This is a genomic window from Variovorax pasteuri (assembly GCF_051216435.1).
GTDB lineage: Bacteria > Pseudomonadota > Gammaproteobacteria > Burkholderiales > Burkholderiaceae_C > Variovorax.
In genome coordinates, this window is the sequence record NZ_JBPJZS010000004.1 from 504,734 (window position 1) to 560,175 (window position 55,442).

General features: G+C 68.6%; 51 protein-coding genes (2 of these 51 running past the window's edge). 30 read left to right on the forward strand and 21 right to left on the reverse strand.

All coding sequences use genetic code 11. The annotated features are described in order from the left end of the window. The 6 genes in view from ACSFBM_RS18725 to ACSFBM_RS18750 are tightly spaced (at most 58 nt apart) and all read right to left on the reverse strand, a layout consistent with a single transcriptional unit that may run on beyond the window. Positions 1 to 210, reverse strand: the 5' portion of a protein-coding gene (locus ACSFBM_RS18725) for a thiolase C-terminal domain-containing protein (RefSeq protein WP_435485680.1). The gene continues 972 nt to the left of window position 1, outside the view; the window shows 210 of its 1,182 coding nt (coding positions 1-210); its start codon is at positions 208 to 210; the stop codon falls past the left edge of the window. Next, a complete protein-coding gene (locus ACSFBM_RS18730) occupies positions 207 to 1,499 on the reverse strand; it encodes a CaiB/BaiF CoA transferase family protein (protein ID WP_435485681.1) in 1,293 nt (430 codons plus the stop codon). Before ACSFBM_RS18730 ends, ACSFBM_RS18725 begins: the two co-directional genes overlap by 4 nt. 11 nt (positions 1,500 to 1,510) lie before the next feature. Next, on the reverse strand, positions 1,511 to 2,491 hold the full coding sequence (locus tag ACSFBM_RS18735; protein ID WP_435485682.1) for a Bug family tripartite tricarboxylate transporter substrate binding protein: 981 nt from the start codon (positions 2,489 to 2,491) through the stop codon (positions 1,511 to 1,513). Positions 2,492 to 2,549: 58 nt separating this feature from the next. Next, entirely contained in the window at positions 2,550 to 3,284 is a 735-nt protein-coding gene (locus ACSFBM_RS18740) for a FadR/GntR family transcriptional regulator (RefSeq protein ID WP_435485683.1), read from the reverse strand. Positions 3,285 to 3,298: 14 nt separating this feature from the next. Continuing rightward, entirely contained in the window at positions 3,299 to 4,258 is a 960-nt protein-coding gene (locus tag ACSFBM_RS18745) for a PDR/VanB family oxidoreductase (protein WP_435485684.1), read from the reverse strand. After that, the gene (locus tag ACSFBM_RS18750) at positions 4,255 to 5,574 is read right to left on the reverse strand and encodes a Rieske 2Fe-2S domain-containing protein (RefSeq protein WP_435440894.1); all 1,320 of its coding nucleotides are present in this window, start codon (positions 5,572 to 5,574) and stop codon (positions 4,255 to 4,257) included. Before ACSFBM_RS18750 ends, ACSFBM_RS18745 begins: the two co-directional genes overlap by 4 nt. 169 nt (positions 5,575 to 5,743) lie before the next feature. Between ACSFBM_RS18750 and ACSFBM_RS18755 the strand changes: the two genes are divergently transcribed. Next, on the forward strand, positions 5,744 to 6,454 hold the full coding sequence (locus ACSFBM_RS18755) for a nitroreductase (protein ID WP_435485685.1): 711 nt from the start codon (positions 5,744 to 5,746) through the stop codon (positions 6,452 to 6,454). 13 nt (positions 6,455 to 6,467) lie between these two features. Here the strand turns inward: ACSFBM_RS18755 and ACSFBM_RS18760 are convergent, their stop codons facing one another. Next, the gene (locus ACSFBM_RS18760) at positions 6,468 to 7,439 is read right to left on the reverse strand and encodes a Bug family tripartite tricarboxylate transporter substrate binding protein (protein WP_435440892.1); all 972 of its coding nucleotides are present in this window, start codon (positions 7,437 to 7,439) and stop codon (positions 6,468 to 6,470) included. Positions 7,440 to 7,587: 148 nt separating this feature from the next. Between ACSFBM_RS18760 and ACSFBM_RS18765 the strand changes: the two genes are divergently transcribed. Further along, on the forward strand, positions 7,588 to 8,316 hold the full coding sequence (locus ACSFBM_RS18765) for a FadR/GntR family transcriptional regulator (protein WP_435440891.1): 729 nt from the start codon (positions 7,588 to 7,590) through the stop codon (positions 8,314 to 8,316). Between the two features lie 6 nt (positions 8,317 to 8,322). Here ACSFBM_RS18765 and ACSFBM_RS18770 read toward each other — a convergent pair whose 3' ends face one another. Then, entirely contained in the window at positions 8,323 to 10,566 is a 2,244-nt protein-coding gene (locus ACSFBM_RS18770; RefSeq protein WP_435485686.1) for an acyl-CoA dehydrogenase family protein, read from the reverse strand. Between the two features lie 139 nt (positions 10,567 to 10,705). Here ACSFBM_RS18770 and ACSFBM_RS18775 point away from each other — a divergent pair, with 139 nt between their 5' ends. The 5 genes from ACSFBM_RS18775 (at position 10,706) to ACSFBM_RS18795 (ending at position 15,762) form a co-directional block, all read left to right on the forward strand. Further along, positions 10,706 to 11,626: a FadR/GntR family transcriptional regulator gene (locus tag ACSFBM_RS18775; RefSeq protein WP_435485687.1), complete on the forward strand. Its 921-nt coding sequence runs from the start codon at positions 10,706 to 10,708 to the stop codon at positions 11,624 to 11,626. A gap of 149 nt (positions 11,627 to 11,775) precedes the next feature. Then, the gene (locus ACSFBM_RS18780) at positions 11,776 to 12,573 is read left to right on the forward strand and encodes a CoA-transferase subunit beta (RefSeq protein ID WP_435485688.1); all 798 of its coding nucleotides are present in this window, start codon (positions 11,776 to 11,778) and stop codon (positions 12,571 to 12,573) included. Between the two features lie 11 nt (positions 12,574 to 12,584). Next, positions 12,585 to 13,475, forward strand: coding sequence for a CoA transferase subunit A (locus ACSFBM_RS18785; RefSeq protein WP_435485689.1), 891 nt, complete (start codon positions 12,585 to 12,587; stop codon positions 13,473 to 13,475). A 10-nt stretch (positions 13,476 to 13,485) separates the two neighbouring features. After that, on the forward strand, positions 13,486 to 14,685 hold the full coding sequence (locus ACSFBM_RS18790; protein WP_435485690.1) for a CaiB/BaiF CoA transferase family protein: 1,200 nt from the start codon (positions 13,486 to 13,488) through the stop codon (positions 14,683 to 14,685). 36 nt (positions 14,686 to 14,721) lie between these two features. Beyond that, a complete protein-coding gene (locus ACSFBM_RS18795) occupies positions 14,722 to 15,762 on the forward strand; it encodes a Bug family tripartite tricarboxylate transporter substrate binding protein (RefSeq protein ID WP_435485691.1) in 1,041 nt (346 codons plus the stop codon). 73 nt (positions 15,763 to 15,835) lie between these two features. Here the strand turns inward: ACSFBM_RS18795 and ACSFBM_RS18800 are convergent, their stop codons facing one another. Next, complete coding sequence (locus ACSFBM_RS18800; protein WP_435440884.1) at positions 15,836 to 16,234, reverse strand: Zn-ribbon domain-containing OB-fold protein; 399 nt, start codon at positions 16,232 to 16,234, stop codon at positions 15,836 to 15,838. A gap of 1 nt (position 16,235) precedes the next feature. Beyond that, the gene (locus ACSFBM_RS18805; RefSeq protein ID WP_435485692.1) at positions 16,236 to 17,405 is read right to left on the reverse strand and encodes a thiolase domain-containing protein; all 1,170 of its coding nucleotides are present in this window, start codon (positions 17,403 to 17,405) and stop codon (positions 16,236 to 16,238) included. A gap of 135 nt (positions 17,406 to 17,540) precedes the next feature. Between ACSFBM_RS18805 and ACSFBM_RS18810 the strand changes: the two genes are divergently transcribed. From ACSFBM_RS18810 to ACSFBM_RS18855, 10 genes are all read left to right on the forward strand, one after another. Next, complete coding sequence (locus ACSFBM_RS18810) at positions 17,541 to 19,139, forward strand: AMP-binding protein (RefSeq protein ID WP_435485693.1); 1,599 nt, start codon at positions 17,541 to 17,543, stop codon at positions 19,137 to 19,139. Beyond that, entirely contained in the window at positions 19,126 to 20,769 is a 1,644-nt protein-coding gene (locus ACSFBM_RS18815) for a long-chain-fatty-acid--CoA ligase (protein WP_435485694.1), read from the forward strand. The genes ACSFBM_RS18810 and ACSFBM_RS18815 overlap by 14 nt, the downstream gene beginning before the upstream one ends. A gap of 93 nt (positions 20,770 to 20,862) precedes the next feature. Further along, positions 20,863 to 21,636: an SDR family NAD(P)-dependent oxidoreductase gene (locus ACSFBM_RS18820; RefSeq protein WP_435485695.1), complete on the forward strand. Its 774-nt coding sequence runs from the start codon at positions 20,863 to 20,865 to the stop codon at positions 21,634 to 21,636. Between the two features lie 10 nt (positions 21,637 to 21,646). Then, positions 21,647 to 22,615, forward strand: coding sequence for an NAD(P)H-dependent flavin oxidoreductase (locus tag ACSFBM_RS18825; RefSeq protein WP_435485696.1), 969 nt, complete (start codon positions 21,647 to 21,649; stop codon positions 22,613 to 22,615). 12 nt (positions 22,616 to 22,627) lie between these two features. Continuing rightward, positions 22,628 to 23,653 carry a phosphotransferase gene (locus ACSFBM_RS18830; RefSeq protein ID WP_435485697.1) on the forward strand — a complete coding sequence of 342 codons (1,026 nt, stop codon included), beginning with the start codon at positions 22,628 to 22,630 and terminating at the stop codon, positions 23,651 to 23,653. Positions 23,654 to 23,824: 171 nt separating this feature from the next. After that, entirely contained in the window at positions 23,825 to 24,865 is a 1,041-nt protein-coding gene (locus tag ACSFBM_RS18835) for a DUF7064 domain-containing protein (protein WP_435485698.1), read from the forward strand. Beyond that, positions 24,862 to 25,656: an enoyl-CoA hydratase/isomerase family protein gene (locus ACSFBM_RS18840; protein ID WP_435485699.1), complete on the forward strand. Its 795-nt coding sequence runs from the start codon at positions 24,862 to 24,864 to the stop codon at positions 25,654 to 25,656. Before ACSFBM_RS18835 ends, ACSFBM_RS18840 begins: the two co-directional genes overlap by 4 nt. Before the next feature lie 41 nt (positions 25,657 to 25,697). Further along, on the forward strand, positions 25,698 to 26,564 hold the full coding sequence (locus ACSFBM_RS18845; RefSeq protein ID WP_435485700.1) for a MaoC family dehydratase: 867 nt from the start codon (positions 25,698 to 25,700) through the stop codon (positions 26,562 to 26,564). 38 nt (positions 26,565 to 26,602) lie between these two features. After that, the gene (locus ACSFBM_RS18850) at positions 26,603 to 27,529 is read left to right on the forward strand and encodes an NADPH:quinone oxidoreductase family protein (protein ID WP_435485701.1); all 927 of its coding nucleotides are present in this window, start codon (positions 26,603 to 26,605) and stop codon (positions 27,527 to 27,529) included. An 89-nt stretch (positions 27,530 to 27,618) separates the two neighbouring features. After that, entirely contained in the window at positions 27,619 to 28,755 is a 1,137-nt protein-coding gene (locus tag ACSFBM_RS18855; protein WP_435485702.1) for an acyl-CoA dehydrogenase family protein, read from the forward strand. A gap of 45 nt (positions 28,756 to 28,800) precedes the next feature. On the opposite strand, the gene ACSFBM_RS18860 is transcribed toward ACSFBM_RS18855, so the two are convergent. The 4 genes from ACSFBM_RS18860 to ACSFBM_RS18875 are packed head-to-tail and all read right to left on the reverse strand — an operon-like array spanning position 28,801 to position 32,806. Next, positions 28,801 to 29,940, reverse strand: a complete 1,140-nt coding sequence (locus tag ACSFBM_RS18860; RefSeq protein WP_435485703.1) for an acyl-CoA dehydrogenase family protein — start codon at positions 29,938 to 29,940, stop codon at positions 28,801 to 28,803. Then, entirely contained in the window at positions 29,937 to 30,260 is a 324-nt protein-coding gene (locus tag ACSFBM_RS18865) for a DUF6285 domain-containing protein (RefSeq protein ID WP_435485704.1), read from the reverse strand. Before ACSFBM_RS18865 ends, ACSFBM_RS18860 begins: the two co-directional genes overlap by 4 nt. Before the next feature lie 4 nt (positions 30,261 to 30,264). Next, positions 30,265 to 31,281, reverse strand: a complete 1,017-nt coding sequence (locus ACSFBM_RS18870) for a phosphotransferase family protein (RefSeq protein WP_435485705.1) — start codon at positions 31,279 to 31,281, stop codon at positions 30,265 to 30,267. 1 nt (position 31,282) lies between these two features. Next, positions 31,283 to 32,806, reverse strand: a complete 1,524-nt coding sequence (locus tag ACSFBM_RS18875; protein WP_435485706.1) for an acyl-CoA synthetase — start codon at positions 32,804 to 32,806, stop codon at positions 31,283 to 31,285. A gap of 298 nt (positions 32,807 to 33,104) precedes the next feature. On the opposite strand from ACSFBM_RS18875, the gene ACSFBM_RS18880 reads away from it, so the two are divergent. The 10 genes from ACSFBM_RS18880 to ACSFBM_RS18925 all read left to right on the forward strand — a co-directional run bounded on the left by ACSFBM_RS18880 (position 33,105) and on the right by ACSFBM_RS18925 (position 44,006). Then, positions 33,105 to 34,262, forward strand: coding sequence for an acyl-CoA dehydrogenase family protein (locus ACSFBM_RS18880; RefSeq protein WP_435485707.1), 1,158 nt, complete (start codon positions 33,105 to 33,107; stop codon positions 34,260 to 34,262). A 13-nt stretch (positions 34,263 to 34,275) separates the two neighbouring features. Continuing rightward, entirely contained in the window at positions 34,276 to 35,109 is an 834-nt protein-coding gene (locus tag ACSFBM_RS18885) for an SDR family oxidoreductase (RefSeq protein WP_435485708.1), read from the forward strand. Positions 35,110 to 35,192: 83 nt separating this feature from the next. Further along, positions 35,193 to 36,308, forward strand: a complete 1,116-nt coding sequence (locus tag ACSFBM_RS18890) for an AraC family transcriptional regulator (protein WP_435485709.1) — start codon at positions 35,193 to 35,195, stop codon at positions 36,306 to 36,308. A 35-nt stretch (positions 36,309 to 36,343) separates the two neighbouring features. After that, positions 36,344 to 37,888: an acyl-CoA synthetase gene (locus tag ACSFBM_RS18895; RefSeq protein ID WP_435485710.1), complete on the forward strand. Its 1,545-nt coding sequence runs from the start codon at positions 36,344 to 36,346 to the stop codon at positions 37,886 to 37,888. Between the two features lie 24 nt (positions 37,889 to 37,912). Further along, complete coding sequence (locus ACSFBM_RS18900) at positions 37,913 to 38,656, forward strand: SDR family NAD(P)-dependent oxidoreductase (RefSeq protein ID WP_435485711.1); 744 nt, start codon at positions 37,913 to 37,915, stop codon at positions 38,654 to 38,656. A 29-nt stretch (positions 38,657 to 38,685) separates the two neighbouring features. Beyond that, a complete protein-coding gene (locus tag ACSFBM_RS18905) occupies positions 38,686 to 39,981 on the forward strand; it encodes an acyl-CoA dehydrogenase family protein (RefSeq protein WP_435485712.1) in 1,296 nt (431 codons plus the stop codon). A 5-nt stretch (positions 39,982 to 39,986) separates the two neighbouring features. Then, a complete protein-coding gene (locus ACSFBM_RS18910) occupies positions 39,987 to 41,066 on the forward strand; it encodes a phosphotransferase family protein (protein WP_435485713.1) in 1,080 nt (359 codons plus the stop codon). Next, the gene (locus tag ACSFBM_RS18915; RefSeq protein ID WP_435485714.1) at positions 41,063 to 42,058 is read left to right on the forward strand and encodes an NADP-dependent oxidoreductase; all 996 of its coding nucleotides are present in this window, start codon (positions 41,063 to 41,065) and stop codon (positions 42,056 to 42,058) included. Before ACSFBM_RS18910 ends, ACSFBM_RS18915 begins: the two co-directional genes overlap by 4 nt. A gap of 41 nt (positions 42,059 to 42,099) precedes the next feature. After that, the gene (locus ACSFBM_RS18920; protein ID WP_435485715.1) at positions 42,100 to 43,254 is read left to right on the forward strand and encodes a CaiB/BaiF CoA transferase family protein; all 1,155 of its coding nucleotides are present in this window, start codon (positions 42,100 to 42,102) and stop codon (positions 43,252 to 43,254) included. Then, on the forward strand, positions 43,251 to 44,006 hold the full coding sequence (locus tag ACSFBM_RS18925) for an SDR family NAD(P)-dependent oxidoreductase (protein WP_435485716.1): 756 nt from the start codon (positions 43,251 to 43,253) through the stop codon (positions 44,004 to 44,006). Before ACSFBM_RS18920 ends, ACSFBM_RS18925 begins: the two co-directional genes overlap by 4 nt. Here the strand turns inward: ACSFBM_RS18925 and ACSFBM_RS18930 are convergent, their stop codons facing one another. Next, positions 44,007 to 45,710: a long-chain-fatty-acid--CoA ligase gene (locus ACSFBM_RS18930; protein ID WP_435485717.1), complete on the reverse strand. Its 1,704-nt coding sequence runs from the start codon at positions 45,708 to 45,710 to the stop codon at positions 44,007 to 44,009. A gap of 10 nt (positions 45,711 to 45,720) precedes the next feature. After that, a complete protein-coding gene (locus ACSFBM_RS18935; protein ID WP_435485718.1) occupies positions 45,721 to 46,506 on the reverse strand; it encodes an enoyl-CoA hydratase-related protein in 786 nt (261 codons plus the stop codon). Positions 46,507 to 46,661: 155 nt separating this feature from the next. Here ACSFBM_RS18935 and ACSFBM_RS18940 point away from each other — a divergent pair, with 155 nt between their 5' ends. Beyond that, positions 46,662 to 47,642, forward strand: a complete 981-nt coding sequence (locus ACSFBM_RS18940; RefSeq protein ID WP_435485719.1) for a Bug family tripartite tricarboxylate transporter substrate binding protein — start codon at positions 46,662 to 46,664, stop codon at positions 47,640 to 47,642. A gap of 41 nt (positions 47,643 to 47,683) precedes the next feature. Here the strand turns inward: ACSFBM_RS18940 and ACSFBM_RS18945 are convergent, their stop codons facing one another. From ACSFBM_RS18945 to ACSFBM_RS18965, 5 genes are all read right to left on the reverse strand, one after another. After that, entirely contained in the window at positions 47,684 to 48,535 is an 852-nt protein-coding gene (locus ACSFBM_RS18945) for an enoyl-CoA hydratase-related protein (protein WP_435485720.1), read from the reverse strand. Positions 48,536 to 48,539: 4 nt separating this feature from the next. Beyond that, positions 48,540 to 50,684 carry a 3-hydroxyacyl-CoA dehydrogenase NAD-binding domain-containing protein gene (locus tag ACSFBM_RS18950; RefSeq protein ID WP_435485721.1) on the reverse strand — a complete coding sequence of 715 codons (2,145 nt, stop codon included), beginning with the start codon at positions 50,682 to 50,684 and terminating at the stop codon, positions 48,540 to 48,542. A gap of 9 nt (positions 50,685 to 50,693) precedes the next feature. Next, positions 50,694 to 51,899, reverse strand: a complete 1,206-nt coding sequence (locus ACSFBM_RS18955; protein WP_435485722.1) for an acetyl-CoA C-acetyltransferase — start codon at positions 51,897 to 51,899, stop codon at positions 50,694 to 50,696. A gap of 163 nt (positions 51,900 to 52,062) precedes the next feature. Further along, the gene (locus tag ACSFBM_RS18960; RefSeq protein WP_435485723.1) at positions 52,063 to 53,058 is read right to left on the reverse strand and encodes an NADPH:quinone oxidoreductase family protein; all 996 of its coding nucleotides are present in this window, start codon (positions 53,056 to 53,058) and stop codon (positions 52,063 to 52,065) included. A 25-nt stretch (positions 53,059 to 53,083) separates the two neighbouring features. Further along, positions 53,084 to 54,058 (reverse strand): tripartite tricarboxylate transporter substrate binding protein, encoded by a 975-nt coding sequence (locus ACSFBM_RS18965; RefSeq protein WP_435485724.1) that lies wholly within the window; start codon positions 54,056 to 54,058, stop codon positions 53,084 to 53,086. Between the two features lie 266 nt (positions 54,059 to 54,324). Between ACSFBM_RS18965 and ACSFBM_RS18970 the strand changes: the two genes are divergently transcribed. Both ACSFBM_RS18970 and ACSFBM_RS18975 read left to right on the forward strand, forming a co-directional pair. Beyond that, the gene (locus ACSFBM_RS18970; protein ID WP_435485725.1) at positions 54,325 to 55,350 is read left to right on the forward strand and encodes a PDR/VanB family oxidoreductase; all 1,026 of its coding nucleotides are present in this window, start codon (positions 54,325 to 54,327) and stop codon (positions 55,348 to 55,350) included. A 38-nt stretch (positions 55,351 to 55,388) separates the two neighbouring features. Then, positions 55,389 to 55,442, forward strand: partial view of a cytochrome P450 gene (locus tag ACSFBM_RS18975; protein ID WP_435485726.1) — the 5' end (the start) only. 1,242 nt of this gene lie beyond the right edge of the window; 54 of the gene's 1,296 nt are visible here — the first part of the coding sequence; it begins with the start codon at positions 55,389 to 55,391; its stop codon lies off the right edge, out of view.

Sequence of the window (55,442 nt, forward strand, 5' to 3'; positions counted from 1 at the left end):
GGCTGCCAGCCGCGATGCGTCGCTGCGGTCGTCGCTGTACGAGGCAAAGCCGTCGATGTCCCTCGGGTCGATGCCCGCGTCCGCGCAGGCCGCGAGGATGGCCTTCAGCGCGAGCTTGAATTCGGCGTCGGGCGACTGGCCGTGCTTGTAGTACGGGGTCTCGCCGATGCCGACGATGGCGACGCGCCCGCGCAGCGAGCGCTGCGTCATGCCGGTGCGCCGGCGGTCTCGTGCCGCACGGCCGGTGCGCCGAATGCGCCGGCCTGCGCCAGCACTTCCAGCCGGGCGTCGTCGTAGCCGAGCGCCTCGCGCAGCACCTCGTGCGTGTGCTGCCCGACGGTGGGGGCGGCCACCGGGTCGGCGATGGGCGTGCGGCCGTAGCGAATGGGCAGCGCCATGTTGGGCACCCAGCCGACGCCCGGATGCGGAATGCGCGTGACCAGCCGCCGCTCGCGCGCCTCCGGCGAGCGAATCGCCTCGCCCACCGAGCGCACCTCGCCGCACGGCACGCCGGCCGCGCGCATGCGCGCCTGCCAGTGCGACCATGGCTGCAGCGCAAAGGCCTCGCCCAGCAGCGCGAAGAGTTTTTCGCGTCGCGCGGAACGCTCGCGTCCGTTGGCAAAGCGCGGGTCGTCGGCCACGTCGGGCCGCTCGATCACCTGCGCCATCAGCCGCTGGAAGATCTTGTTGTTGCCGCAGTTGATATAGAACGAGCGGTCCTGCGCCTCGAACACGCCCGAGGGGCAGGTGTCGGGGCTGGTGTTGCCGTGGCGCTGGGGTTCGGCGCCGCTGAACACGTGCTGCAGCGTGGCGTAGCCCGTCATCAGCACGGCGTTGTCGAACAGCGCCACTTCCATCGACTGGCCGTGCCCGGTGCGTTCGCGTGCCACCAGCGCTCCGAGGATGGCGTTGGACGCCATCATCGCGGTGCTGATGTCCATCACCGGCGACAGCGCGCGCACGCCCTGGCGGTCGGCGTAGCCGTTCATCGACACGAAGCCGCTTTCGGCCTGGGCGATGGGGTCGAAGCCCAGCCGGTCGGCAAAGGCGCCCTCGCGACCGTAGGCCGAGACCGAGCAATACACCACCTCGGGGTTGGCCTTGCGGATGCTCTCGTAGTCCAGGCCGAAGCGCTCCATCACGCCGGTGGAGAAGTTCTCGACCACCACATCGGCCGTGGCCACCAGTGCGCGCGCCACCTCCAGCCCCTCGGGCGTCTTCAGGTCGAGCGCCACGCTGCGCTTGTTGCGGTTCGACCAGAGAAAGGGCGCGCCCTGGGCGAGCTCGGGGTGCACCGGCGGGTATTGGCGAAAGTCGTCGCCACGCCCGGGGGCCTCGATCTTCAGCACGTCGGCGCCCATGTCGGCCAGCATCATGGTGGCGAACGGGCCCGCGATGAAGTGCGTGAAGTCGACCACCTTGATGCCTTCGAGGGCCTGTGGCGCGCCCGCGGGGCGGGGCGTGTGTTCGGGAAAGTCGGTTTCGAGGTTTTCAAGCATGAAGGTGGTTCTCACATCTGGATGTTGGCTTTGCGCACGACCGGGCCCCACTGCGCCATTTCGTCGCGAATGAGCTTTTCGAGTTCTTGCGGCGTGCTGCTGCGCGCCTCCACGTTGCGCTCGGAGAACATCCTTCGCACCTCGGGGCGCGCGACCGCGGTGCTTATCGCCGCCTGCAGCCTGGCGACCACGTCCTGCGGCGTGTCCTTGGGCGCGAGCACGCCGAACCAGGCCGAGCTCCTGAAGCCCGGCACGTCGTCCGCAATGGCCGGCAGGCCCGGCACCGTTTCGGTGGGCTTGAGCGTGCCCACCGCCAGGTAGCGCACCTTGCCCGAGTTGACGAGCGTGGCACCGTCCAGCCCGGTGACGAAGGCGGCCTGCAGCTGGCCGCCGGCAAAGGCCGTCATCATCGGCGCGCCGCCGTTGTACGGAATGTGCTGCAGCTTGAGGCCCGCGGCCTCGTTGAAGTATTCGGCCGTGAGGTGCGACAGCGAACCGTTGCCGACCGAGCCGATGTTCAGCGACGTGCCGTTCTTCTTTGCATACGCGAGGAACTCCTTCATCGTCCTGGCCGGGCTGTCGGCGGGCACGGCCAGGATCATCGGCGTGATGGCCACGGTGGAAATGGGCCGCAGGTCTTTCAGCTCGTCGTACGGCACCTTGCGCATCAGCCCGACCACGGCGTTGGGGCCGGTGTTGCCGAACACCAGCGTGTAGCCGTCGGCCGGGGCCTTGGCAACGTAGTCCACCCCGATGGTGCCGCCCGCGCCGGGCTTGTTCTCGACGATGACGGTCTGGCCCAGCGTCTCGGTCATCGATTGCTGGATGGCACGCGCGAGCTGGTCGGTGCTGCCGCCGGCCGCGTACGGCACGATCATGCGAATCGGCTTGCTCGGGTAGCTGCCCTGGGCGAACGCGGGCAACACGCCGGCAGCGAGCCACAGGCATGCGGTGCACAGCAGCGTGCGTCGGGGGAGGAATGCGGGTTTCATGGTGAGGTCTCCTTGTTTTCGTGAATACGTGGGCCGGTTCAGGTCAGGTCAGTTCAATTCAGTTGCCGAGCACGCTCGACCAGTAGCTGCGGGCGCGGTCCATGTGCCGCAGGATGAGAAGCTGCGCCTTGGCCGAATCGCGCGCACGGATGTGTTCGAACAGCCGGCGGTGGTCGCGCAGCGAGGCCTTGCCTTGTGCCGTGTCCTCGAACATGGCCTGGCGGCGCTCGCCCGTGAACCGGTAGAAGGCATGCAGCACGCGCACCAGCACCGAGTTGTGCGTGGCGTCGACCAGCGCGATGTGGAATTCGGTGTCGGCGGCGGCGATGTTCCCGTCTTGCGACAGCACTTCTTCGGTACGTCGCAACACGGCTTCCATGCGCTCCAGGTCGGCCTCGGTGCGGCGCTGGCAGGCGAGGCCGGCGGCCAGCACCTCCAGGTGGCCGCGCACCTCCATCGTCTCGGCCACCTCGACCGGCGTGGGCGTGCCGCCCATGTCGGTGAGCATCACCAGCGCCTCGAAGCTGGCTTCGCGCTCCACGTGCCGCAGGTAGATGCCCGAGTTGGGCCGCGACTCGACGATGCGCAGCGTGACCAGCGTGGCGAGCGCCTCGCGCACGGCGTTGCGGCCCACGCCGAGGCGTTCGGCCAGGTCGCGCTCCGAAGGCAGCCGGTCGCCGGGCTGCAGGCGGCGGTCGCGCAGGTACGCCAGGATGCCGGCAATGGCACCGTGGCCACCTTGGCCGCCGGTGGGTTCCTGTGCCTCGGTGGTGGGGTCGAGCTTGGTGGCCATGGTGTGCATGCCGCTCAAAGGTCGAGCACCAGCGTCTTCGAGCGCGCGCCGGAGCAGCAGATCATGATGCTGTCGTTGGCCTGCTTTTCCTCGGCGCTCAGGAAGTCGTCGCGGTGGTCGGGCTCGCCCGCGATCACCTTGGTGCGGCAGGTGCCGCACACGCCCGCGGTGCAGGCATAGGGAACGTCGACGGCGTGGTCGAGCAGCGTGTCGAGAATGGTCTTGCCCGGTGCCACGGCAAGGCGCTGGCCGCTGCGCTCCAGCACCACGTCGTAGCCGCCTTCGGTGGCCGCCTCGCTGGCGGCGGCGAAGCGCTCGAAGTGCACCGTGCCCGCGGGCCGCGAGGCGCCGGCTGCGATGAAGGCGTCGATCATGCGTGCCGGGCCACAGCAGTACAGGTGCGTGCCGGGCGGCGCATCGCGCACGATGGCGGAGATGTCGAGCCGGTCCAGGCGCGAAGAGCCGAAGCAGAAGTCGACCTCGCGCCCGTCGCCCGCCATGGCACGCAGTGCGTCGGCGTAGGCGGTCTCGCGCGGCGAGCGGCTCGCGTAGTGCAGGCGCCACGGCCGGTCCAGCTCGCGCAGCCGGCGCAGCATCGACATGACCGGTGTGATGCCGATGCCGCCCGCGATGAACACGGAATGCGCCGTGTCTTCCACCAGGGCGAAGTCGTTGCTCGGCGGCGTGGCGCGCAGGCGGTCGCCCACGCGCGGGGTGGCGTGCATCCACGCGGAGCCGCCCTGGCCTTCGGCGTCGCGCTGCACCGCCACCACGTAGCGGCCCCCGTCGGAGGGCGCGTTGACCAGCGAGTAGCTGCGCACCATGCCGTGCGGCAGGTGCAGGTCGATGTGCGCGCCGGCGGTGAAGGCGGGCAGCGCGGCGTCGTTGGCCGATACGAACTCGTAAGACGCGATGCCCTCGGCCTCCAGCCGGATCTGGCGCAGGCGCAGGTCGATGGGAGCGGGCATGTTCATGGCGTGTAGCCGAAGTCGGCGCCCAGCCGCGCGGTCATCGCCTCGCGCCCCGAATCGTTCCATGACTCGCTGGCCGGCAGCGTGAGCGACACCGCGCGCACCATCGGCAGGTCGGGATCTTCAATGCGCGGAGGGCGCTGCTGGCGCACCGAGAGGTTGCGCACGGTTTCCAGCAGCAGCCGGCGCGTCATCGCGATGCCGGTGTCGCTCATGCCCAGGTGCTCCTTGGAGCGGTCGTAGATCGGGGCCACGCCCGACTGGCAGGCCGCGTCCTGCACCCACAGGCCCGGCAGGCCCGAGAACCAGGTTTTGGTCTGCGCGTCGTAGTTGAAGAGGAACGCGCTCTGCAGGTTGAACTTGGTCCAGTACTTCGCGTAGGGCTCGGTCGGCGGGCGCGGCGCGTAGGCGTTCACGCTCGGGTGGCCGGTCTCGCGGCCGGCGTGGCCGTTGTCGAAGATCTTGCGGGTCTTCTCGTAGAACGGCTGCGTCGGGTGGTACGAGAACATGATGCACAGCGTGTGGTGGTCGTCCAGCGGCACCCAGGCGTGGCCGCTGAGCTCGGGGTACTGCGACTGCGGCGGCACCAGCGTGTAGAAGGGCAGCATGAACTGGTTCACGCGCCAGTAGTGCGTGCGCTCGTCGAGCACGCGCTTTGAAGCCACGCTCATGCCGAAGTCCTGGCGCTTGCACTCGAAGGTGGGGCGCAGGTCTTTCTTGGCGGTCCAGTCGCTGATGGCGCCTTGCTGGTCGATGCGACCGTGCAGGATGGGGGCGTGCGCGGAGTCGATCTCGCCTTCCACCGCCTGCAGCCAGTTGCACTCCTGCACGCGAAAGCTCACGTACACGTTCTCCTCGGGCACCAGGTTCCACTCGAGGTTGGGCAGCGGCGGCAGGTTGTCGCGGTCGGGGCCCATGTAGGTCCAGGCGATGCCGTTGCGCTCGCGGCAGGGGTAGTTCTTGATCTGCACGGTGTCCTTGAGCCGGCTTTGCGCGGGCTCGGCCGGGGTGTCGAGCACGTGGCCGTCCACGCCGAACTTCCAGCCGTGGTAGATGCAGCGCACGCCGCAGTCCTCGTTGCGCCCGAACACCAGCGGCGCGCCGCGGTGCGGACAGGCATGGTCGATGAGGCCGATGCGGCCTTCGCTGTCGCGGAACGCCAGCAGCTCTTCGCCCAGCAGGCGCACGCGCTGCGGCTGTCCGTCGGCCTGCAGGTCGCGGCTGGGCAGGAAGGGAATCCAGTAGAGGCGCATCAGCTGCCCCATGGGGGTGCCGGCGCCGACGCGGACCAGGGTTTCGTTGTCTTCGTGGGAAAGCATGGGGGCAGATTCCTTGTGGGGACAGGTGCATGGCGGACACGGGTGTCGATCTGGTGTGTCCACTTTGGAGAACCAAATTGGTAGAACCAATGCTAGCTTCCGGCACGCGGGCCTGTAAAGCTGAAAGCCCAATAACCTTTAAAATGGATCAACCATAGAAGGATTGCCGATGGACCATGAGACAAGGAACACCCAGAACACCGCCGATACCTCGCAAGCCGCCGCCTTCGACGCCGTGCTCGACGCGCGCTACAGCTGCCGCGGCTACCTCGCCACGCCCGTGCCGCGCGAGGTGGTCGACGCCATCCTGCGCGCCGCGCAGCGCACCGCCTCGTGGTGCAACTCGCAGCCCTGGCAGGTCGCAGTGACCAGCGCCGCGGCCACCGAGCGCTTGCGCCAGGCCATGGCCACGCTGGAGGCGTCGGCCGACCCGTCCTTCGACATCGCTCCGCCTGCCGAATACCGGGGCGTGTACCGCGAGCGGCGGCGGGAATGCGGCTTCCAGCTGTACGACAGCGTGGGCATTGCGCACGGCGACCGCGAGGCCTCGGCGCGGCAGGCGGAGCTGAACTTCAGTTTCTTCGGCGCGCCGCACATGGCGCTGGTCACCACCGAGGCGGTGCTCGGCACCTACGGCGTGCTCGACTGCGGCGCGTACGTGAGCAACTTCATGCTGGCCGCCCGGGCGCGGGGCGTCGCGAGCGTTGCGCAGGCGGCCGTCGCCTCGCGCGCGAAGTTCCTGCACCGCTGGTTCGATGTTCCTGAAGACCGCCAGGTGGTGTGCGGAATTTCTTTCGGGTACGAAGACCCGGCGCACCCCGCGAACCGGTTCCGCACCACGCGCGCCACCATTGGCGAAGCGAGCCGCTGGGTCGATTGAGCGAGCCGGTCGCTCAGAGCTTGATGCGACCGGTGGCCACCAGCTTCTTCGTCAACTCCAGTTGCTCGGCAAGAAAGGCCGAGAGCTTGGGCGGGCCCCATCCCGCGGGTTCGAAGCCCAGCTCCAGCAGCTTGGGCGCGACGTCAGGCAGCTTGACGATGCGGGCCATTTCCGTCGAGAGCTTGTCGATGATCGCCTTGGGGGTTCCGGCCGGCGCAAACAGTGCACCGAAACCCGGCATCACGACGTCGGGGAACCCCGCCTCGGCGAAGGTGGGCACGTCGGGATACAAGGAAAACCGGGTCGGGCTTGCAACCGCCAGCGCACGAATTTTTCCCGGGTAGCGGGAAACGCCGCCCAGTGACACCACCGCCGTGTCGATCTGGCCGCCGATGAGGTCCTGCAGCGCGGGTGCTTCGCCCTTGTAGGGGACATGCACCGTGTCGATGCCCGCCGCGATGTTGAGCAATTCGCCGACGAAGTTGCCGCCTGATCCGGGGCCGTACGAGCCGTAGGAAATCTGGCCGGGCTTGCTCTTGGCGAGGTCCACCAGTTGCTTCAGCGTCTTGATGTTCAACGATTCGCGCACGCCGATGGCAATGGGCGTGAGCGCCAGCATGCTGATGGGCGCGAGCTCCGACATCTTGTAGGTCTGGGTCGGCTGCAGCACCAGGTTGCTGATCAGTGCGCTGTAGTTGACCAGCAGCGTGTAGCCGTCGGGAGTCGCCCTGGCCACGGTCGCCGCAGCGATGGCCCCGCTGGCGCCAGCCTTCGATTCGACGATGCTCGGCTGGCCCCAGGACTCGGTGAGCTTTTGTCCGATGACGCGCATCATGGTGTCGTGCCCGCCGCCTGCAGGCGTCGGGATGATGAACTTGATGACGTTGTTCGGATAGGCCGGGTCGGCCCAGGCGAACGAGGGCATGGAGGCGGCTCCCGCAATGGCGAGGCCGGTGGCGAGGGTGTGGCGGCGCGATGGGTTCATCGGATGTCTCCTGGTTTTTCTGAAATATCCATTGGTTGAACCATAGTTAAATCTGAGAGAATGGTCAATCCGCACCTGCCCGGGAGGGCACACTACCGGCTCCGAGCCCAGCGCTTTCATCGTTCGTGACCCAGAGGAGGAAAAAGCCATGTCGGAAACCACACCCGTTTTTGCACCCGTGCGCATGCGCCGCGCATTCGAAGCCATTTGCGACCAGATCCGCCAGCAGTTGGCCGACGGGCAACTTGCCGCCGGCGACAGGCTGCCCAGTGAAAAGGAACTGTCGGAGCAGTTCGGCGTCAGCCGCAGCGGCGTGCGCGAAGCACTGCGAAGCCTGGAGATGGCAGGCATGGTGGAGGCCCTGACCGGCATCAATGGCGGCTTCTACATCAAGCAGTCGCACCCCGACGGGATCACGCAGGCGGTGCGCGACATGGTGGCGCTCAACCAGGTGCCGGTGTCGGACGTGACCGAGGCGCGCATCCTGCTGTGCGACCTGGCGATCAAGCTGGCCTGTGAGCGCGCCACCGAGGCCGACTTTGCCGCCATCGAAGACGACATCGATCGCTTTGCCGAACTGGTGAAGCAGGGCAAGCCGGTGCGCGACAGCGCGCTCATCACCGAGTTCTACCGGCTCATCGGCCGCGCTACGCACAACGAAGTGATCGTGATGCTGATCGACGCGCTGTCGGAGATATTGCGCGGCCTCATCGCGCAGCTGCAGGCGCCGCACAGCAACGTGGTTCAGGTGCGCCGCAAGGTGCTGCGCCTCATGCGCGATCGCGATGCGCCCAAGGCCAGCGCGGCGCTGGCCAAGCACCTGACCGCGCTGCATCTCCTGCTGGAGGACATGGAGCGCAAGAAGGCGCCGCGCTGAGCCGCTTCAGCGCGGCAGGCCGAGCCCGCGCTGGGCGATCAGGGTGCGCTGGATCTCGTTGGTGCCGATGCTGATCACCCACATCAGCGAATGGCGCAGGTTCTGCTCGATCCGGCCCTGCAGCAGGGCACCCGGGCTGCCTTCGGACAAGGTGCCTTCCATGCCGAGAATGTCGAGCGCCACCTCGCCGAAGCGCTCCATCAGTTCACCCGAGTACACCTTGCTGGCAGCTGCGTCGTGCAACGGCGTTTCGCCTGCGTCCACTCGTTCGGCGCAGTGCATCATCATCTGGCGGCCCACCTCGATCTGGGATGCCAGTTCGCCGATCTGCCCGCGCACCAAGGGGTCCAGCCGCATCGCGCGCCCGTCCAGCTGCGCGCCCCGGATGTAGTCGCACAGCAGCTCGAAGGCGTGCGCCACCTTCATCACGATGCCGCCGCCGATGAAGCCGCGCTCCGTGGCCAGCGCGCCCACCAGCACCTTCCAGCCGCCGTTCAGCTCACCGACCATCGCGTCGGCGGGAACGCGCACGTTGTCGTAGAACACGTTGGCGAAGCTGCCGCCATACAGGGTGGTCGAGGTCTTGACGGTGATGCCGGGCGTGTCCATCGGCACGATGAACAGGCTCAGGCCGGCGTGCGGCGGGCTGGCCTCGGGGTCGGTGCGGGTGGCCAGCAGCATGTACTCGCCCCAGTAGGTGGTGGTCCAGATCTTCTGGCCGTTGATGACGTAGTGGTCGCCGTCGCGCACGGCACGCGTGCGCATCGAGGCCAGGTCGGAGCCTGAATCGGGCTCGCTGTAGCCCATGCCGTAGATGGCCTCGCCACGCAGGATCTGCGGCAGGTAGCGGTCCTGCTGCGCCGGCGTGCCGTGCACCTGCAGCATGGCCGCCTGCACGGGCGCGCCGGCACGCGGCGCCTCGGCGCGCTCCATTTCCTCGACGAACGCGAGCTGCTCGAAGGCGCCGCGCGCCTGGCCGCCGAAGCGCTCGGGCCAGCCCAGCCCGATCCAGCCTGTCTTGCCCAGGTCGCGCGCGAAGTCGCGGTCGTACTCGCGCTGCTTGAAGCCCAGGCGGTCGTGCGCTGCCTTGCGCTCGCCCGACCAGTGCACCTTCAGCCAGGCGCGCACCTCTTCGCGAAAGGCGTTGCCTTGTGGCCCCAGGTCGTATTCGGGCAACGCGTGGGGCACGTCGCCCAGGAAGTACTCCGCCAGTTCCTCCTTGCTGCGGCGCACGCCGCCGTGGCGCAGCACATCGAGGTGGACCTGCTTGAAGTGCCGCGGCGCCTCGTGCTCCTCGCTGTAGCCGATGGCGCCGAAGGTGTGCTGGGTCTCGAGGGCCACCTGGCGCAGCGTGGCTCCGGCGGCCGCGCAGGCCGCGGAGGCGAAGACGCGCCAGTTGTCGGTGCCCAGGTCGTGCTGCCGCGCGGCGTTGGCCAGCGTGAGCTGCGTGCCCATCAGCGCGATCTGGTTGTTCGCCAGCTTGTGCTGGATGGCCTGGAAGCTCCCGATCAGCCGGCCGAACTGCTTGCGCTCGCCGGCGTACGCGACCGCCATCTCGAAGGCGCGCGCCGCCGCGCCCCCGGCGCGTGCGCTCAGCGCCAGGCGGGTCATGAGCTGGAGGTCGTACAGCGTCGGGGCCGACACATCGAGCAGCGTGGCCGGCACGTCGTGCAGCGTGACGCGGCTCATGCCGTGGGCGCCCATGGCCGGCGTGGCTTCGATACGCACGCCAGGGGCGCTGGCGTCGACCAGCGCCAGGCCCGGACCGGCCACGGCGACCGCGAAATGCGTGGCGCTGTCCGCCGTCTCCATGAAGGACAGCTCACCGGACACGGTGTTGTCGGTCATGGTGGCGCTCCCCGCGCTGCGGTCGCCGTCGAAGGCGCCGAGCGCCAGCAGCACGCGTGCCTCGCCGGTGCGCGCCTCGTCGAACAGCGCGTGCTCGTCGCCGGCCGCGGTGCGCAGGCCGGCCAGGTGGAGCAGGGCCAGGTGATGCAGCGGCACCGGGCAGGCGGCGCGACCCATTTCCTCCATCGTGATGGTGATTTCGCGCAGTACGCCCTCGTTGCGGTCGCTGCCGAGCGCCGTCAGGCCCTGGTCGGCAAGCTGGCGCCACACCTCTTTCACGCGGGTCGGGTCCGTCGCCCATTCCATGGCGGTGGAGGAAGGCCAGTGCCTGGCCAGGAAGCCACGCACCGAATCGCGCAGCATCGCGCGTTCTTCGTCACTGGGCAGGTCCTGCTGCGTCATCGTTTTCTCCTGAAAAACATCAATGGTACAACCATTGTGAATTGTTGGAGCGGAGTACGGAAACAACGGCAGCCCGAATCCGCGCACTTATCATTGGCTCAAAGGTCCAACTTTTTACGGGTTCTCCGGGAGAAACAACATGAACGCCAAAGAATCGCAACCCACGCCGACGCCGGCCGCCGCGCCGGTGTCGGCCGCAAAGTTCCAGGTCATCCGCTCGGCGCGCGCCTTCGAGGAAATCGCGCAGCAGATACGCACCGAGCTGTCGCAGGGGCGGCTCAAGGTCGGCACGCGGCTGCCGTCGGAGCGCGCGCTATCCGAGCAGTTCGGCGTGTCGCGCAACACCCTGCGCGAAGCGCTTCGCTCGCTGGAACACGCCGGGCTCATCCGGTTGCAGAAGGGCGCCACGGGCGGCGCCTTCATCAGCGGGCGCAGCGGCGACGCCATTGCCACGGGGCTCATGGACATGTACCACATGGGCGCCATCCAGCCCGAGCAACTGACCGAGGCGCGCATCTGGCTCGAGTCGATCCTGGTGCGCGAGGCGTGCGCACGCGCCACGCCGGCCGACATCGAGGCGCTGAGCAGCAACATCGACGCGGCCGAGGAGGCCACGCGCAAGGACGACTTTCCCGCGCGCGCCGCCACCAACCTGGAGTTCCACCGCATCCTGGCGCGCATGACGGGCAATCCGATCATGGTGATCGTGATGAACGGCGTGCTCAACGTGCTGGCGGAGTTCATCGGCCAGGTCGGGCACTACGAGAACGCCTACGTGCTGCCGTCGCGCCGCCGCTTCGTGAAGCACCTTGCCGCACGGGATTCGGACGCCGCGGTGGCGGAGATGGAGTCCATCCTCAAGCGGCTGCAGCGCAGCTACCTGTCGAAGATCGAGGGCGGCGATGCGCAGGAGGCCGAGGCAGATCCGGCCGCCGCCAAGGCCCGTCCGAAGCCGGCCGCCAAAGCCGCGGCAAAGCCCGCCGCCAAGTCGCCGGCCAAGCCGGTCGCGAAGGCGGCTTCCAGGCCTGCGGCCAAGCCGCCAGTGAAAACGCCGCGCTAGCGCCTGCGCGCGCTGCCCGCCGACCCGACCGCTCGCCGAAACGCGAGCGGTTTTTTTTTGGCGCACCCGGGGCGAATCCCGCTTGACAGGGCGAGGGTGAATTCCTAGCATTTAGCAATGGTTCAACCAAAACTAGATTCCAGGATCCTATGACCCAAGACAACGACAAGCCTTCGACGGGAGAGTTGCTCGCCGTGCTGCTGGCCCGCGATTTCGAGGATGGCGAAAAAGTCATCATCGGAACCAACTCCGACATCCAGCTGGCCGCCTGCAACCTCGCGCGAAAGATGCAGGCACCCCGCCTGTGGTGGATCTCCGGCCCCGGCGGCATGGTGAACCCGGTGCGCAACCACCTGCTGTCCACGGCCGACTCGGAGAACATCGAATCCTCCGAGGCCTGGATGGACCTTCCGAACATGATCGACTTCATCGACTGGAAGATCCACTTCTTCGACTTCGCGATCCTGTCGGCACTGCAGGTCGACCGCTTCGGCAACATCAACACCGTGGTGGTCGGCGACCACGCAAAGCCGAAAGTGCGCGGCCCCGGCACCGTGGGCATCAGCGCGCTGTGCGGGCTGGCCAAGCGCTTCTACGTGGCGCTCACGCGCCATGACAAGAGCGCATTCGTGCCACGCGTGGACTTTCTCTGCGGCCCCGGCCACATGGAAGGCGGCAACTCCCGCGAAGAGGCCGGCCTGCCCGCGGGCGGCCCGAAGCTCGTGGTGTCGCCGCTGGGCGTGTTCGACTTCGAGCCCGTTTCCAAGGCCATGCGCGTGCGCTCGGTGCATCCGGGCGTCACGCTCGAACAGGTCCATGCGGCCACCGGCTTCGAGATGCGGGTCGACGGCACGCCGCCCGTCACCGCCATGCCTTCCGCAGAAGAACTGCACCTCCTGCGCACCCACGTAGACACCCGCGGCACGCTTCGCCGCAAATTTCCCTGACAAGGCGCCTCATGAGCAACAAGAGCAAACTGATTTCCCTCGACGAGGCCGTGGCGGTCGTCAAGGACGGGGACCGGGTGGGCCTGGGCGGCTGGATCTTCAACGCGCAGCCGATGGCGCTGGTGCGTGCACTCATCCGCAAGGGCGTGCGCAGCCTCGACCTGGTGCCCGCGCCCGGCTCCATCGCTCCCGACATGCTGATCGGCGCCGGCTGCGCGCGCAGCACCGCCTGCGTGTTCATCAGCTTCGAGCAGTTCGGCCTGGCCCCGCACTTTCGCCGCCAGGCCGAGGCCGGCACGCTGAAGGTGTACGAGCTCGACGGCCCCGGCATTGCCGGCGGGCTGCGCGCCGGCGTCTGCGACATGCCCTGGACGGCCATTCCCGACCTGGGCACCGACCTGCCGCGCCACACGCCCGAGCACTACTGGCCCCTGCCGTCGAAGCCCGGCGAGCGCAAGATGCTGGCCGCGGCCGCCATCAAGCCCGACGTGTGCCTGCTGCATGCCCAGCAGGCCGACGAATACGGCAACGTGCAGTACCTGGCAACGCCGTTCTTCGACGCCATGCTCGCGCAGGCGTCGCGTCATGTGATCGTCTCGGTCGACCGCATCGTGTCCAGCGACACCATCCGCCGCTCGAACCACTTGACCAAGCTGCCGAGCGTGATGGTCGATGCGGTGGTGGAGGCGCCCTACGGTGCGCACCCCACGTCGTCGCCCTCGCTGTATCGCGCGGACGAACGCCACCTGAAGGAGTACGTGAAGGCCAGCGTGAGCGAGGAGGCCTTCGCCGCGTACCTGAAGCGCTACGCCAAGGATGCCGGCGCCCACGGCGACTACCTCGACGCACTCGGCGCGTCCCGCCTCGCCGGGCTCGCCGTGTCCGAATCGAACCTCGCGTGAAGGCCCTGCGATGAGCAACACCCCAGCCGCCAAGCCCGGCATCCTGGACGGCGTGCGCGTCCTCGACTTCACCGCGATGATGTCCGGCCCGTACTGCACCCGGCTCATGGCCGACCTGGGCGCGGAGGTCATCAAGATCGAACCGCCCGAGGGCGACTACATCCGCCTGCGCGCCCCGCGCCGCGAGGGCCGCAGCACCTACTTCGCGCAGCTCAATGCCGGCAAGAAGAGCCTGGCGCTCGACCTCAAGAAGCCGGAGGCGATCGCGCTGATCCGCGAGATGGTCCTGAAGTGCGACGTGGTGGTCGAGAACTACCGTCCCGGCGTCATGAAGCGCCTCGGGCTGGACTACGCGTCGCTCTCGGCGCTGAACCCGAAGCTGGTGTATTGCTCGATCTCGGGCTTTGGCCAGGAGGGCGAATGGGCGGGCCGAAGCGCCTACGCGCCGGTGCTGCACGCGGCCAGCGGCTACGACATGGCCAACCTCGACTACCAGGAAGGCGACGTGGAGCGGCCGCTGAAGAACGGCATCTTCGTGGCCGACGTGCTGGGCGGCTCGCTGGCGTTCGGGGCGGTGCAGAGCGCGCTGTTTCGCGCCGCGCGCACGGGCGAGGGCGACCATGTCGACCTGTCGCTGATGGACGCGATGCTCGGCATGCTGGTGTACGAATGCCAGGAGGCGCAGTTTCCGGCCGAGCGCCGCCGGCCGTTGTACCGCCCCACCAAGGCCAGGGACGGCTTTTTGCTGATCGCGCCGGTGAGCCAGAACAACTTCGAGGCGCTGGCGCGTGGCACCGGGCACCCGGAGTGGATCACCGATCCGCGCTTTGCCATCAGCCAGGACCGCGAGCACCACTGGGGCGAGCTGATGCAGCTGCTGGACGACTGGGCCGGCTCGCAAAGCGCGGCCGAATGCGAGGCGACCATGAACGCGGCCGGCGTGCCGTGCTCGCGCTACTTCACCGTGCGCGAGGCGATGCAGCTGCCGCCGCTGCAGGAGCGGCACGCGTTCCAGACCATCGACGACGGCTCGGGACCGTTCCAGGTTCCCAACCCCGCCTTTCGCTTCGCCCGCACCGCGGCGCATGCGCGCAACAGCGTGCCGGCGCTGGGTGGTGACGGCCCGGCCTTGCTCGGCAGCCTGCTGGGCCTGAGCGACGAGCGCGTCGCCGCATTGCGGGAAAGCCGCACGCTGCACGTGCACGGGTGATTCCGAGCTTTCGTGAAAAAAGAAAAGGAGACAAGCATGCCGACGATCGAATGGAAGCGTTTTCTCAAGCTGAGGGTGAACGTAAAGGTGAATGCCAAGGCGAAGGCCAGGCTGCTGTGGACCGCTCTGCTGGCCGCAGGCGCGATGGCGCTGCCGCAGGCCTGCATCGCGCAGGCCTCGAGCTTTCCGAACAAGCCGATCACCATCATCGTGCCGTACCCGCCGGGCGGCACCACCGACGTGCTGGCGCGGGTGCTGCAGGAGCCGATGCAGCGATTTCTCAAGCAGCCGGTGATCATCGAGAACAAGGCCGGGGCCTCGGCCGTGCTCGGGACCAAGTTCGTGGCCAAGGCGGCCCCCAACGGCTACACGCTGCTGTTCCCGAACAACGGCCTGGTGATCTCGCCGCAGGTGTCGAAGGACGCCGACTACGCGCCGCTGAAGGACTTCGCGCCGGTCTCGCTGGTTTCGCTGCAGCCGATGATCCTGGTGGTGAACCCGTCGGTGCCTGCCAGGTCGGTGCAGGAGCTTGTCGACTACGCCAAGGCCAACCCCGGCAAGCTCGACTTCGCGACCGCCGGCCCGGCCTCGTTCGGCCACCTGGCGACGGAGCTGTTCAGCCGCAGGGCGGGCATCCGCATGACCCACATTCCCTACAAGGGCCAGGCGCCGACCACGCAGGCCATCCTGACCGGCGAGTCGAAGGTGCTGCTGAGCACCAGTTCGTCGCAGATGAACGCGTTCATCAAGGACGGCAAGGTGCGGCTGCTCGGCGTTTCGTCGCTGCAGCCGTCGCCGCTGGCCCCGGGCGCGCCGCCCATCGCGAACACGCTGGCCGGCTTCAACCCCGAGGTCTGGTTCGGCCTGTTCGCGCCCGCCGGCACGCCGCGCGATGTGGTGGCCAAGCTCAACGACGCCATCGTCAAGGCGCTCGCGCTGCCTGAGGTCAAGGAGAAGTTCGAGACTGCAGGCGCCTCCGCCACCGGCAGCACGCCCGAGCAGCTCGGCGCGCGCATCGCCGAGGAATACGGCACGTGGACGAGCGTGATCCGCGAGGCCGACATCAAGTCCGAATAGGCGCCCCGCGCAGGCGCAGCAGCAAAAAGAGAAGGGCCGCGAACATCGCGGCCCTTTTGTCGTGTGCCTGCGCTCAGGCGGGCTTGAACATCGGCACGGCAAAGCCGCCTTCGGCCGGCTTGAAGCTCACCTCGACCCGGTCGCCGATGCGCAGCGCATCGAGGTCGCAGTCGACGATGTTGGTGAGCATGGTCACGCCCTCGTCCAGCGTCACGTAGGCCAGCGCATAGGGAATGGGCCCAGCCCGGCGCGTCACGCTCACGCTGTAGATCGTGCCCTTGCCCGACGCGTCCACCCATTCGGTATCGCCCAGGCAGTAGGGGCACAGCGCGCGCGGATACCAGTGCAGCCTGGCGCACGCGGTGCAGCGCTTGATGCGCAGCCTGCCTTCCTTCGCGGCGCTCCAGTAGGCCTCGGTGGCGGCGTCGACAATGGGCGCGCCCAGCGGGCGCTCTTGGTACATCGTGGTCATTTCAGCTTCTCTCCATGATCAGTGTGGCGCTGCCGTGGCGTGAGCCCAGCAGGCCGCCGGTGCCCTGGGCCAGTGCAAGGCGGCAGTCGGGCACCTGCACCTTCGGGTGCGCTTCGCCGCGCAATTGCCGCACCGCCTCGATCACCTTGGTGATGCCGCCGCGGTTGGCCGGATGGTTGTTGCACAGGCCGCCGCCGTCGGTGTTGAAGGGCAGCTTGCCGACGCCCGAGATGAGGTTGCCGTCCATCACGAACCTGCCGCCTTCGCCCTTCTTGCAGAAGCCCAGGTCCTCGAGCTGCATCAGCACGGTGATGGTGAAGCTGTCGTAGATCGACGCGTACTGGATGTCGGCCGGCGTTACGCCCGCCTCGGCGAACGCGATGGGGCCAGACACGGCCGCGCCCGAGTACGTGAGGTCGACCTGCCCGTTGGCCTGACCCTTCACGGTCTCGCCCGCGCCGAGCACGGCGACGACCGGTCGCTTCAGCGAACGGGCGATTTCGGGGCGCACCACCAGCAGCGCGCCGCCGCCGTCGCTCACCACGCAGCAGTCGAGCTTGTGCAGCGGGTCGGAGATCATGGGCGAGGCCAGCACTTCTTCCACCGTGACCGGCTCGCGCAGCATCGCGTTCGGGTTGTATTGCGCATGCGCGGCCGCGGCCACCTTGATCCATGCGAGCTGCTCGCTGGTGGTGCCGAACTCGTGCATGTGGCGCGCGGCGGCCAGCGCGTACATGTTCACCGTGATGGGGGCGTAGGGCATTTCCCAGGGAACGTCCGGCGTGGCCGCGGTGACGTTGCGCGGCCCGGTGCCCACGGCGCTGGCTTCGCTGCGCGGGCGGCCGGCCAGCGTGATGAGCGCCACGTTGCACTTGCCCGCGGCAATCGCCTGCGCTGCATGGGAGACCTGGACCAGGTAGGCGGAACCCCCCGTGTCGGTGCTGTCGACATGGCGCACCTTCAGGCCGAGGTAGTCGACCATGCTGAGCGGCCCGAGGCCGGGCGCGTCGCCTGCGCAGAAATAACCGTCGACGTCCTGCAGCGAAAGACCGGCGTCGGCCAGCGCGCCGCGCGCGCATTCGGCATGCAGCTGCGCCACGGTCTTGTCGGGCGCCTTGCGCGTGGGATGTTCGAAAGCGCCCGCGATGCAGGCCTGTCGTTTGATGCTCATTGATTGCTCCGTGTTCTTCCCGATGCGGGACCATGAATCGACCGGTCCCGGCGTCTCGCCGTGCTTGACGCTGGATCGGTGTCGTCATTATCATTGGTTCAACCAAATTAAATCAAGACGAAAACGCGTTCGGCGATGAACCAGAATCTCTACGCCCAGTTCGAGCAGCGCTTTCCGCACGACGACGGCGCGCCCGCCATGGTGTTGCCAGGCGGGCGGCTCTACACCTACGGCCAGTTGAAGGCAGAAAGCGCGCGCTATGCGCGCCTGCTCACGTCGCTGGGCGCGCAACCCGGCGATCGCATCGCAGTGCAGGTGGAGAAGTCGGCGTCGGCTGTCTTCCTGTACCTGGGCGCGTTGCGCGCCGGTTGCGTCTTCCTGCCGATGAATCCCGCGTACCAAAGCGGTGAGCTGGCCCACTTGCTGGGCGATGCGCAGCCGCATGTGTTCGTGGTGCGACCGCAGGGCGCGGCGCAAGGGCGTGCGCTGGCCGCGGCGGCAGGCGTGCCCCATGTGCTGGAGCTGGACGACGACGGCGAGGGCGAACTCGCGCGGGCCGCGGCCCGGCAGCTGCCGCGCTCGGCCATCGTCCAGCGCAGCGCCGACGACCTTGCGGCGATCCTCTACACCTCCGGCACGACGGGGCGGCCCAAGGGCGCGATGCTGACGCATCGCAACCTGGGCGTGGGCGTGAGCACGCTGCATCGGTCCTGGGCGTTCGAGCCCGGCGATGTGCTGCTGCACATCCTGCCGATCTACCACTTCCACGGGCTGTTCGTCGCGTTGCACTGCGCGCTGTGGAACGGCAGCGCGATCAGGTTCGAGCCGCGCTTCGACGCCGCGCGCGCGGTCGCGCTGCTCTCGGCGAGCACGGTCTGCATGGGCGTGCCGACGCACTACGTGCGCATGCTCGCGCAGCCCGGGCTCGATGCCGATGCATGCCGCGGCATGCGCCTTTTCGTCTCGGGCTCGGCGCCCTTGCTGGCCGACACCTTCGGCGCGTTCCAGCAACGCACCGGCCACACCATCCTCGAGCGCTACGGCATGACCGAGGGCGGCATGTTCGCCTCCAACCCCTACCGCGGGGAGCGCCGATGCGCCACGGTGGGCGGCGCGCTGCCCGGCGTGTCGCTGCGCGTGGTCGATGCCGAGGGCGCGCTGGCAGCGCCGGGCGAAACCGGGCAGATCCAGGTGAAGGGCGACAACGTCTTCGCCGGCTACTGGCGGCTGCCGGAAAAGACCGCCGAGGAGCACACGGCAGACGGCTTCTTCAAGACCGGAGACCTGGGCCGGCTGAGCGAAGACGGCTACCTCACCATCGTCGGGCGCGACAAGGACCTGATCATCTCGGGCGGCCTGAACGTGTACCCGAAGGAGATCGAGGAGGTCATCGACGCGCTGCCGGGGGTGCGCGAGTCGGCCGTCATCGGGTTGGCGCATCCGGACTTCGGCGAGGCGGTGGTCGCCGTGGTGGTGCGCGACACGTCGATCGATTGCATGGCGGTGGCGCAGGCTGCGGACGTGGTGCGGGCGGTGAAGTCCGGCCTGGCCGCGTTCAAGGTGCCCAAGGCCGTCCATTTCGTCGAGGAGCTGCCGCGCAACGCGATGGGCAAGGTGCAGAAGAAGCTGCTGCGTGAACGCTTTGCCACGGGCGCTGCGAAAAGCACGGAAAAAAACATCAAAAAAATCAGCGGAAAAAGTACCGCAAAGAAGAGGCAACATGACCCCGCATGAACTGAGCACGTGGCCGCACGGCCTGCCGCGCGACATCGACATTCCCCCCACCAACCTGTGCGCCAACCTGCTGGTGTCGGCCATGCGCTACCCCGAGCGGGCGGTGCTGGCCGACGACTTCGGCAGCCTCAGCTACACCGAGCTGGCCGACCAGGTCGAGCGCATCGCCGCCTTCCTCCAGAACGAGCTGGGCGTGCAACGCGGCGACCGCGTGCTGATCTACCTGCAGAACGGACGCGGCTGGATCGCGGCCTACTTCGCGGTGCTGCGCATCAACGCGGTCGTGGTGCCCGTCAACCCGATGAACAAGCGAGACGAGCTGCCGCACTACCTCCACGACACCGGTGCGGTGGCGGCCTTCTGCAGCGCCGACAACGTGGCGGAGCTGCTGGCCGCGCCAGCCGCGCAGCAGCTGCGCCGCGTGATCGTGGTGGGCAACCCCGGCCCGGCCGAAGTGCAGCCCGAGCCCGCGCAAGGTCCGTCGCGCACGATCGGCCTGCGCCGCGTGCTGGCCGCGGCCTCCGGCCCGTTGCAGCCGCTGGAGCATCTGCCGGACGCGCTGGCGCTCATCCTCTACAGCTCGGGCTCCACCGGCGCGCCCAAGGGCTGCATGCACACCCACCGCACGCTCACGGCCAGCACCGTGATCGTGGCGCACTGGATGGGGCTGGTGCCGCATTCGGTCCAGTTGGTGGCGCTGCCGTACTTCCACATCACGGGCATGCAGAACCTGATGAATGCGCCCATCTATGGCGGCGGCACGCTGGTGCTGATGAAGCGCTGGAACCGCGACGAGGCCGCGGCGCTCATCGCGCGCCATCGCGTGAGCCATTGGACGGCGATGCCGACGATGGTGATCGACTTTCTTTCGAGCCCACGCCTCGCGGAGTACGACCTGAGCTCGGTGCGGCGCATTGGCGGCGGTGGGGCGGGCATGCCCGAGGCCGTGGGCGAGCGCCTGAAGGCGCTGACGGGGCTGGACTTTCTGGAGGGCTACGGCCTTTCGGAAACCGCGCACGTCTCGGGCAACCCGCCGGCCGCGTTCAAGCGCCAGTGCCTGGGCGTGCCGCTGTTCAACACCGACCTGCGCATCATCGATCCCGACACGCTGGCCGAGCTGCCGCCGGGCGAGGTGGGCGAGATCGTGATGGCGGGGCCGCAGGTGTTCGTCGGCTATTGGCGCAATGAGGAGGCCACGCGCACGGCCACCGTGGCGCTGGACGGCAAGCGCTTCGTGCGCAGCGGCGACCTGGGGCGGCGCGACGACGAGGGCTACTTCTTCATCGTCGATCGGCTCAAGCGCATGGTCAATGCCTCGGGCTACAAGGTCTGGCCGGCCGAGGTGGAGGCGATGCTGCATGAGCACCCGGCCATCGCGGAGGCGTGCGTGATCGCGGCCGTCGATGCCTACCGCGGAGAAACGGTGAAGGCCGTGGTGGTGCTGCGCAACCCGCAAGCCGGCGTGCGCGAGGCCGACATCATCGAATGGTCCCGCAACAGGATGGCGGCCTACAAGTACCCGCGCCTGGTCGAGTTCGTGGCGGAGCTGCCGAAGTCGCCCACTGGAAAGATCGCCTGGCGCCAATTGCAGGACGCCGAGCGCGCAAAAACGCTGCGCGCCGCGGCGTGAGCCGTTCGATGCGCCTGGTTCGCTTCATGCGCTTGATACGTAAGCGCAATCCAAATATCATTGGTTCAACCAAAACGAAGAAATGGGATTTCCATGCAGAATCTAGTCACCCTTGAAGGCCGCACCATCGTCGTCACTGGCGCGGGGCAAGGCATCGGCAAGGCCATTGCCGAACTGGTCGTCGACCTGGGAGGCAACGTGGTCGCCGTCGACCTGAATCCCGACACGCTCGAGTCCGCGATGGCCGAACTGCCCGCGGCCCGTGTGCAGCAGGTCGTTGGCAGCGTCACCGACGCGGCGCTGGCGGCCAGCGCGGTCGAGGAGGCGGTGTCGCGCTTCGGCGGCGTGCACGGCCTGGTCAACAACGCAGGCATCACGCGGCCCGCCATGATCGAGAAGATGACCGCGCAGCAGTGGCAGGACGTGATCGACGTGCACCTGACCGGCACCTTCTTCTGGCTGCAGGCCGTGGGCCGCCACATGGTGGCGCGTGCGAAGAGCGGCGACGCGAGCGGCGGCGCCATCGTCAACATTTCGTCGGACGCGGGCCGCAAGGGCTCCATCGGGCAGGTCAACTACGCGGCCGCCAAGGCCGGCATGCTCGGCGTCACCATGACGGCGGCGCGCGAATGGGGCAAGTACAACATCCGCACCAACTCCATCTGCTTCGGCGTGGTCGAGACGCCGATGACCGAGGTGGTGCGCGGCGAGAAATTCCGCGACGGCATGCTGGCGCAGATTCCGCTGGGCCGCTGGTCGACGCCGCAGGAGGTGGTGAAGACGGTGTGCTTCCTCATGTCCGATGCCGCCTCATACATCACCGGGCAGCACCTGGGGGTGAACGGCGGCTTTCACATCAGCCTGTAGGCGCGCGGCCATGAAGACCCGCCTGACCGAACTGCTGGGCATCCGCTACCCGATCGTGCAGGGCGGCATGCAGTGGGTCGGCCGCGCCGAGATGGCCTCGGCCGTCTCGAATGCAGGCGGCCTGGGCATGCTCACCGCGCTCACGCAGCCCACGCCGGAAGACCTGGCGCGCGAAATAGAGCGCTGCCGCGGCATGACGGACAAGCCTTTCGGCGTGAACGTGACCATGCTGCGCAGCGTGAACCCGCCGCCGTACGAGCGCATCTTCGCGACCATCGTCGAGAGCGGCGTGAAGGTGGTCGAGACTGCCGGCAACGTACCGGCGGAGGTGGTCGATCTTCTGCGTCGCAACCACATTGCCGTGCTGCACAAGTGCACCTCGGTGCGCCACGCGCTGGCGGCGGAAAAGCGCGGCGTGGACGTCGTCAGCATCGACGGCTTCGAATGCGCCGGGCATCCGGGCGAGGACGATGTGCCGGGGCTGGTGCTCATTCCTGCGGCAACGCGCGCGCTCAAGATTCCGGTCATCGCCTCGGGCGGCATCGCGGACGGGCGCGGCATGGCCGCTGCACTGGTGCTGGGCGCCGAGGGCGTGAACATGGGAACGCGCTTCGTCTGCACGCAGGAGGCGCCGGTGCACGACGCCATCAAGCAGGCGCTGGTCAAGGGCAGCGAGCGCGACACGCGCCTCATGTTCCGCAGCATGGGCAACACCGCGCGTGTGTTCGCCAACGCGGTGGCGCAAGAGGTCGTCGCCACCGAGCGCCGCCCCGGCGGCTGCGCCTTCGAGGACGTCCGCGCGCTGGTGTCTGGCGCGCGCGGCAAGGCCGCGCTCGAATCCGGCGAAGTGGATGCTGGCCCGGTCTGGGCCGGGCAGGTGATCGGGTTGATCGACGACGTGCCGACCTGCGCCGCGCTGCTGGAGCGCATGGTGGCCGAGTGCCGCCAGCAGCTTGCGCGCGCGGCGGCTTTCTTCTAGGCGCGAACCCGCATGCAAGACCTGGACACCGACGCGCTCGCGCGCTTCATCCGCGCCAACGTGGCCGATTTCGCGGGTCCGCTGCATGTCAGCCGCTTCGACGGCGGGCAGTCGAACCCGACCTTCGGCGTGCAGGCCGGCGATGCCCGCTATGTGCTGCGGCGCAAGCCGCCGGGGCAACTGCTGTCGTCGGCCCACGCCGTCGACCGCGAGTACCGCGTGATGCGGGCGCTGGCCGCAAGCGCCGTGCCGGTGCCGCGCGTGCATGCGCTGTGCGAAGACGATGCGGTGCTGGGCAGCAGCTTCTACCTGATGGAGTGGGTCGAGGGCCGCATCCTCGGCGACCAGACCTTGCCGGGCATCGCGCCGGCCGAGCGTGCGCGCATGTACGCCGAGCTCAACCGCGTGATCGCCGCGTTGCATGCGCTCGACTGGCGCGGCATCGGCCTGGAGGACTTCGGCAAGCCCGACCGTTACCTGGAACGCCAGGTCGCGCGCTGGAGCCGGCAGTACCGGGCGACGGAAACCGGGCGCATCGAGGCGATGGAGCAGCTGATCGAATGGCTGCCGTCCCATATCCCGGTGCAGGAGGCGCAGACATCGATCGTGCACGGCGACTTCCGGCTCGACAACGTGGTGTTCCACCCGAGCGAGCCGCGCATCGTTGCCGTGCTCGACTGGGAACTGTCCACGCTGGGCGACCCGCTCGTCGACTTTGCCTACCACTGCATGACCTGGCGGCTCGCGCTGGGCACGCACCGCACGTTGGCGGGCGTGGACCCTGCCGCGCTGGGTATTCCGACCGAGGAAGAACACGTGCGTGCCTACTGCGAGCGCACGGGGCGCGACGGCATCGCGCACTGGCACTTCTACCTCGCCTTCAACATGTTCCGTCTCGCCGCCATCCAGCAGGGCGTGCAGAAGCGCGCGCTCGAGGGCAACGCCGCCCATGCCAAGGCGCTGCAGGCGGGCGCCCGCGTGGAGGCCACGGCCACCATGGCGCTCGGGCTGATGCGGGCGGTGTCGGCCGCGGCATGAGCGCGCCGACTGCCTGGGGTGCGCCTTCGAGGAGATCGAGCGCGGCTGGGGACCGATCGACGCCTGCCTCTGCAGCGCGCCAGCGGCTGCGCGCGGCTTCTCGTCGACTGCCGAAGCTCCACTGAAGCGATGCCGCGCCCTGAACCCCTCCCACTTTCCAAGGACCAGACCATGTACATGCCCCCCGACAGCAAACTGCACCTCGATCCGCAGGACGAGTACACCCACGCGCCCGAAGCCGCCGGGAACTACAACGAGAGCATGTACTTCAATGCCTTTGACACCGCGCGCGGCATCGGCGCCTGGATGCGCCTTGGCAACCGGCCGAACGAAGGCCATGCGGAGATGAGCTGCTGCGTCTACCTGCCCGACGGCCGCGCCGGCTTCATGTACGGCCGCCCGACCATCGCCCACAATGAGGCGATGAACGCGGGCGGATTGCGCTTCGAGGTGCTCGAGCCCTTCAAGCGCCTGCGCGTGAGCTATGAGGGCGAGCTGCTGATCATGGACGACCCGCACGCCATGGCCGACCCCGGCAGCGCCTTCAAACGCTACCCCAAGCGTCCCGCGACCATCGCGCTCGACTACGAGGGCATCTCGCCGATGCACGGCGGCGAGATCGTCGCGCTCGACGGCAGCCGGCTCGAGGTCGACCCCGAGCATTCGGTCTACCGCGGCCACACCGAGCAGAACATGGCGGTGCGCGGCCACATCACGGTGGACGGCGAGCGCTATCCCATCGACGGATTCGGCTACCGCGACAAGTCGTGGGGGCCGCGCCACTGGCACAGCTTCTATTGGTACAAGTGGCTGCCCGTCACCTTCGACCGCGACTTCGGCGTGCTGCTGTCGGTCAAGGGGCAGCGCGGTGGCCGGCCCAACAACGTGAGCGGCAACGTGCTGCGCAACGGCCGCTACGAGCCGGTGATCGAAGGCCGCATCGCCACCGTCTACGACGACAAGTACTACCCGGTGCGTTTTACCGCGCAGGTGCGCACCGCCGAGCGCAGCTACACGCTGGAAGGCGAGGTCGGCGCGCTCGTGCCCCTGCGCCACAAGAGCGCCAGCGGCGAGCCGGGGGCCTACACCCGCATCACCGAAGGCATCACCACCTACCGGTGCGAGGGGCGCACGGCGCTGAGCATGTCGGAGTACTGCGACGTGATGGTCGACGGCACCCCCATCTCGGTGCTCGAGGAGCCCACCGCATGAAGACGCTGACCTACGCCGTGGAAGACGGCATCGCGACGCTGACGCTGAACCGGCCCGAATCGAAGAACGCCATCAGTCCCGAGATGGCCGACGAGCTCGGGGACCTGCTGGCGCGCATTCGCGCAGACGACGCAGTGCGCGTGCTTGTGGTCACGGGCGCGAGCGGCGCCTTTTGTGCCGGCGGCGACGTCAAGGCGATGGGCGAGGGCGGGCCGCGCACGCCCGAGCAGCGGCGCGCCGGCATGGCGCGCTACACGCGCATCTGCACCGAGCTGATGGCGCTCGACCGGCCGGTGATCGCGGCGGTCGACGGCGTGGCCTTCGGCGCCGGCTTCAGCATCGCGCTGATGTGCGACATCGTGCTGCTGAGCGATCGCGCGCGGCTGTGCATGGTGTTCCAGCGCATCGGCCTGGTGCCGGACATGGGGGCCTACTACACGCTGCCGCGCGTGGTGGGCCTGCAGCGCGCCAAGGAGCTGATCTTCTCCGCGCGCGAGATCGACGCCGCCGAGGCGCAGCGCCTGGGCATCGCGATGGAGGTGCTTTCCGCGGAGGGCCTGATGCCGCGTGCACGCGCCATCGCGCAGAGCTTTGCCGGGGCTTCACCCGTGGCCATGAGCGTTTCGAAGCGGGCGCTGCAAAGCTCGCTCGGAAGCGACCTGCCGACCATGCTCGAGATCGAGTCGGCGGGCCAGGCGCTGGCTTCCAGCAGCGACTACGCCAAGGAATCAGTGCGCCGCTTCGCCGCGCGAGAGCCCGCCCAGTTCCGCTGGCCGGCGGCTGCCCCCTGAACCCGACATCGACCCCCCAACTGAAACACAAGGAACAACCGATGCTCGACTACCGCAAGGCACGCGACTGGCACTCCGGCGACGTGCAACACGCGTACACCCCCAAGGACACGATGCTCTACGCCCTCGGGCTCGGCCTGGGCGCCGACCCGCTCGACGAGAAGCAGCTGCGCTTCGTCTACGAGAAGGACCTGATGGCGTTGCCCACCATGGCCGCCGTGCTGGCCTCGCCCGGCTTCTGGATGCGCGAGCGCAAGGAGATCGGCATCGACTTCATGAAACTCGTGCACGGCGAGCAGTCGGTGCGCCTGCATGCGCCGCTGCCGCCGTCGGGCACGGTGGTCGGGCGCACGCACGTCACGCGGGTGGTCGACAAGGGCGAAGGCAAGGGCGCGATCCTGCATGTGGAAAAGGCGCTCTTCGGCGCCGGGCAACAGCACTTGGCCACGGTCGAGAGCGTCTACTTCCTGCGCGGCGACGGCGGCTTCTCCAAGGCGGACGGCCAGGCCGACGAAGCCGCGCCGCCCGCGGCCCCCATGCCCGAGTCGGCGCCCGAACTCGTGCTCGACCTGCCCACGCGCGCCGACCAGGCCTTGCTGTACCGCCTGTCGGGCGACACCAACCCGTTGCATGCGGAACCCGCGTTCGCCGCCAAGGCCGGGTTTGCGCGGCCCATTCTTCACGGACTCGCGACCTGGGGCATTGCCGGGCGCGGCTTGGTCGCAGCGTTTGCGGACTTCGATGCAACGCGGCTGTCGGCCATGCGCGCGCGGCTGTCGGCTCCGGTCTATCCCGGCGAAACCATCCGCCTCGAAGGCTGGCGCGACGGAAGCGAAATCGCTTTTCGTGCGCGCGTGGTGGAGCGCGACGTGCTCGTGCTGACCAACGGCCGGGCCGCGCTGCGATGAGGGCCTGGCGGGTCGAGGCCCTCAGCGATCCGGGGCAGATGCGGCTCGTCGAAATGCCGGTGCCCGTGCCTGCGGACGATCAGTACCTGGTGAAGGTAGAGGCGGCGGGTCTCAATTTTCTGGACACGCTCGCCATCAAGGGCCAGTACCAGACCAAGCCCGTGCTGCCGTTCACGCCGGGCGTGGAGGTCGTGGGCACCATCGTGAGCGGCGAAGGCGCGGGCATGCGCGTGGCCTGCGCCACGCCGGTCGGCAAGTTCGGCGGCTTCGCGGAATACGCGCTGGTGCCACGCGCCGAGGCGATGCCGATCGCAGCCGACGTGCCCCCCGGCGCGGCCCTGGCCCTGCGCGGCAACTACCCGACCTCGCTCTATGCCTTGCGCCACGCCGGGCGGCTGCAGGCTGGCGAAACGTTGCTGGTGCATGCCGGCGCCGGCGGCGTCGGCAGCGCCGCGGTGCAACTCGGCAAGCTGATGGGCGCGCGCGTGATCGCCACCGCAGGCAGTGCCTCGAAGCGCGATGCTTGCCTGGCGCTGGGCGCGGACGCGGCCGTCGACTACACCGACCTGAAGTGGGTCGACGAGGTGCGCAAGCTCGCACCGACCGGTGTCGACGTGGTCTACGACCCGGTCGGCGGCGAGATCGGCGCGCAAAGCGTGCGCTGCCTGGCCTTCGGCGCGCGGCTGCTGGTGGTCGGCTTTGCGGGCGGCGCGTTGACGCAGTTGCCGGCCAACCGCCTGCTGCTGGCCAACGCGTCGGCCGTCGGTGTGTTGTGGGGCGAGGTGCGCAAGCGCGACCCCGGCCTGGCCCGGCAACTGGGCGAGGAGATCCAGGGCTGGTACCTGCAAGGGCGCCTGCGCCCGCTCGAGTCCTCGGTGTTCGACTTCGATGACGCGCCGGCCGCACTCGGCGCCCTGGAGCGGCGGCAGACCTCGGGCAAGGCGATCCTCCTGCTGACACGCTGAGGAAGAACGCCGCAGAACCGGCTTCGCCGGGCCACGTGCTTTTCGGCACGGGTTGCGTCATAATCAATGGTTCTACCAAAGGAGATATCATGGATTTTGACCTGCCCCCCGAAGCGGAAGAGATGCGCGTTGCCACGCGCGACGCCGTCGATGCGCTGCTGAAGCTGGAAACGCGCTACCAGGACACCGGCGAAGTGCCCGAGCAGGTGGAGACCACCCTGCGCGAGATGGGCTTCTACGGCATGTCCATTCCCGAGGCCTATGGCGGCATGCCGGTCGACCACCTCACCAGCGTCGCGGTGCAGCTCGAGCTGGCGCGCCTGCCGCCGCAGTTCTGGCCGTTCGTGCGCTCCGCGCTCGGGCCGGGCGTGCACATCATCGTGGACCACGGCTCGGAAGCGATCAAGAAGAAGTGGCTCCCCGAGATCGCATCGGGCCGCTCGCGCAACTGCATTGCCATCACCGAGCCGCACGCCGGTTCCGACGCCGCGAAGATGACCACCACGGCGCGCCGCGACGGCGACCACTACGTGCTCGACGGCGTGAAGACCTTCATCTCGAACGCCAACCATGCGCACTCCATCACCGTGCTCGCATCCACCGACCGCTCGGCCGGCAAGAAGGGCATTTCGGCTTTCCTGCTGGACACGACCACACCGGGCTTCAAGGTGACCCGCACCATGCCCACCATGGGCTGGATGGACGACAGCCTGTGCGAGATTGCTTTCACCGACTGCCGCATTCCGGCGGAGAACCTGCTGGGAGAAGAGGGGCGCGGCCTGTCGTATGCCATGTCGGGGCTCAACGAAGGCCGCCTGAACGTCGGTTGCCAGGCGCTCGGGCCGGCACAGATCGCGTTGGACGAGACCATCGAGCACGCCAAGACGCGCGTCACCTTCGGCCAGGCGCTGGGGGAGCACCAGGCCATCCAGCACATGATTGCCGACATGGCCATGGACCTGCACGCCGCGCGCATGGTGCTGTTCGAGGCGGTGTGGCGTGCCGCGCGCGGTGAAGACGCGCGCATGAAGGCCTCGATGGTCAAGGTGATCTGTACCGAGGCGGCATGCCGCATCGCCGACAAGGCGCTGCAGATCTTCGGCGGCTCGGGGTATTGCCGCGGCACCATCGTCGAGCGGGTGTACCGCGACCTGCGCGTGCTGCGCATCTACGAGGGCGCCTCCGAGATCCACCGCAACATGATCGCCAGGCAGCTGCTGGCCTGAGCCAGCCACCGCCGGGCCGGGCTCGGCCCGGTCCGGTCCGGTCCGTCAGCGCATCAGTTCCCGCGCGATCACCACGCGCTGGATCTGGTTCGTTCCCTCGAAGATCTGGTTGAGCTTGGCGTCGCGCATCATCTTCTCCACCGGGTAGTCCTTCACGTAGCCGTAGCCGCCGAAGACCTGCACCGCGTCGGTGGTCACCTTCATGGCCACGTCGCTCGCGAAGCACTTGGCCATGCTCGCGAACTTGGGCAGCTGGTTCCAGTCGCCGATGTCGGCCAGCCGCGCGGTCTCGTACACCAGGCAGCGCGCGGCCTCTATCTGCATGGCCATGTCGGCCAGCATGAACTGGATGCCCTGGAACTCGATGATCGCGCGCTTGAACTGCTTGCGCTGCTTGGCGTAGGCCAGCGCCGCATCGAGCGCGCCCTGGGCCAGGCCCACCGACGCGGCGGCGATGGCGGGGCGGTTGAGGTCGAGTGCGCGCATGGCCGAGCGAAAACCCTTGCCTTCCTCGCCCAGGCGGTTTTCCGCCGGCACGCGCACGTTGTCCAGGTACACCGGCACGTTGATCGTGCCCTTCATGCCCATCTTGCGTTCGTTGCGCCCGAAGGTCAGGCCCTTGCTCTTCTTCACGTCCACGATGAACGGGCTGATGTCGTCGGCGCCGCCGCGCTCGCCGGTCCTGGCGAACACCAGGATGTAGTCGGCGCGGCTGCCGAAGGTGCACCACTGCTTCTGGCCGTTGAGCACGTAGCTGTCGCCGTCTCGCACGGCGCGCGTGCGCATGCCACCGACGTCGCTGCCGCAGTCGGGCTCCGAGATGGCGATGGCGGTCACGGTGCGGCCCTCGGCCAGCAGCGGCAGGAAGCGCTGCTTCTGGTCGTCGGTGCCGAAATGCATGATCGGCAGCGCGAACATGGTGTTCATGCCCGCCATCAGTGCGCACGACTCCGACACGCGGGAAATCTCCTCGCGCGCGATGCACACCATGGTGAGGTTGGCGCCGGGCCCGCCGTATTCCTCCGGCACCCAGAGCTGCAGCAGCCCCATGTCGCCGTACACCGGAATCAGCTCCTCGGGAAAGCGGTCGTTCTCGTCGATCTCCGCGGCTATGGGCGCGACGTGGCGCTCGACCATGCGGCGCACGCCGTCGCGGAAGGAAATCTGTTCTTCGGTGAAGTTCATGCGGGTCTCTTGGTGTGTGTCCACTTTGGGTTGTTGATGGCAAGCGCCTCGCCCAGGCCCTGGCGCAGCTCTGCGGCCAGCTCGGCGTCGATGGGGATCTCGCCTGCGCGGATGGCGTCGGCGAGCGCGCGGCGCGTGGCCGCGGCGGCCTCGTCCTGCGGGCCGTCCAGGCGCAGTTCGCGCTCCACGATGCGCAGCACGTTCACCGTCACGCGCGCCTGGAAGCGGTGGTAGCCGTCCAGCGTGGGCAGGAGCTCGTCCTCGAGGTAGCGGGCAGCGGCCTGCAGAAGGGTGCCGGCGGAAGGTACGGAGTTCGGCATGGGGTCAGTCCTCGATGAGCCGGAAGAAGTCCCACAACGGCTCTTCCATGCGCCGGCCGACCGCGCACAGTTCCAGGCTCGCGGGGCTGCCGTCGGCACGCACCGAGAGCCCGCGGCGCACGCAGCCGATCGCCCACTTGAGGTTGGAAAAGGCTTCCCAGAAGCGCACGCGCATCGGCTCCACCGGCCTGCCGCTCGCGCGCTCGTAGGCCGCGTACAGGTCGTTGCGCGAACCGAACCCGCCGACCTCTCCCGCGCCGCCGAAGCGCCAGGTGCGCATGCACAGCACGCCCAGGTCCTGCATCGGGTCGCCGACGCGGGCAATTTCCCAGTCGAGCACGCAGCGGATGCCCTCGGCGCCGACGATCAGGTTGCCCGTGCGGAAGTCGGAATGCACGAGCGCGTCGCGCCATTCGGCCGGCAGGTGCCCGCGCACCCATTGCATTGCGTACTCGAGCGCGGGATGGCGCAGGCCCGTGCGCGCCAGCAGTTCGCCGTACACCTCGAGCTCCTGCGCGGGAGACAGCCGCTGCAGGAAGGGCAGCGCTGCGACCGGCATCGCGTGGATGGCCGCGAGGATGGCGCCGGCCTGCGCCGCCATCACGCCGCGCGCACCGGCGTAGGCCGGGTCGGCCACAAGCTTGCGGCCCAGCGTCTCGCCCTCGACGCGTTCGGTGACGTAGCCGCGCTCCAGGCTGTCGTGCACGTCGAGGATGGCGAGCACCGTGGGCGCGGGCACGCCGTGCGCGCGCGCCGCGATCATCACGCGCGCGTCTTCGGCGGCGTCGAGCTTGGGCGCGACGAGGGATTCCGCTCCCGATGATGGAGGCGGCGCAGCCGGCGCGGGCGTCTGCTGCAGGATCATCGGGCGGCGCCCGCCCGCCGTCAGCAGGTCGAACGACCAAGTTGTCTTGGTGGCGCCGCCCGTAAGGCGGCGCAGCCCGTCGACGCTGCCGTGCAGGCCCGCATGGCGCTGCAGCGCGGCGGCCAGGCGGCGCCCCATGTCGGGTGCGGCGTCCACGTCAGATCTTCCGGCCCGCGGCCTGCCAGAACGGGTCGCGCAGCCGGCGCTTGAAGATCTTGCCGCTGTCCTCGCGCGGCAGCGCGGCGTGAAAGTCGAAACGGCGCGGCACCTTGTACTTTGCGATGCGGGTCGCGAGGAACGCACGCAGCGTGTCTGCGTCGGGTGCGGTGCCAGGCATCGGCTCGATCGCCGCGGCCAGCGATTCGCCCATTTCCTCGTCGGGTATGCCGAACACCGCGCAGTCGCGGACCCAAGGGCACTGCAGCAGCACTGCCTCGATCTCGGCCGGGTAGATGTTCACGCCGGCCGAGATCACCATGTCGGAGCGGCGGTCGCACAGGTAGAGATGGTCGTCCTTCACGTAGCCGACGTCGCCGCAGCTGATGAGGCCGTCGCGCTCCACCTCCCTGCGTTTCTCGGGATCGTTGTGGTACGTGAAATCGGCGTAGGCGGGCACGCGCATGAAGATCTCTCCGACCTCGCCGGGCGCCACCGGCCGGCCGTCTTCTCCGTAGAGCACCATGCGCGCATCGGGGGTGAGGCGGCCCACGCTGCCGGGGAAGGCCAGCCAGTCTTCGGGTGTGCTGAGCGTGGCGGTGCCGACCTCGGTGCCGCCGTACGTTTCGTAGACCACCGGGCCCCACCAGTCCATCAGCGCGCGCTTGGTCTCGGCCGAGCAGGGCGCGCCGGTGTGCGTCACCCACTTCAGCGAGCTCAGGTCGTGGCGCCGGCGCACGTCCTCGGGCAGCTTGAGCATGCGCACGAACATCGTGGGCACGGCCACCATGTGGGTGATGCGGTGCCGCTCGATGGCGGCGAGCACGGCCTCGGCGTCGAACTTGGTCTGCATCACCAGCACGTCGCAGATCGGCAGGGCCTGGCGCGCGCACGCGTTGGGCGAGGCGTGGTACAGCGGGCCACCGATGAGCACACGCACGCCCGGTTGCAGGCCGTACACGCTGCGCAGCAGCTCCACGTACGCGGCCGCCTGCTCGGGTGTGGCCGCGTCGCGCTTCACGCCCTTGGCCCGGCCTGTGGTGCCCGAGGTGTAGATCATGGTCGCGCGGCTGCGGCGCGGCGGGCCGTCCCAGGGTGCGAAGGCTTCCAGCCAGGCGCTCCATTCGGTCGCGTCGGCGGGTAGTTGTGTCTCGGCGGGCGCAAGCGAGAAAGCGCTCACCGCCTCCGGCGGCGTCGGCACGGTGAGGACGATGGTGCCGGCGGGAATCCGGTCGCGGATCGGCGCCAGCAGGTCCGCATGCGCTACCAGCACCTTGGGCTCGACGTCGCCCACGATGTAGAGCACTTCCTCCGGCTTGCCGTGCCAGTTGATCGGCACCGCATAGGCGCCGAGTGCTGCGGCGGCCTGCTGCGCTTCGAAGAAGGCGAAGTCGTTGCGCAGCAGCAGCGCGATGGCGTCGCCTTCGCGCACCCCCGCCGCGTCGAAACCGCGCGCCGCGCGCAGGGCGCGCTCCATCAGCGCATCGCGCGCCATGCTGCGCTGGTCGAGGATCACCTGGCTCATGTCTTCGTGTCTCCGTGGTCTGCGATCAAGCAAGCCGGGCCGTCAAAAACCCGCGAGATTGTCAATGGTTCAACATATGATAAGTCGCGCCCCGCCGCGGTGGCAAGAGGGCGACCCCCATGCAGGAGACAACGATGAGGGTTTTCGAGGGCTTGAAGGTGCCTGGTGGCGGGCTGCGACGTGCGCATCAGCACGACCGGCAGCGCGAAAGATTCGGCTGCGGCGCGCAGTAAGGCCAATCGGGTTGTGAAGTTGCGCCATTGAGCACAGCGGCGCCGGACGGGACACTGGCTGCATCATGAGCCAATCACCCTGGATGACCCCGGAACTCGAGAGCTTCCGCGACACCGTAAGGCGCTTCTACGACAAGGAGCTTGTCCCCAACGAGGAGCGCTGGGGGCGCCAGCAGCACGTGGACCGCGAGGTCTGGCGCAAGGCCGGCGCGGCCGGCCTGCTGTGCGTGGGCATCTCCGAGGCCTATGGCGGCGGCGGTGGCAACTTCATGCACGAGGCGATCCTGTTCTACGAGCAGACCCTGGCCATCGTGCCCGGCCTGGGCAACGGCGTGCATACGGGCATCGTCGCGCACTACCTGGAGAACTTCGGCACCGAAGCGCAAAAGCACGACTGGCTGCCGCGAATGGCCAGCGGCGAGCTGGTGGGTGCGCTGGCCATCAGCGAACCCGGCGCAGGCTCCGACGTCCAGGCCATCCAGACCCGCGCGGTACGCCAGGGCGACCACTATGTGGTGAACGGCGCGAAGACCTTCATCAGCAACGGCCAGTTGGCGGACCTGGTGTGCGTGGTGGTGAAGACCGACCCCGCTGCGGTATCGCGCGGCATCTCGCTGCTGGTGGTGGAGACCGCGAAGGTCCAGGGCTTTCGCCGCGGCCGGGTGCTCGAAAAGATCGGCATGCACGCGCAGGACACCTCCGAGCTGTTCTTCGACGACATGCGAGTGCCCTGCGCCAACCTGCTGGGGCCGGAAGAGGGGCAGGGCTTTCGCCAGCTCATGAAGGAGCTGCCGCGCGAGCGCGTGGTGACCGCGATGAGCGCGCAAGGCTCCATGGACCGCGCCATTGCGGAGACGCTGGCCTACGCGCGCCAACGCAAGCTGTTCGGCGACACGCTGTTCGACTTCCAGAACACCCGCTTCAAGCTCGCGGAGTGCCAGACCAAGGCCACCGTGTCGCGTGCCTTCATCGACCGCTGCATAGACCAGCTCGCGCGCGGAGAGCTCGATGCGACCACCGCTGCCATGGCCAAGTGGTGGTGCACCCAGACCTGTGGCGAGATCGTCGACGAGTGCCTGCAGTTGCACGGGGGCTACGGCTACATGACCGAGTACCCGATTGCCCGGATCTACCAGAACGTGCGCATCGGACGCATCCTGGCGGGCAGCAACGAAGTCATGAAGGAACTCGTGGCGCGCGACATGAAGCGCGCCTCGGAATGAAGGCAGCCTGCAGATGAACAACGACATCAACGATGCGTTCCGCCCTCGCATCCTCCAGGGCAAGGTCGCCGTGGTGGCCGGTGCGTCCAGCGGAATCAATCTTGGCATCGCGCAGCATCTCTGCCGCGCGGGTGCCAGGGTTGCCATCTTGAGTCGCAGCGCGGAACGCATCGAAGCGGCCGCGCGCGCGGTCTCGCCCGACCGGGCCGAGGCGATCGGTCTTGCCGCGGACGTGCGCGACTACGACGCCGTCTCGGGCGTCTTCGCCGAAGTCGCGTCGCGCTTCGGGCTCATCGACATTGTTGTCTCCGGGGCTGCCGGCAACTTCCACGCCCCAGCGGCGCAGCTGTCGTCGAATGGGTTTCGCACGGTCATCGAAATAGACCTGATCGGCACGTTCAACGTGCTGCGCGCGAGCTTCGATCACTTGCGGCGGCCCGGCGCATCGCTCATGTCGATCACCGCGCCGGGCGGCGCCCATCCCTCGATGTTCCAGGCCCATGCCAACTCGGCCAAGGCAGGCATCAACATGCTCACCAGATGCCTGGCCATGGAGTGGGGACCGGGCGGCGTCAGGGTGAACGCGATTTCGCCGGGGCCCATCGCGGGCACCGAAGGCATGGCGCGCCTGGCGGCCACGCCGCAGCGCGAGGCACTGCTCAAGGGCCGGCTCGCATTGCGCGACTACGGCAGCAAGCGCGACATCGCCGACGTGGCGCTGTTCCTGTGCAGCGACAACGCGCGCTACATCACCGGGACGGTGATCGACTGCGACGGTGGCAGCGCCCTGGGCGATGCCTCGGGCGACGCCCTGGCGCCGTCCGCCCGTGCCGCTGGCAAGCCCTGATTGACACCACCGTGGCGAACTTACTAGCATTGGATCAACCATTAAAAAGAGTGCTTCGGCTCGTTCGCACTCAAGGAGACGCCATGCTGTCAGCTGCTTCCGCCACGCCCGTCGCGTATGCCCAGCCCCTGTTCGACAAGGCGCGTGCCGAGGACAGTCCTGCCAGGGGTCTTCATCACACGATCCCCATGTGCTACGTGCTTTCCTTTCTCGGCGGCGCGCAGGACCGTGGGATGGATGTGCCCGCGCTGCTTGCGCGCCATGGGATCTCGCCCGCGATGATCGACTCGCCGCTCTCGCGCGTTTCGGTGGCGCAGTTTGCCGCGCTGCTCAAGCACCTGCGCTGGCGCATGCGGGACGAACTGCTCGGTTTCGGAAGCCGGCCCGTGAAGCTGGGCACCTTCGTGCTCGCAACACGCCAGATGATGCGCTGCGCCACGCTCGGCGATGCCTTGCGCGTGGGTTTCGGCATCTACCGCCTTGCCATCGACGAGTTCAGCGCCCACCTGCGAATCGAAGGTGCGATGGCGCGCGTGGTCATCGGTGAAAGCGCGGCGGGGCGTCGGCCCGGATTCATCCAGTCGGCCTTTCTGTATTGGGTGCTGGGGTTGGCGTCGTGGCTGGTGCAGCAACGCATTGCGCTGCGCGAGGCCGCGCTCAGTCGCGACCTGCCGTCCGATTCGTATCGCGAGAGCGGCCATCTGTTCAACGTTCCGATGCGCTTCGGCGCGCCCACATCGAGCATCGCATTCGATGCGAGCTGGCTCGCAGAGCCTGTCGTGGCCGATCCGCCGCACCTCCAGGCCTTGGCTCGTGAACTGCCGGGTGCGCTCCTGGTGCGCTTTCGCGACCACTCGAGCTTGACCGAGCGTGTGCGGCTGCGGCTGCAGCACCAGCTTGCCACGGGCCTGCCGTCGCTCGAGCAGACCGCCTGGCACCTGAAGATGACGCCGCATTCGCTGCGGCGTCGCCTCGCCGAGCACGGCACCAGCTTCCAGGGCATCAAGAACGCGCTGCGCCGCGATGCGGCCATCGAGTTGCTGACGCGCTCCAGCCTGCCCTTGGGCGACATCTCGCAACAGCTCGCCTTCTCGGAGCCCAGCACGTTCCATCGCAGCTTCAAGCTGTGGACCGGCGTGGCCCCGGGCGAGTACCGGCGCATGCACGGCACCGTGCAGGCGGGGCCGGAAGGCACCTGAATTTTTCCGTTTCCGATCCACTCGAAAAACCGGCCATGAACCATCCGTCGATCATCGCGCGCTCGCATCCCGACAAGACTGCTGTCCTCATGGCGGAATCAGGAGAACGGCTGAGCTACGCGCAGCTCGAGGCGCGCTCCAACCAGGGCGCCCATTTCCTGCGCGCGCTCGGCCTGAAGGCCGGGGCCCATATCGCAGTGATGCTTGAGAACCATCTGCGCTTCTTCGAGGTGTACTGGGCCACCCAGCGCGCGGGTCTCTACTTCACGCCCGTGAGCACCCACCTGAGCGCGCAAGAGGCGGCCTACATCGTGAACGACTGCGGCGCCTGCATCGTGGTGTCTTCGGCGGCGCTGGCCGACAAGGCGCACGAGCTCGTGGCGCTTTGTCCCGGCGTCGAGCATTTCGTCAGTGCCCATGGCCAGGTCGAGGGCTACGCCTCGTGGGAGGAGCACACGCGCAGGCAGCCCGAGTCTCCGATCTCCGACGAGGTAGGCGGTCACAACATGATGTACTCGTCGGGCACCACCGGCAAGCCCAAGGGCATCAAGGTTCCCTTCGCGAACAACCCGATCGGGGCGATGGTGCCGATCATGCAGGTGTTCTCGCGCAGCTTCGGTTATGACGCGGACACGGTCTACCTTTCGCCCGCGCCGCTGTACCACTCGGCTCCGCTGGGGTTCTGCGCGACCGTGCAGCGGCTGGGCGGCACCGTGGTCGTGATGGAAAAGTTCGATCCCGAGGCTTTCCTGGCGAACGTGCAGGCGCACCGGGTCACGCACACCCAGGTCGTGCCGACCATGTTCGTGCGGCTGCTGAAACTGCCCGAGGAGGTGCGCGCGCGGTACGACGTGTCTTCGCTCGTGTGTGCATTGCACGCTGCTGCCCCCTGCCCGGTGGACGTGAAGGCCCAGATGATCGACTGGTGGGGCCCCTGCATCTACGAACAGTACAGCGGCTCCGAGGGCATCGGCTGCACCATGATCTCCGCGCCCGAATGGCTCTCGCACAAGGGGTCGGTGGGCCGTGCGCTGATGGGCGAGGTGCGCATCGTCGCCGAAGACGGCAGCCTGCAGCCGACCGGCACGGCGGGCGCGGTCTACTTCGCCAACAGCCGCCGCTTCGTCTATCACAACGATCCCGGCAAGACAGCGCAGGCCTTCAACGACCAGGGCTGGTCGACGCTCGGCGACGTGGGCTATCTCGACGAGGAAGGGTACCTCTACCTGACCGACCGCAAGGCCTACATGATCATTTCGGGCGGGGTCAACATCTATCCGCAGGAAGCCGAGAACGCGCTGGCCATGCACCCCGATGTGATCGACGTGGCCGTGTTCGGCGTGCCCAACGCCGAGTTCGGCGAAGAGGTGAAGGCGGTGGTGCAGCCGGCCGACTTCGCGCGCGCGGGCCCTGCGCTGGAAGCCGCCCTGATCGCCTACTGCCGCGAGCGCCTCGCCTCGATCAAGTGCCCGCGCAGCATCGACTTCGAGGCGCAACTGCCACGGCAGGACAACGGCAAGCTCTACAAGCGGCTCCTGCGCGACCGCTACTGGACAGGCCACGCAAGCCGCGTGATCTGAAGCGACAGCGCCAAGGAGTCACCCATGCAACACCAGGCGGCATTCGACTTTGCCGGCAAGACCGCGCTCGTGGTCGGCGGCACCAGCGGTATCGGCAACGGCATCGCGCAGGCTTTCCGCGCCGCGGGCGCGCAGGTGCACGTCTGGGGCACGCGCGCCGGCCCGGGCAACTACCACGCCGACGAGGGCAGCGACCTCGAGGGGCTGCACTTCTCGCGTGTCGACGTCTCGGATGCGGCGGCCATCCAGGGCTTTGCGCCGGGCTTCGAGCGCCTCGACGTCCTGGTGCTGGCACAGGGCGCGGTCGAGTACCGGCGCGCCGAATTCGAGGACGCGACGTTCCGCCGGGTCGTCGACGTCAACCTCAACAGCGTGATGTCGTGCGCCAGCCGGTTTCATCCGCTGCTCAAGGCCGCCGGCGGCACGGTGATCGTGGTGAGCTCCATCTCCGCCTACCGCGCCGCGCTGGGTACGCCGGCGTATGCCGCATCGAAGGCCGCGGCCCTCTCGCTCACACGTTCCCTGGGCGCAGCCTGGGCCCACGACGGCATCCGGGTGAACGGCATCGCGCCCGGGCTCGTCGCCACCAAGATGACCCGCGTCACCACCGGCAATCCGCAGCGGCTGGAAACCACGCTCGCACGAATTCCGGCGAGCCGTATCGGCACGCCCGCCGACATGGCCGGCGTTGCGCTGTTCCTCGCTTCTCCGCTCGCGCAGTACGTGATCGGCCACACCATTCCCGTCGACGGCGGGCTCAGCGCCTGAGGGCGTTGCACAACTTCAGGAGACAACACATGAGCTGGGGATTCGAAACCGACGAGGCGTTCCAGAAGGAACTCGACTGGATCGACGACTTCGTGCGCAACGAGGTCGAGCCGCTCGACCTGCTGCTCGACAGCCCCTACAACGTGGCCGACCCCGCGCGCAACCGCCTGGTGCGCCCGCTGCAGCAAAAGGTGCGCGAGCGCAAGCTGTGGGCCTGCCACCTCGGCCCCGAGTTGGGCGGGCAGGGCTACGGGCAGGTGAAGCTGGCCCTGATGAACGAAATTCTCGGGCGCTCGGGTTTCGCACCCACGGTGTTCGGCTGCCAGGCGCCGGACTCCGGCAACGCTGAAATCCTGGCGCACTACGGCACCGAGGCGCAGAAGAAGCGCTACCTGCATCCGTTGCTGGCCAACGAGATCGTTTCCTGCTTCGCCATGACCGAGCCGCAGGGCGGCTCGGACCCCCAGGTCTTCACCACGCGTGCCGAACGCGACGGCGACGACTGGCTCATCAGCGGGCAGAAGTGGTTTGCATCGAACGCCAGCTACGCCTCCTTCTTCATCACGATGGCGGTGACCGACCCGGACGTGTCGGCCTACAAGGGCATGTCGATGTTCATCGTGCCGGCCGGCACGCCCGGCCTGGAGATCGTGCGCGATGTGCACCTGGCAGGTCGCAAGGCCCACGGTCATGGTCACGGCTACCTGAGCTTCGACCGCGTCCGTGTGCCGGCCGACCACATGCTGGGCGGACCGGGGCAAGCGTTCGCGGTCGCGCAGACGCGCCTGGGCGGCGGGCGCATCCACCATGCGATGCGCACCATCGGCGAGGCGCGCAAGGCCTTCGACATGCTGTGCGAGCGCGCCGTGTCGCGGCGCACGCAGCACGGCAGGCTGGCCGACAAGCAGCTGGTGCAGGCGATGGTGGCCGACTCTTGGATCGAACTGGAGCAGTTCCGCCTGCTGGTGCTGCGCACGGCCTGGCTGATCGACAAGCACAACGACTATCAATTGGTGCGCAAGGACATCTCTGCCGTGAAGGCGGCCATGCCCAAGGTGCTGCACGACATCGTGGCGCGCGCGATCCAGGTCCATGGTTCGCTCGGCCTCACGGACGAGATGCCGCTGGTCGAGCAGATGGTGTCCTCCTTCATCATGGGCCTGGCCGACGGACCGACCGAGGTGCACAAGATCACGCTCGCCCGCGAGCTGCTCAAGCAGGTGACGCCATCGACCGAACTGTTCCCCAGCTACCATCTGCCGCGTGCGCGCGAACGTGCAATGGCCTTGTACGGCGCGGCGCTCGAAGGCGCCGACGGGCTTTGACAGCGATGCAGGCAACAGCCGAGGCGCAGCCGCAGGCGTGGCACGACCTGGTCGACCCGGCGGCCCTGGCTGCGTGGATGGACACGCAGGGGCTGGGAGGACGCGACGGTGGAACGATCGCCAACGCCACCCTGCTGGCCGGCGGCACCCAGAACGTTCTGCTGAAGTTCGACCGAGGCGCACGCAGCTTCGTGCTGCGCCGCCCGTCGCGCCACCTGCGGGCCAACAGCAACGAAACCATGGGCCGCGAGGCCCGCGTGCTGGCCGCACTCGCGGGCAGCGCGGTGCCGCACCCGTCCTTGATCGCAGCCTGTGCCGATACGGCCGTGATTGGCGCGGCCTTCTACCTGATGGAACCGGTGGATGGCTTCAATGCGACCCACGTCGGCTTGCCGGCCCTCCATGCGTCCGACCCTCTGGTGCGCAGGCGCATGGGCTTCGCGATGGTCGATGCCATTGCCGCGCTTGCGGCGGTCGACGTGGCGGCCGTCGGGTTGGCTGACTTCGGTCGTGCCGAGGGCTTTCTTGAACGGCAGGTGCCACGATGGCGCAAGCAGCTCGAAGGCTATGCCGCATGCGAAGGCTGGCCCGGCCCGCAGTCCTTGCCCGAGGTGCGCAAGGTGGGCGAATGGCTTGACGCGCATCGACCGGCTGATTTCACGCCCGGCCTGCTGCATGGGGACTTTCACATCGCCAACATGATGTTTCGCCACGACGGCCCCGAGCTCGCGGCCGTGGTCGACTGGGAACTCGCGACCGTGGGGGATCCGCTGCTCGACCTGGGCTGGCTGCTGGCGACCTGGCCGCGCCCCGACGGCTCGCACCACACGCCGAACCGGGTCCAGCCGTGGAGCGGCTTCCCGCTCGCGCAAGAACTGGTGGAGCGCTACGCGCAGCGCAGCCAGCGCGACCTTTCGGCCATCCGCTGGTATGCGGTGCTCGCCTGCTACAAGCTCGGAATCATCCTGGAGGGCAGCCACGCACGCGCTTGCGCGGGCCAGGCATCGCGCGACACCGGCGAGCGGCTTCACAGTGCCGCGCTCGGCCTCTTCCGGCGCGCTGTGGACTGGATCGAGCAGCCATGAACCGGCGCATCGTGCTGGCGGCGAAACCGAAAGGGCGACTGGACGCCGCGCATTTCCGGCTCGAAGACGCGCCCATGCCCGAGCCCGCGCCGGGTGAACTGCTGGTGCGGGTGCGCTTGCTGTCGATAGACGCCGCCAACCGGGCATGGATGCAGGCCGCGACCTATCGCGACGAGCTGCAGGCCGGCACGGTCATGGCTGGCACCGGCGTGGGGCAGGTCATTACTTCGCGGGCCGAGGGCTTTGAGCCCGGTGACTTGGTCACGGGTGGCGTCGGCTGGCAGGACCATGCCGTGCTGCCCGCCGCGCAGGTCCGGTTGCTGCCACGCCGGGAGCCGGTCAGCCACCTGCTGAGCGTGTACGGCACTTCGGGCCTCACTGCCTGCCTGGGCCTGGAGAAGGTCGGCCAGCTGCAACCCGGCGAAACCGTGGTGGTGTCCGCGGCCGCCGGCTCGGTCGGTTCGCTGGCCGGGCAGATCGCCAAGCGGATGGGCGCGCGCGTGGTCGGCATTGCGGGCGGCCGCTCGAAGTGCGACTGGCTGGTCGACGAACTGGGTTTCGACGCGGCCATCGACCACCGCGCCGGCCCGTTGGCACCGCGCCTGCGCGAGGCGGTGCCCGAGGGCATCGACGTGTACTTCGACAACGTGGGCGGCGAGGTGTTCGGCGCCTGCCTGTTCGCGATGAACGACTTCGGACGCATCGTCTGCTGCGGCGCGGTGTCGCAGTACGACGGGCCCACGCCGCCACATGGACCGCGCGGCGTGCCGGGGCTCATCGTGCTCAAGCGCTTGCGCGTGCAGGGCTTCTTCTTGCCCGATCACGAAAGCGAGCGCGATGACGCCCTCGGTCGCCTCGAAGCCTGGGTGCGCAGCGGTGCCCTGCGGGTGCCTGAAGACATCGTCGAGGGCCTGGAAAACGCGCCGGCCGCGCTCATCGGCCTGCTCGCCGGAGAAAACCGCGGCAAGCGGCTGGTGCGCGTCGCACCCTGAAAACACGCCTCATCCGATCAACCGACACGAAAGACACGCACATGCCAGGACCGCTTGCAGGAATCAGGGTGCTCGAAGTCGCGAGCATCGGCCCCGGGCCCTTCTGCGCCATGATGCTCGCCGACATGGGCGCGGAGGTGGTCCGCATCGACCGCCGTGCCGACGTCGGCCGCACGCCCTGGCTGCCGCCGCGCGCCGACATCCTGTCGCGCGGGCGGTGTTCGCTGGCGCTCGACCTCAAGCAGCCTGAGGGTGCGCAGGTGCTGCTCGACATGGTCGCGCAGGTCGACCTGCTGATCGAAGGCTTTCGCCCCGGCGTGATGGAGCGGCTGGGCGCAGGGCCCGAGGCCTGCCTCGCGCGCAACCCGAAGCTGGTGTACGGCCGCATGACCGGCTGGGGCCAGAGCGGTCCGCTGGCGCAGGCGGCCGGCCACGACATCAACTACATCGCCCTCAGCGGTGCCTTGCACGGCATCGGCCACCCCGACACCGGACCCGTGCCGCCGCTCAACCTCGTGGGCGACTTCGGCGGCGGCGGCGCGATGCTGGCCTTCGGCCTGGCCTGCGCGCTGATCGAGGCGCGCGGCTCGGGGCGCGGCCAGGTGGTGGATGCGGCGATGACGGAAGGCTCGGCGCTGCTGATGTCGATGTTCTACAGCACCCATGCGGCCGGCCGCTGGCATCCGCTGGGCGAGAACATGCTCGACGGCGCGGCGCATTTCTACGGGACCTACCGCTGCGCCGATGGCCAGTGGATCGCGCTGGGCTCGGTCGAGCCGCAGTTCTACGCGCTGCTGCTCGACACGCTGGGCATCGAGAACGCCGCCGAATGGCCGCAGCACGACCGCGCCCGCTGGCCGGAGTTCAAGCGCAAGCTGGCCGAACGCTTCGCCACGCGCACCCGCGACGCATGGTGCGCGCTGATGGAGGGCACTGACATCTGCTTTGCGCCCGTGCTTGATCTCGACGACGCGCCGCGGCACCCGCACGCGGCGGCCCGCGGAAGCTTCGTGGCGATCGACGGCGTGATGCAGCCCGTGCCGGTGCCGCGCTTCAGCCGCAGCCAGCCCGAAACGCCGCGCGGCGCACCGGTCGTCGGTGCGCACAGCGAGGCCTTGCTGGCGGCGTTCGGCTTCGACGCCGCGCGCATCGAGACCTTGCGCACCGCCGGCGTGTTCGCGCAGGCCGCGGCATGAAGCGCCTGGAGGGCCGGGTGGCTGTCGTGACCGGCGCGGCTTCGGGCATTGGCGCGGCCACGGCGCGACTCTTCGAGGAGGAGGGCGCGCGCGTGCTCGCGGTCGACCGCGATGCGGTTCTGCTGGCCGAAACGCACGCCGGACGGGACGGCATTCGCACGCTGGCACAGGACTTGACCGGTGAGGACGCGCCGCGTGCCGTCGTCTCCGGGGCGCTCGCCGCATTCGGCGCCATCGACATCCTGTTCAACAACGCCGGCACCAGCGCCAACAGCCTGGCCGAGGCCATGACCGACGCCCAGTGGGATTTCGTTCTCGACGTGAACCTGCGTTCGATGTTCCGGCTCACGCGCGAGGCCGTTCCGGCGCTGAAACAGCAGGCCGCAAAGACAGGCCGGGCGCGCATCCTGAACACTTCGTCGGTGATGGCGCGCGACACCGACATCGGTCTCGCGGCCTACACCGCTTCCAAGCACGGCGTGGCGGGATTGACGAAGACGCTGGCGCTGGAGCTCGGCAAGTTCGGCATCACGGCCAATCACATCCTGCCCGGCGCGATCGTCACCGGCCTTACGCGGCGCAGCTTCGGGCAGGCGCACATCAGCGCCGTGTGGGAGAAAAAGGCCGCGCTGCGCCGGCTGGGCCAGCCCGTCGACATCGCGCGCGCCGCGCTGCTGCTGGCAAGCGACGAGGCGGACTTCATCACCGGCCACGGGCTGGTGGTGGACGGCGGGCTCACGCTGCGCGCCTGATCAGCCGCGCGCGCGCTCTTCCTCCTGCAGCCGCCGCCAGTCGATCTTGCCGGTGCCCGCACGCGGCAGCCGCTCGACGAATTTCACGCTGCGGGGGCATTTGTAGGCGGCCATCTGGCTGCGTGCCCATTCGATCAGCTCGGTTTCGCTGACCTGGTGCTGCGCGCCCCGGCGGCGCACCACCACCGCCTTGACGACTTCGCCGCGGCGCGGATCGCGCGCGGCGATGACGCAGGCCTCCTGCACCGACGGGTGCATGTGCATGAGGCTCTCGACCTCGGCGGGCCAGACCTTGAAGCCCGAGGCATTGATCATCCGCTTGAGCCGGTCGACGATGAACAGGTAGCCGTCGGCGTCGCGGTGCACCAGGTCGCCGGTGCGCAGGAAGCGGCGCCCATCGATCTCGCGGAAGGTCTGCGCATCGGCCTGGGGATTGCGCCAGTACCCCTTCATGACCTGGCCGCCGCTCACCAGCAGTTCGCCGGTCTCGCCGTCAGGCACCGGCACGCCGGTGACGGGGTCGACGATGCGCACTTCCACCCCGAAGGTGGGAATGCCCAGGCACTGGCGCTTGCTGTGCAGCGGCGGATTGCAGGCGGCCATCGACGCGGTCTCGGTCATGCCCCAGCCCTCCAGATAGCGCACGCCCAGTTCATCGGACAGGCGCCGGTTCACCGCCTCGGGAAGGCCGGCGCCGCCACCCGTCACGGTGCCCAGGCTCGCGATGTCGAACGCTTTCAGGTCCTCCAGCGCCAGCAGGTCGAGCAGCATTGCCGGCGATACGCCCCATTGGTTGACGCGATGCCGCTCGATGAGCATCGCCGCGCTGCGAGCGTCCCAGCGCGGCAGCAGCACCACGGTGTTCGCCATGAAACCGGCGGTGGTGATGAGCGATTGGAAGCCCTGCATGTGGAACATCGGTGCCACGCCGAGCACGACGGTGTCGGGTCGGTCGCCGCGCCAGAGCGCGCTGGTGATGCCGCCGGTCATCAGGCTGGCGTGGGTGTGCATGCAGCCTTTGGGCTTGCCGGTGGTGCCCGAGGTGTAGGCGATCAGGCAAAGGTCGTCGGGAGCGGCGGCACGGGCGGCGGGCGGGTGTGCCGCCGCGAGGGCGTCGGCCCAGTGCACGGTGCGCCGATCCGGCAGCGGCGCCCGGGGCGCGCGCACCCATTCGGGCACGTCGTCTGCGCGAGCTTCGGTACCTGGGCCGTCGAACGCATCGCCGTAGGTGAAGACCAGCAGGTGAGACAGTGCGGTGCCGAGCAAGGGCGCGACACGCTCGAGCAGTTCCTGCGCCACGATGGCGACGCGCGCGCCGCTGTCTTCGGCGCAGTGCGCGATCTCGGGCGTGAGGTTCATCGGGTTGACCGGCACTGCGACCGCATCGGCTCGCAACACGGCATGCACCGCGGTGGCGAACTGCGGCGAGCTCTGGCCGATCACCATCACCCGGTCGCCGCGTTCCACGCCGGCGTGCCGCTGCAGGTGGCCGGCAATGGCCTCCGCATCGCGCCGCAGCCGGGCGAAGGTGGTCACGCTTTCGAAGTAGCGGTAGGCCGGCTTGTCGGGATAGCGCTCGGCGGCGACCTCGATGTTGTGGAACAGGTGCGTGCGCGGCACGTGCAGCGTGGTGGGCAGGCCCTTGGGCCAGAACGGCGAAGCGGCGGAGCGAAGCGGGGCGACGGCATCGGTCATGTTCGGCATGGTGCGGCTTTCAGTGTCCGGTCCAGCGCGGGGCGCGATGCTCGGCGAAGGCGCGCGGGCCTTCGAGGTAGTCGTCGGTCTTCACGAGGCGCGCGATAGCTTCCCGGGCCAGCGCCTGAAGGGCAGCTTCGTCCAGGTCGGGGACGCGGCGCGCAACGGCCAGGCTCTCGGTGACCGCGAAGGGCGCGTTCGCACAGACGCGCGCGGCCAGTTGCAGCGCGCTGTCCATCACCTCGTCGGGCGCGACCACGCGATTGACCAGGCCCAGCGCCAGCGCCCTTTGCGCATCGATGGTGTCGCCGGTCGCGATCATCTCCAGCGCAATGGCGCGGGGCAGCGAGCGCGGCAGGCGGTAGATGCCTCCGGCCGCGGCGATGAGCCCGCGCTGCACCTCGGGCAACCCGAAGACCGCGCGCTCCGAGGCCACCACCAGATCGCAGGCAAGCATGAGCTCCAGGCCGCCGGCCACCGCCGCGCCATTCACTGCGGCGATCCAGAGCTTGCGTCGCTTTGCGTTGACGAAGCCCGCAAAGCCTCCGTTGGGGGTGGAGCGCGCGCCCGGCGCGCTGCCGCCGGCCAGCTCCTTCAAGTCGGCGCCGGCGCAGAACGCCTGGCTGCCGGTGCCGGTGAGGATGGCCACGCGAATCTGTGCATCGGCCTCAACGGTTTGCACATGTCGCTCCAGCGCCTGTGCGAGCGCGGCATTGACCGCGTTGCGTGCCTGCGGGCGGTTGAGCGTCAGCACCGCGATGTGGGCGCCGACCCTGTGGAGCTGGACGACATCTTCAGGGTTCACGGAGTTCCTTCTGCAGCAGTGCTGCGGGTAGGGCCGGGTCGGCATTTCGGCCAACGCGTCTGCGCGACTGCGCCATTGCGGGACGGGGCGGCCCCTTTCCATACTGGCCGCAGGCGGACATCGATCCGCCGCACCACCACCCCTGGAGACAAGACATGCATCCTCGATTTCAATCCGCGCGCCTGTTGCGCCTTGCATTCGGCGCCGTGGCGCTGGCCGCAGCGCTGGCGTCCCATGCGCAGGACTACCCCACGCGCGCAATCGCGCTGGTCGTGCCCTTTCCCGCCGGTTCGCCCGTCGATGCGATGGCCCGCGAGATTGGCGCCGACCTGCGCACGACGCTCGGCCAGCCGGTGGTGGTGGAAAACCGCCCCGGCGCCAGTTCGCTCACCGGCACGCAGTACGTTGCGCGCGCCGCGCCCGATGGCTACACGCTGCTGCTCATGACCACCAGCCACCTCATCAACGCGCAACTGCAGCCCAAGCCGGGCTACGACCCGTTCGACAGCTTCGTGCCGGTGACGGAGCTCATCAAGTCGCCGGTGGTGTTCGTGGTGCGCTCGACGCTGCCGGTAACGAACATGGCGCAGTTCACCAACTACGCCAAGGGCCGTTCGGTGTCCTACGCCACCTGGGGCATCGGCTCCAACACCGACATCTACGGCGCGATGATTTCCGACGGCATCAAGGCCGAGCTGCTGCGCGTGCCCTACAAGGGCGAAGCGCCGCTGGCCAACGACCTGCTCGGCGGCCAGGTCGACAGCGCGATGATGACCGTCGGCATGTACAAGGCCCAGTCGAAGACCGGCAAGCTGCGCGCCCTGGCGGTCAACGGGCCGAAGCGGCTGGCTGCCTTCCCCGAACTGCCAACGCTGCTGGAGTCCGGCGTGCCGGGGCCGAGCGTGGCCGGGTTCGCGGGCATCCTGGTGCCGGCCGGGACGCCGGCGGCCATCGCGGACAAACTGGCCGCGCACATCCAGCAGTACATCCATAAGCCCGAGGTCGCGGCGCGCTGGAACGAGCAGTGGGGCTTCCAGGTTTCGGCCGTCCATCGCGCCGCGTTCGGCGAGCTGATGCGCAAGGACGCCGTGCGCTGGAGCGAGGCCATCAAGTCGGCCGACATCAAGCTGGACTGAACGGGGCAGGGTGCGCCGCGTGAGCATGGGCTTCAGCCGGGTCAGTCCATCGCGCGGCGCGGCGGCAGGTCGACGAAGTCCGCCGTGCGGCGCTCGGCGTTGGCCCGCGCGGCATCCATGACCTGTTCGCCGGGCACGAGGCCCGCGATCCACAGCGCCGCCTGCTCCAGCGTGTCGGCGGTGCCGTGGTCGCGGCCATAGGTGATGAGGCGCTTGGAGCCGGTCACCGCCAGCGGTGCCTTGGCGGCGATGTCACATGCCACGGTCCGCACGCTGTCGATCATGTCCTGCTGCGTGGCGAAGACCTGGTTCACCAGGCCGCGCTCCCTCGCTTCGGCGGCGGGCATGCGTCGGCCGGTGTAGGCCAGTTCGCGCACCACGCCCTCGGGCACGAAGCGCGCAAGGCGCGGAAAGGTGCCCATGTCGGCCGGCATCCCGACGTTGATTTCATGGATGCAGAAGAAAGCGTCGGCGCTCGCATAGCGCATGCAGCAGGCGCTGGCCAGGTCGAGCGCGCCGCCGATGCAGCCGCCCTGGACCGCGGCGATCACCGGCATGCGGCACTGTTCCAGCGCGGTGAAGCAGCGCTGGAACGCCAGGATGCCTTCGTAGCGCGCCATCGGGCTGGTCAGACGAGCACGGCGCTCGCCGTCGGGGCCATTGGACGAAGCGCGGAAACTTCCGAACATCGAGGTGTCGACACCGCTGCTGAAGTAGCTGCCGGTGGACGAGATCACGAGCACCCGCGCCTGCGCCGCATCGTCGAGTTCGCGCACCGCCCGCGGCAGTTCGCGCCAGAACGCCAGCGACAGGGCGTTGCGCTTCTCGGGCCGGTTCAGCACCAGGTGCGCGACACGGTCGCGCACCTGCAGGTCGAAGCATTCGAAGTTCATCGAATCAATCGAAGCGTTCGCCGGCTGCGGCCTTCCTTTGCAGCAGCGGCGGTGGCGCGAAGCGGCTGCCGTAGCGTTCCGCCAGCATGGTGGCGCGATCGACGAAGCGCGGCAGCCCGTAGCCATTGATGTACTGCACCGTGCCGCCGGTCCAGCGCGGATAGCCGACGCCAAGGATGGAGCCGATGTTGGCGTCGCGCGCCGAAGCAAGCACGCCTTCTTCGATGCAGCGCACGGCCTCGATCGCCTGCGCGAACAGGAAGCGCTCTTTCAGGTCGTCGAAGGGCGCGGCGTTGCCGCAGGGCGGGAAGTGCTTCGTCAGATCCGCCCACAGCGTCTTCGGCTCACCGGCCGGGTAGTCGTAGAAGCCGCCGCCGCCCGCGCGGCCTGGGCGGCCCAGCTCGTCGACCATTTTCTCGAGCACCGCCCAGGCCGGGTGCTGCGGCAGCGGCTTGCCTTCGGCTGCAAGGTCTGTGGTTGCCTGCCTGCGAACGGAAAGCGTGAGGCTCATGGCCACCTCGTCCATCACCGCGAGCGGGCCGACCGGCATGCCGGCCTGCAGCGCCGCGTTCTCGATGGTCGCGGCGTCGATGCCTTCGGCCAGCATGGCGGCGCCTTCACGGGTGAACGTGCCGAACACGCGGCTGGTGTAGAAACCGCGGCTGTCGTTCACCACGATGGGCGTCTTGCCGATCTGCTTGACGAAGTCGTAGGCGCGCGCCAGCGTGTCGTCGGACGTGCGGCGACCCTTGATGATCTCCACCAGCGGCATGCGGTCGACCGGCGAGAAGAAATGCAGGCCGATGAAGTTCTCCTGCTGCTCGTACGCCGTCGCCAGGCCGGTGATCGGCAGCGTCGAGGTGTTCGAGGCCATGATGCCGCCGGGGGCCAGGTGCGGCGAGGCTTCGCGCACCACCTGCGCCTTGACCTCACGGTTCTCGAACACTGCCTCGATCACCAGGTCGCAGCCGGCCAGGTCGGCTGCGTCGGCGGTGGGGGCTATGCGCTGCAGCGCGGCCTGCATGCGTTCCTCGCTCATCGCACCCTTGGCCACCCGCTTGGAGAAGACCTTTTCGCTGTAGGCCTTGCCGAGCTCGGCCTTCTCTGCGGTCGTGTCTTTCAGCACACAGGCCACGCCGCGCGAGGCACATGCATGCGCGATGCCCGCGCCCATCATGCCGGCGCCCAGGATGCCCACCTTCGAGAAGCTCGCATGCGGCACGCCTTCGGGGCGGCCCTTGCCGGACTTGACCTCGTTTATCTGGAAGAAGAATGTCGTGATCAGGTTCTTTGCAACCTGTCCGGTCACGAGTCCGACGAAGTGACGCGTCTCCACGCGCAGCGCGGTGTCGAAATCCACGCTCGTGCCTTCGACGGCTGCCGAAAAAATCGCCTCGGGCGCCGGGTAGCAACCCTTGTATTTGCGGATCAGCGTGACGGGCGCTGTCTTCAACCATGCGAGCGGTGCCGGTGCGCTCGCAGTGGCGCCAGGCAGCCGATAGCCCTTGCGGTCCCAGGGCTGGGTGGCGTCGGCATGGGTGGCGATCCATTCGCGTGCGAGCGTCAGCAGCGCAGGGATATCGCCGGCCACGCCGTCGACCAGGCCGAGCGCCTGCGCCTTGGCAGGGGAGAACAACGTGCCCTCGAGCAGGAAAGGCATGGCCTTCTCGAGTCCGAGGTGGCGCACCATGCGCACAACGCCGCCACCGCCCGGCAACAGGCCGAGGCCCACCTCGGGCAGGCCCAGGTCGAGCTTGGGGTCGTCCAGCGCAAAGCGCGCATGGCAGGCCAACGCCAGCTCGAAACCGCCGCCCAGCGCGGTTCCGTTGAGGGCCGCGACCACCGGGCGGCCGAGCTTTTCGAGCCGCCGCATCATCGCCTTCATCGCCATCGCGCGGTCGAACACGGCCTGGCCGTCGTCGGGGCCCACGGCCAGCAGGTCGTTCAGGTCGCCGCCGGCAAAGAAGGTCTTCTTGCCCGAGGTGAGGATGACGCCGGCGATGCCCTCGCGCTCGGCCTCCAGCCGCTCGACCGCGCCGCCCAATGCCTGGCGGAACACGCCGTTCATGGTGTTGGTGGCCTGGCCCGGCATGTCGATGGTCAGGGTGACGACGCCGGTGCCGTCCTTGTCGAAAGTGATCGCTGTCATAGGAGGTGTTCAGAGTCGTTCGATGATGGTGGCGATGCCCATGCCGCCGGCCACGCACAGCGTGACCAGGCCGCGCTTGAGTTGCCGGCGCTCCAGCTCGTCGAGCAGGGTGCCCAGCAGCATGCAGCCGGTGGCGCCCAGCGGGTGGCCCAGCGCGATGGCGCCGCCGTTCACGTTGACCTTCTCGGCCGGCACCTGCAAGTCGCTCATGAAGCGCAGCACCACCGAGGCGAAGGCTTCGTTCACCTCGAACAGGTCGATGTCGTCCACCGTGAGGCCGGCCTTGCGCAGCGCGATACGGCTGGCGGGCGCGGGCCCGGCCAGCATGATGGTCGGCTCGGCGCCGACCACGCCCACCGACACCACGCGGGCGCGCGGCACCAGGCCCAGTTCGCGGCCCTTGGCCTCGGTGCCGATCAGCATCAGCGAAGCGCCGTCCACGATGCCCGACGAATTGCCTGCGGTGTGCACGTGGCGGATGCGGTCGACCTGCGGGTACTTGAACTGCGCGATGGCGTCGAAGCCGAACTCGCCCTGCTGCGCGAACGCCGGCTTGAGCCGGCCCAGCGATTCGGCCGTGGTGTCGGGCCGGATGTATTCGTCCTGCGCGAGGATGGCCAGGCCGTTCGCATCTGTCACCGGCACCACCGAGCGGTCGAACCAGCCCTGCGCGCGGGCGTGCGCGGCCTTGCGCTGGGAGGCCGCGGCAAAGGCATCGACGTCGTCGCGGCTGTGGCCGTCGAGCGTGGCGATCAGGTCGGCGCCGATGCCCTGCGGCACCGGCTGCAGCCGGAAGTTGAGCGGCGGGTAGGTGTCCCGGGCGTTCGGCGCGCCGCCCATCGCGATGCGCGACATCGACTCCACGCCGCCCGCCACCACCAGGTCTTCCCAGCCCGAGCGCACCTTCTGCGCGGCGATGTTGACGGCCTCCAGGCCCGAGCCGCAGTAGCGGTCGAGCTGCACGCCCGGCACCCGCCAGTCCCACCCCGCGTACAGCGCGGCGGTCTTGCCGATGCACATGCTCTGCTCGCCGTAGGGCTGCACGCAGCCGATCAGGGTGTCCTCGATCTGGGCGGTGTCGAGGTCGTTGCGGCGCTGCAGCGCCTGCATCAGGCCGCCGAGCAGCGCGATGGGGTTGACTTCGTACAGGCTGCCATCGGCCTTGCCCTTGCCGCGCGGCGTGCGCAGTGCATCGAAGATCATTGCTTCCTGCATGGATTCTTCCTTCTTTCGGTAGACGTGTCAGGTGTTGCAGGCGGCTTCGCCTGCGCCCCACCCAGTGTGTGCGGCCACGGCGGCGTGCTCAATGACGGATGAGCGCAATGTCGTTGGCGGGAATGAGCAACCGCTGCCGCCGCTGCAACCGCCTTGTGCGGGTTCAGGCGGCTTGTCGCGCGCCGTGCCTGAAGGTGAAGACCACACGGCCGAAGCCGTTGCGGTCGTTGGTCTTTTCAGCCGCTTCGCTGAAGCGCTCGACCGGCAGCACATGGCTGACCAGCGGGCGGATGCGGCCCTGCGCGTACAACGCCAGCACTTCGGTGCGCAGCTCGTGCATCAGCGCCGGTGTGCGTTCGCCTGCCTGCCGCGCGTCCACACCGACCAGCGAGGCGCCTTTGACGATGCTCAGGTTGGACTTCAGCGCGCCGATCTCCCCGCCCGCGAAGCCCACCATCAGGTGCCGTCCGCCCCAGGCGAGGGTGCGAAACGCAGCGTCTGTCGCATCGCCCCCGACGGGGTCGTACACGACGTCCACGCCGCCTGGGGCGGCCAGCGCCTTGACGGCGGCCTTCCAGTCGCCGGTGGTGTCGACCACCGCATCGGCACCGGCGGACATTGCCGCGGCGCGCTTCGCATCGGTCGACGCAGCGGCGATCACACGGGCACCGAGAATTTTCCCGAGCTGCACCGCGGCATGCCCCACGCTGCCGGTTGCTCCCAGCACGAGCAGGGTTTCGCCCGGAGAGAGCCGGGCACGCGAACGCAGCGCATACAGCGAGGTGAGGTAGGGCGCAAGAAGCACCGAGGCTTCGACCAGATCCGCCTGCGGCGGCAGGGCAAACGCCAGCGCCTGGGGAATGCAGATGTATTCCGACCATGCCCCCATGCGCGTGCCGCAGACCCGGTCGCCCGGCTTCAGGCGACCGTCGGCGCCTTCGCCCAATGCGTTCACCTCGCCGCTGAACTCGCTGCCCGGCACGAAGGGCGTGGGCGGCTTGACCTGGTAGCCGCCCCGCGCAAGCAACAAGTCGACAAAGGAGATGCCGCAGGCACGTACCTTGATGCGCACCTGGCCGGCGGCGGGTTGGGGAACGGCCGCTTCTTCGAGCAGGATTTCGTCTTCGGGTCCGTACCCCCGGACAAGCAGTGTTTTCATTCGGGAATCTCTCCGCGGCATTCGCTCACTCGATGCGGATCGAGCTGTCTTTCTTGATGGCAATCCATTCCTGCCTGGCTTTTTTCATCACCTCTGCGAAGGCCGCTGGCGTGAGCGGGGCAGCGACCTCCAGAGCGTTGTTCGCCATGTCCTTGCCGAACTCCGGCGTGGCCATGATCTTGTAGATGACGGTGCTCAGCCGCTCGACCACCGGCTGTGGCGTTCGCGCCGGGGCGAAGACGCCGCAGAAGGTTTCAGTGCTGATGCCGGGAACACCTAGCTCTTCGAAGGTCGGTATGTCCGGCAAGCCCTTCCAGCGTGTGCGTCCGGAGGCGGCAAGCGGGCGAAGTCGGCCGTCGCGCCCGTACTGCACCGCGGTGGTGCTGGAAACGACGGCGGCATTCAGGCGGTCGCCCATGAGGTCGGGCAGCATGGGTGCCTCTCCCTTGTAGGGAATATGGTTCATCGTGATGCCGGCGCTGCGCCCCAGCATCTCGCCGAAGAAGTGCGAGCTCGAGGCATGCCCGGTGGTGCCGAAGCTGAACGGCGCCTTGGCGGCCTTGGCCTGCTGGATGAAGCTGTCCAGCGTCTTGGCGCCTTGCGGCGGCACGGCCCAGATGGCCGCGATTTCGTAGACCCGAGCCACCGGCGCGAAGTCTTTCATTGCGTCGTAGGTCACGTTGGGCAGCACGATGGGGTTGCTGACGAGCGCGGTCATGTTCATCAGCAGCGTGTAGCCGTCCGCCGGTGCGCGGGCGACCAGGTTCGTGCCGATCAGTGAATTGGCGCCGGGCCGGTTGTCCACGATGACCGGCTGCCCCAGTTCGGCCTCCATGCGGCGACTCAAGGAGCGGGCGATGGCGTCCGTCTGTCCTCCTGCGGGAAAGGGCAACACGATCGTGATGGCCTTCGACGGCCAGGGAGCGTCCTGTGCGACGGCTGCATTCAGCGCGGGCAAGGACGCCGCCAGCGCCAGCATCTGACGGCGATTGAGTGTCATGGTTGTCTCCGTTTTCTTGGCAGAAGCCGCGGCCCCTTCTTGCACGGCCCTGTCATGCCGAACACACCGGTGCGCAAGAGGCAGTGTGGGCCTGCGATGCGGCCGGCTCAATGACCGTTGCGCGCAAAGTCGTTGGCCGGAATGCGCAGCCGCGGCAGCCCGTGCAGCGGGGCATTTCGGCCTGTTCGACGGGCGTTTGCGGTCATGGTCCGCGAGGCCTGCGCGATCTAACCTGCGCCGCAACAACATCGAGAACGGAGACAGGCATGCGCGCAGACCAAGCCAGCGCCCCGGCGGCAGGCACCGTGGCGACTCCCACCGACCCGGCATCGTCCATCGTGCTGCAGGTCGCGGCACGACGTGACGAGGCGCAGGGCATCGTCTCCTTCGAACTGAGGCATCCCGAAGGACTGCCGCTTCCGTCGTTCGACGCCGGCGCGCATCTGCTCGTGGAAGCCGCGCCCGGCCTGACGCGCGCCTATTCGCTTTGCAACGACCCTGGAGAGCGCGACCGTTACCTGATAGCGGTGCTGCTCGGCCCCAACCCGCTTGGCGGCTCGGCTGCACTGCACCGGCAACTGCAGCCCGGCATGACGCTGCGCGCCAGCAAGCCGCGCAACGCGTTCCCGATGAGTCCGGGGGGGCGGCGAAGCATCCTGCTCGGTGGCGGCATCGGCATCACGCCGCTGCTGGCGATGGCCGAGATGCTGGCGGCCCGGCAAGCCGATTTCACCTTGCACTACTGCACGCGTGATGCGGCCCGCACGGCGTTTGCGCAACGTATCGCCGGCTCGCGCTTCGCTGCGAACACGCAGCTTCACTGCGACGACGGACCTGCATCCCAGCGTTTCGACGCCGAGTTCGTGCTGGCACGGCCGGCCGTCGACACGCATGTCTATGTGTGCGGTCCGGCGGGGTTCATGGCGCACGTCATGTCGACTGCGCAGCGCCTGGGATGGCCCGGAAGCCAGATGCACAGTGAGTTCTTCGCTGCACCCGAATCCGAACAAGCGCCGGCGACCGACGTCGGCTTCGAGCTTGTGCTGGCATCGAGCGGCCGCCGCATCGCGGTGCGCCCTGGGCAGAGCGCCGCGCAGGCGCTGCAGGACGCCGGCGTGCCGCTGGTGATGTCGTGCGAGCAGGGCATTTGCGGCACCTGCGTGACCACGGTGCTCGACGGCACGCCCGACCACCGCGACCACTACCTCACGCGAGAGGACCGGGAGCGCAACGACTGCTTCATGCCCTGCTGTTCGCGGGCGCTCGGCCGCGAACTGGTTCTCGATCTCTGACGTTTCACGTATTTCGCCAACCCAAGGAGACAAGCCCGATGAGCATTTCCGACATCGACAATGAAATTGCCAGCCACCAGCTCTACGCAGAC

What these genes read in the sequence shown, in the direction of transcription:
- ACSFBM_RS18835 (WP_435485698.1), top strand. Translation starts at nt 23,825, where the DNA reads ATGTACATGCCCCCCGACAGCAAACTGCACCTCGATCCGCAGGACGAG.
- ACSFBM_RS18890 (WP_435485709.1), top strand. Translation starts at nt 35,193, where the DNA reads ATGCTGTCAGCTGCTTCCGCCACGCCCGTCGCGTATGCCCAGCCCCTG.
- ACSFBM_RS18845 (WP_435485700.1), top strand. Translation starts at nt 25,698, where the DNA reads ATGCTCGACTACCGCAAGGCACGCGACTGGCACTCCGGCGACGTGCAA.
- ACSFBM_RS18865 (WP_435485704.1), bottom strand. Translation starts at nt 30,260, where the DNA reads ATGCCGAACTCCGTACCTTCCGCCGGCACCCTTCTGCAGGCCGCTGCC.
- ACSFBM_RS18875 (WP_435485706.1), bottom strand. Translation starts at nt 32,806, where the DNA reads ATGAGCCAGGTGATCCTCGACCAGCGCAGCATGGCGCGCGATGCGCTG.
- ACSFBM_RS18905 (WP_435485712.1), top strand. Translation starts at nt 38,686, where the DNA reads ATGAGCTGGGGATTCGAAACCGACGAGGCGTTCCAGAAGGAACTCGAC.
- ACSFBM_RS18795 (WP_435485691.1), top strand. Translation starts at nt 14,722, where the DNA reads ATGCCGACGATCGAATGGAAGCGTTTTCTCAAGCTGAGGGTGAACGTA.
- ACSFBM_RS18855 (WP_435485702.1), top strand. Translation starts at nt 27,619, where the DNA reads ATGGATTTTGACCTGCCCCCCGAAGCGGAAGAGATGCGCGTTGCCACG.
- ACSFBM_RS18970 (WP_435485725.1), top strand. Translation starts at nt 54,325, where the DNA reads ATGCGCGCAGACCAAGCCAGCGCCCCGGCGGCAGGCACCGTGGCGACT.
- ACSFBM_RS18900 (WP_435485711.1), top strand. Translation starts at nt 37,913, where the DNA reads ATGCAACACCAGGCGGCATTCGACTTTGCCGGCAAGACCGCGCTCGTG.
- ACSFBM_RS18915 (WP_435485714.1), top strand. Translation starts at nt 41,063, where the DNA reads ATGAACCGGCGCATCGTGCTGGCGGCGAAACCGAAAGGGCGACTGGAC.
- ACSFBM_RS18770 (WP_435485686.1), bottom strand. Translation starts at nt 10,566, where the DNA reads ATGACGCAGCAGGACCTGCCCAGTGACGAAGAACGCGCGATGCTGCGC.
- ACSFBM_RS18735 (WP_435485682.1), bottom strand. Translation starts at nt 2,491, where the DNA reads ATGAAACCCGCATTCCTCCCCCGACGCACGCTGCTGTGCACCGCATGC.
- ACSFBM_RS18750 (WP_435440894.1), bottom strand. Translation starts at nt 5,574, where the DNA reads ATGCTTTCCCACGAAGACAACGAAACCCTGGTCCGCGTCGGCGCCGGC.
- ACSFBM_RS18840 (WP_435485699.1), top strand. Translation starts at nt 24,862, where the DNA reads ATGAAGACGCTGACCTACGCCGTGGAAGACGGCATCGCGACGCTGACG.
- ACSFBM_RS18810 (WP_435485693.1), top strand. Translation starts at nt 17,541, where the DNA reads ATGAACCAGAATCTCTACGCCCAGTTCGAGCAGCGCTTTCCGCACGAC.
- ACSFBM_RS18895 (WP_435485710.1), top strand. Translation starts at nt 36,344, where the DNA reads ATGAACCATCCGTCGATCATCGCGCGCTCGCATCCCGACAAGACTGCT.
- ACSFBM_RS18755 (WP_435485685.1), top strand. Translation starts at nt 5,744, where the DNA reads ATGGACCATGAGACAAGGAACACCCAGAACACCGCCGATACCTCGCAA.
- ACSFBM_RS18940 (WP_435485719.1), top strand. Translation starts at nt 46,662, where the DNA reads ATGCATCCTCGATTTCAATCCGCGCGCCTGTTGCGCCTTGCATTCGGC.
- ACSFBM_RS18860 (WP_435485703.1), bottom strand. Translation starts at nt 29,940, where the DNA reads ATGAACTTCACCGAAGAACAGATTTCCTTCCGCGACGGCGTGCGCCGC.
- ACSFBM_RS18910 (WP_435485713.1), top strand. Translation starts at nt 39,987, where the DNA reads ATGCAGGCAACAGCCGAGGCGCAGCCGCAGGCGTGGCACGACCTGGTC.
- ACSFBM_RS18830 (WP_435485697.1), top strand. Translation starts at nt 22,628, where the DNA reads ATGCAAGACCTGGACACCGACGCGCTCGCGCGCTTCATCCGCGCCAAC.
- ACSFBM_RS18925 (WP_435485716.1), top strand. Translation starts at nt 43,251, where the DNA reads ATGAAGCGCCTGGAGGGCCGGGTGGCTGTCGTGACCGGCGCGGCTTCG.
- ACSFBM_RS18880 (WP_435485707.1), top strand. Translation starts at nt 33,105, where the DNA reads ATGAGCCAATCACCCTGGATGACCCCGGAACTCGAGAGCTTCCGCGAC.
- ACSFBM_RS18800 (WP_435440884.1), bottom strand. Translation starts at nt 16,234, where the DNA reads ATGACCACGATGTACCAAGAGCGCCCGCTGGGCGCGCCCATTGTCGAC.
- ACSFBM_RS18780 (WP_435485688.1), top strand. Translation starts at nt 11,776, where the DNA reads ATGACCCAAGACAACGACAAGCCTTCGACGGGAGAGTTGCTCGCCGTG.
- ACSFBM_RS18850 (WP_435485701.1), top strand. Translation starts at nt 26,603, where the DNA reads ATGCGGCTCGTCGAAATGCCGGTGCCCGTGCCTGCGGACGATCAGTAC.
- ACSFBM_RS18950 (WP_435485721.1), bottom strand. Translation starts at nt 50,684, where the DNA reads ATGACAGCGATCACTTTCGACAAGGACGGCACCGGCGTCGTCACCCTG.
- ACSFBM_RS18955 (WP_435485722.1), bottom strand. Translation starts at nt 51,899, where the DNA reads ATGCAGGAAGCAATGATCTTCGATGCACTGCGCACGCCGCGCGGCAAG.
- ACSFBM_RS18960 (WP_435485723.1), bottom strand. Translation starts at nt 53,058, where the DNA reads ATGAAAACACTGCTTGTCCGGGGGTACGGACCCGAAGACGAAATCCTG.
- ACSFBM_RS18740 (WP_435485683.1), bottom strand. Translation starts at nt 3,284, where the DNA reads ATGGCCACCAAGCTCGACCCCACCACCGAGGCACAGGAACCCACCGGC.
- ACSFBM_RS18805 (WP_435485692.1), bottom strand. Translation starts at nt 17,405, where the DNA reads ATGAGCATCAAACGACAGGCCTGCATCGCGGGCGCTTTCGAACATCCC.
- ACSFBM_RS18930 (WP_435485717.1), bottom strand. Translation starts at nt 45,710, where the DNA reads ATGCCGAACATGACCGATGCCGTCGCCCCGCTTCGCTCCGCCGCTTCG.
- ACSFBM_RS18745 (WP_435485684.1), bottom strand. Translation starts at nt 4,258, where the DNA reads ATGAACATGCCCGCTCCCATCGACCTGCGCCTGCGCCAGATCCGGCTG.
- ACSFBM_RS18765 (WP_435440891.1), top strand. Translation starts at nt 7,588, where the DNA reads ATGTCGGAAACCACACCCGTTTTTGCACCCGTGCGCATGCGCCGCGCA.
- ACSFBM_RS18885 (WP_435485708.1), top strand. Translation starts at nt 34,276, where the DNA reads ATGAACAACGACATCAACGATGCGTTCCGCCCTCGCATCCTCCAGGGC.
- ACSFBM_RS18785 (WP_435485689.1), top strand. Translation starts at nt 12,585, where the DNA reads ATGAGCAACAAGAGCAAACTGATTTCCCTCGACGAGGCCGTGGCGGTC.
- ACSFBM_RS18790 (WP_435485690.1), top strand. Translation starts at nt 13,486, where the DNA reads ATGAGCAACACCCCAGCCGCCAAGCCCGGCATCCTGGACGGCGTGCGC.
- ACSFBM_RS18815 (WP_435485694.1), top strand. Translation starts at nt 19,126, where the DNA reads ATGACCCCGCATGAACTGAGCACGTGGCCGCACGGCCTGCCGCGCGAC.
- ACSFBM_RS18945 (WP_435485720.1), bottom strand. Translation starts at nt 48,535, where the DNA reads ATGAACTTCGAATGCTTCGACCTGCAGGTGCGCGACCGTGTCGCGCAC.
- ACSFBM_RS18730 (WP_435485681.1), bottom strand. Translation starts at nt 1,499, where the DNA reads ATGCTTGAAAACCTCGAAACCGACTTTCCCGAACACACGCCCCGCCCC.
- ACSFBM_RS18825 (WP_435485696.1), top strand. Translation starts at nt 21,647, where the DNA reads ATGAAGACCCGCCTGACCGAACTGCTGGGCATCCGCTACCCGATCGTG.
- ACSFBM_RS18775 (WP_435485687.1), top strand. Translation starts at nt 10,706, where the DNA reads ATGAACGCCAAAGAATCGCAACCCACGCCGACGCCGGCCGCCGCGCCG.
- ACSFBM_RS18820 (WP_435485695.1), top strand. Translation starts at nt 20,863, where the DNA reads ATGCAGAATCTAGTCACCCTTGAAGGCCGCACCATCGTCGTCACTGGC.
- ACSFBM_RS18760 (WP_435440892.1), bottom strand. Translation starts at nt 7,439, where the DNA reads ATGAACCCATCGCGCCGCCACACCCTCGCCACCGGCCTCGCCATTGCG.
- ACSFBM_RS18920 (WP_435485715.1), top strand. Translation starts at nt 42,100, where the DNA reads ATGCCAGGACCGCTTGCAGGAATCAGGGTGCTCGAAGTCGCGAGCATC.
- ACSFBM_RS18965 (WP_435485724.1), bottom strand. Translation starts at nt 54,058, where the DNA reads ATGACACTCAATCGCCGTCAGATGCTGGCGCTGGCGGCGTCCTTGCCC.